We start from the raw sequence: 56133 nt of genomic DNA, 5'->3' as shown, positions 1-56133 counted from the left end.
GATCATTCCTACCTGCTCGGCTTGACCGACCCCCAGGGTCTGCTCGGCTACGCGGGCACGATTCGCGCCACAGATCCCACCTACGCCGACGACTTCTGGAGCAAGCCCGGCTACCTGGGTACCGAGCAGTCGCCGCTCGGCGAGCTGTTCCGCGCCGCGAAGGTCGACCACCTGGCCACCATCACGCACGTCGATCCCACGAGCCTGGCCCTGGACAGCGCTCCACCGGAGAGCAGGACCTTCCTGGACTTCACGCTCTACGCCGCCGACGGCACGACGAAGATCGGCGCCCTCACGGGTTCGCTGAACGGCAAGGTGTTCACGCTCGGCGGCGGCAACGCGCCCGAGGTGCTGAAGGCGCTCGCGGCGGGCGTCAAACTGCGCGTCGACAACCGCTGGTCGCTCGCGCTCACCTCCTACCACCGCCACCAGGTCCCCACCCGTCCCGGCTTCTACGCCTGGGACCAGTTCCGTGACGCGAACGGGCGGCCGCTCTACCCGCAGCGCGCGGTCGAGGTGGGCCCGGGCGTGTCCCTCGGCGTCAGCGGCGGCGGCACGCACACCGGCACGTTCACCGGAAAAGTCATCATGGTCGCCAACCTGCTGGACGTCGATGCCTTCCCCTGGGACGCCGACTGGTACCGCAAGCAGGTGGGATCGGAGGAGAACTTCCGTGTCTGGTTCACCGACAACGCCGACCACATCGGTCCCCACACCCCTTACCTGATCGACGGCACCGGCATCCTGCAGCAAGCGCTGCGGGATGTGAGCGCGTGGGCCGAGCGCGGGGTGACACCTCCGAAGTCCACTCGGTACAACGTGACCGACAGCCAGGTCGCCGTGCCGGCGAGGGCCGCGGCACGCCGAGGCGTGCAGCCCGTCATCGACCTGACCGCGCGAGGTCGTACCACCATCGAGGTTCCCGCGGGCAAGCCGGTCACCTTCACGGCCGAGATCCAGACACCTGCGGGAACAGGCACGATCGTGTCAACCGAGTGGGACTTCAAGGGCGACGGAACGTTCAGCGCGCGACCCTTCGGCCCTGCCCGCGCTTCCGCGGAGGTGCGCATGACGTTCACCTACACCAAGCCCGGGACCTACTTCCCGGCGTTGCGCGCCATCGCCCAGCGCGACGGTGACGCGAACACACCCTTCACGAAGATCCAGAACCTGGGCCGCATGCGGGTCGTCGTCCGTTGACCGGCTCCACGAACGGAGAGGAAACACCCTGATGACCTTGGTAGAGACCGGTTTCGACAAGGTGGCGGACGCCTTCTCGCGCACCGTCGCCGGCGACGGGCGCGCCGGCGCCGCGCTGTCGGTGTGGATCGACGGGACGCCGGTCGTCGACCTGCGGGCCGGCGTCGCGGATGAGCGCACGGGGCGCGCGTTCACGTCCGACACCCTCGTGCTGACGTACTCATGCACGAAGGGCATGGCGTCGGTCCTGGTGGCGATGCTCATGGAACGCGGTGCGCTGCCCGCGCTGGACACCCCGCTCGTCGAGCTCTGGCCCGAATTCGGCGTACACGGAAAGGACGGGGTGACCATCGGCGACGCTCTGGCGCACCGGACCGGTCTGTCGGCTCCGCGCCGCGACCTCACCTTCGAGGAGGTGCTGGACAACCTGCTGACGGCGGACGCCCTCGCCGCCCAGGAGCCGCTGTGGGCGCCCGGCGAGCATCACCAGTACCACGCGGTCACGCACGGGGCGATCACCGCCAAGCTCGTCACGCTCGGCACCGGCCAGGTGATCGGGCGCTGCTTCGAGGAGCATGTCGCTCGCCCGCTGAAAGCCGACGTCTGGATCGGGCTTCCGGACTCGCAGGAGCCACGCGTGGCCCGTGTCGTCACGGACGCGCTGGAGGAGGCAACGCCGACGGGCGACCCCGAGGCGATCTTCTGGCTGGAACGCGCGATCAACCTGGGTTGTGGTCTCACGATCGACCACCTCGCCGAACCGCGCTTCCGCCGTGCCGGCCTGGCCGGCGTGACCGGCATGGCGACGGCGAGCGGACTGGCCCGGATGTGGTCGGCGACCGTCACGCCGACGAACGGCGTGCGCCTGATCAACGACGACACCGTGCACGCGCTTCGCGAGGTGCGCAGCGAGGGCGCCCCGTACTTCTTCGTGGGGCCGCCGCCCTATCAGTCCTGGGGCGCCGGGGTCATGGTGCCCTCGGACTGGCAGCGATACCTCTCGCCGGCGTCCTTCGGGCATGACGGGGCGGGCGGACAGGTGGCGTTCGCCGATCCTGAGGCACGGATGGGGTTCGCCTATCTGACGAACCGCATGGGCGACTGGGATCGCGGCAAGTCCGTCGTGGCGGCCCTCGCCCAAGCACTCGGCTGAAGCCGGTCGAGAGGAGAACTTCCTGCTTTTGGAATGATGGTCTAACATTCGGAATCATGTCCGAGCCTATGGAGGAACCCAAGCTCGTCGGGTCCGACCGGGTGCTGGCGGTGCTGGCCGAGCTGGCCCGCCACCCCGACGGGATCGGCCTGGAGGAGATGGCCCGCGCGGTGGCCAGCCCCAAGCCGACCGCGCATCGCGCCCTGGCCGCGCTGCGCCGCGCCGGGTTCGCCGCCCAGAACGGCCACGGCCAGTACGTGCTGGGGGATGAGTTCCTGCGAATGGCCTTCGCTCACCACGAGGCCCGGCCCGATCACGTCCGGGTCACCCCGATCCTCAAGGCGCTGTGCGAGCGTTACGGCGAGACGGTGCACTACGCGGTGCTGGACGGCCCCTCGGTCGTCTACCGCTCCAAGCTGGACCCGGCCGCCGGTGCGGTGCGGCTGACCTCGGTCGTCGGCGGCCGCAACCCGGCCCACTGCACCGGTGTCGGCAAGGTGCTGCTCGCTTACACCCTGCCGGACGAGGACGCGGTGCGCGCGTGGGTGGGCGGCCGGACGCTGGAGCGGCCGACCGAGCGCTCCGTCGGCACGGCCGAGGAGCTGCACGCCGAGCTGGTACGCGTACGCGAGCAGGGCTACGCCGTCGACGACCAGGAGAACGAGCCGGGCGTCAACTGCGTGGCGGTCCCGGCGTACCTGAACTCACCCGCCGTGCCCAGCGGCGCGATCAGCGTCAGCGGCCTGGCCTACCGTACGCCGCTGGACAAGCTCATCGCCGACCTGCCCGCCATCCGCGCCATCGTTTCCGGCAAGGACCTCCCGTGAGGCCCGCCACCGCCCTACTGAAGATTCACGGAGACTGATCTTGTACCTCATGCGCATCGGCGCCCCCGGAGCGGAAAAGCCCGTTGTCCGCGTGGACGACACCCACTACGTCGACGTCTCTGACCTGACGCCCGACTTCGACGAGCGCTTCTTCGGCTCCGGCGGCACGGCTCTGCTGGCCGGGCCGGTCGCCGAACGTATCGCGGCCGGTCAGGTGGCGGAGTTCGCCGGCGAGCGGGTCGGGGCGCCGATCGCCCGGCCGCACCAGATCCTGTGCATCGGCCTCAACTACAGCGACCACGCCGCCGAGACCGGCCAGGCCGTCCCGGATGAGCCGATCCTGTTCACCAAGTCGCCCAACACGCTGGTCGGCCCGTACGACGAGGTGCGGATCCCGCGCGGCTCGACGAAGACCGACTGGGAGGTGGAGCTGGGCATCGTCATCGGCCGCCGCACCTCCTACCTGGACTCGGTCGAGCAGGCCCGCGACGTCATCGCCGGTTACTGCGTGGTCAACGACGTCAGTGAGCGCGCCTTCCAGATGGAGCGCGGCGGGCAGTGGAGCAAGGGCAAGTCCGCCGAGACGTTCAACCCGGCCGGCCCCTGGCTGGTCACCCCCGACGAGATCGCCGACGTCACCGACCTCGGCATGCGGCTGGACGTCAACGGCGTGCGCCGCCAGACGGGCACCACCAAGACGATGATCTTCGATCCGTACGTCATCGTGCACCACCTGAGCCAGTTCATGGTGCTGGAGCCCGGCGACCTGATCAACACCGGCACCCCGCCCGGCGTCGGCATGGGCCACGACCCGCAGATCTGGCTCCAGCCCGGCGATGTGATGGAGCTCGGCATCGACGGGCTCGGCAGCCAGCGCCAGCAGGTCGTAGGGCCCCGCTAGTGCGTGCCCTCGTCCTGACCGGCCCGGGCAAGGCCGAGGTGCGGGAGGTCGACCCGCCGCTCGCCGCCCCCGGCGAGGTGGTCGTGGACGTCGAGCGGGCCGGGGTGTGCGGCACCGACGTGGAGCTGTTCACCGGCGAGATGAGCTACCTGCGCACCGGCCGGTCCTGGTACCCGCTGCGCCCCGGCCACGAGTGGATCGGGGTCGTCAGCGCGGTCGGCGAGGGCGTGGACGACGGCTGGCTGGGCCGCCGGGTCACCGGCGACACCATGCTCGGCTGCGGCCGCTGCGGCCGCTGCCGGGCCGGCCGCCACCACGTCTGCGCCGACGTGGCCGAGATCGGCATCAGCCGCGGCCGTCCCGGAGCGCTGGCCGAGCAGCTCGCCGTGCCGGCCACGGCCCTGCACGCGCTGCCCGGCACGATGGACGCCACGCTCGGCGCGCTGGTCGAGCCGGGCGCCAACGCGCTCAGGGCCTTCCGCGCCGCCGGGCTGAGGGCGGGGGAGCGGCTGCTGGTCCTGGGCACGGGCGCGATCGGACTGCTCGTGGCGTTGTTCGCCCGCGCCGAAGGCGTGGAGGCGCACCTGATGGGCCTCCACACCCCGGATGTCGCGCGGACTCTCGGCCTCACCGGCGTCTGGACCCGGCAGACACTGCCCGCGCTGCCGTGGCATGCCGTGGTCGACGCTTCCAACGCCCCAGAGCTGCCCGCCCTGGCGCTCGACCTCGTCGAGCCCGCGGGGCGCGTCGTCTACATCGGCCTGGCCGGGACGCCGAGTACCCTCGACACCCGCGACCTGGTGCTCCGGGATGTCACCGCCGTCGGCATCCTGGGCGGCTCGGCCGGGCTGGCGGGGGCCATCGCCGCCTATGCCGACGGTTCGCTGGACGCCCGCCCGCTGGTGGCCGCCACGGTGGGCCTGGCCGCGACGGCCGAGGTCCTGGCCGGGCACCGACCCGACGACGCCGGGCCCGGCCCGAAGATCCACATCGATCCGCGACTGTGAGATCCGCGACTGTGAGAGAAGCACGCGTGAGCAGCACAATGCCCCTCCCCGATCCCGCCGTACTGGCGGCGGTGGAGGCAGCCGTCCCCGGCATCGCCCGCACCAGGGCCAGCGACCGGCTCGGCATGGCGCACGACGCCTCGCACTACCTGCTCACGCCGCAGGCGGTGCTGGTGCCCGAGAGCGCGGAGCAGGTGGCGGCGCTGCTGCGTACGGGCCTGCCGCTCACCTTCCGTTCCGGCGGCACCAGCCTGAGCGGGCAAGGGGTCAGTGAACACCTCCTGGTGGACACCCGGCGGCATTTCCGCGGCATCGAGGTGCTGGACGGCGGGGCGCGGGTGCGGGTGCAGCCGGGCGCGGTGCTGCGGCAGGTCAACGCCCGCCTCGCGCCGTACGGCCGCAAGCTCGGCCCGGACCCGGCCAGTGAGTCGGCGTGCACGATCGGCGGCGTCGTGGCCAACAACTCCAGCGGCATGACCTGCGGCACGCACGCCAACGCCTACCAGACCCTGGAGTCGATGACGCTGGTGCTGCCCAGCGGCACCGTCATCGACACCGGCGCCCCCGACGCCGACGAGCGGCTGCGCGCCCTGGAGCCCGCGCTCGCCGAGGGCCTGGAACGGCTGCGCGATCGCGTACGCGCCGACCCCGACTCGGTGCGCCGCATCACCGCCCAGTTCTCGCTGAAGAACACCATGGGCTACGGCCTCAACAGCTTCCTCGACCACTCATCGCCCGCGCAGATCCTGGCCCACCTGGTCATCGGCAGCGAAGGCACCCTGGGCTTCGTCGCCGAGGCGGTGCTGCGCACCGTCCCCGCCCACCGGCTGGCCGCCACCGGCCTGCTCGTCTTCCCCACCCTGCGCCAGGCCATGGCCGCGATGCCCGGCCTGGTCGCCGCCTCGCCCGCCGCCGTCGAACTGCTGGACGCCGAATCCCTGCGCGTCGCCCAGACCGACCCCAAGGCCGACGACGTGCTGCGCGCGCTCGCCGTCGCCGAGCACGCCGCCCTGCTGATCGAATGGCAGGAATCGGGCCCGGATCTGCTGGCCGAACGAGAACGGACGGCCGAGGAGCTGTTCGCGCAGCTGGCGCTGTCGGCCCCGGCCCGGCTGAGCAGGCAGGCGGGCGGCCGGGCCGCGTTGTGGCATATCCGCAAAGGTCTGTACGCCTCCGTCGCCGGCGCCCGCCCCAGCGGCACCACCGCCCTGCTGGAGGACGTCGCCGTTCCGGTGCCCGCCCTGGCCGACCTGTGCGACGAGCTGATCGCCCTGTTCTCCGAGCACCGCTACGAGCGCAGCGTCATCTTCGGCCACGCCAAGGACGGCAACCTGCACTTCATGCTCAACGAGCGCTTCGACACCGACCTGGAGCGCTACGCCGACTTCACCGAGGACATGGTGCGGGCCGTCCTGGCCCGGGGCGGCACGCTCAAGGCCGAGCACGGCACCGGCCGCGTCATGGCGCCGTTCGTGCGCCGCCAGTACGGCGATGAGCTGTATGAGGTGATGCGCGAGGTCAAGCGCCTGTGCGACCCGGCCGGCGCGCTCAACCCCGGCGTCGTCCTGACCGACCGCGACGACGCGCACCTGCGTGACCTCAAGGCCGTCGTCACCGTCGAGCCCGAGGTGGACCGGTGCGTGGAGTGCGGCTACTGCGAGCCGGTCTGCCCCAGCCGTGACCTGACGACCACCCCGCGCCAGCGCATCGTGCTGCGCCGCGAGCTGGCCGCCGCCCACGCCGCCGGCGACCACGAGCTCGCCCGCCGGCTGGAGGAGGAGTACGGCTACGACGCCGTGGACACCTGCGCCGTGGACGGCATGTGCGCCACCGCCTGCCCGGTCCTGATCAACACCGGTGACCTGACCAAGCGCCTGCGCGGCGAGCGTCACGGCCGCCTGGCCCAGCAGGGCTGGAAGGCCGCCGCCAAGCACTGGAGCGGGGTGACCGGCGCGCTCGACCTGGCGCTGGACACGGCCAAGGCCGTCCCGCCCCGTCTGCCGGAGGCGGCCGGCCGCGCCGCCCGCGCCGTCGCCGGCCCCGAGGCCGTTCCGCGCTGGACCCGCGACCTGCCGAGGGGCGGAAAGCGCCGCCGGCCGGATCCCGTGGAGAACGCGGACGCGGTGTACATCCCGTCCTGCCTGAACACCTTGTTCGCCCCCGCCGACGGCGGCCCCGGCGTGATGGACGCGTTCACCCGCCTGGCCGCGCGCGCGGGCGTGCGGCTGCACGTCCCGGCGGGGATCGGCGGCCTGTGCTGCGGCACCCCCTGGTCGTCCAAGGGCTACACCGACGGCCACGACGTCATGGCCCGCCGCGTCCGCGACACCCTCCTCGACGCCACCGGCGAAGGCGGGATCCCGGTCGTCAGCGACGCCGCCTCCTGCACCGAGGGCTTCCACCGCCTGACCGACTCCCTGGAACAGGCCCTCCAGGTGCTCGACGCGGTCGCCTACACCGCCGAGCACCTCCTGCCCCGCCTGACCGTGCACCGCCGCCGCCCCTCCCTGGCCCTGCATCCCACCTGCTCCTCCGCCCGGCTCGGCTTGGACGCCGCCATCACCCGCATCGCCGAAGCGGTCGCCGAGCGGGTGGTCGTCCCTGAGGGGTGGCAGTGCTGTGCCTTCGCCGGCGACCGCGGCCTGCTCCACCCGGAGCTCACCGCCTCGGCCACCCACGCCGAAGCCGCCGCCGTACGGGTCGGCGACTTCGCCGCGCACGCCTCGGTCAACCGCACCTGCGAGCTCGGCCTGACCCGCGCCACCGGCGAGCCGTACCACCACCTGCTCGAACTCCTCGACCAGGCCACCGCCTGAAGATGGACGTCCGCCTATGGCGGCCCGCCGGGCTAGGGTTGCTGCGTGCACATCGACGAACTGCTGCAGGCCATCCCGCCCGCGTGGCTGTGTGCCCTGGTCGGCCTGGTGATCGGGGTCGAGAGCCTCGGCATCCCGCTGCCCGGCGAGATCGTGCTGGTCAGCGCCGCGCTCCTGTCCGCCAAGGGCGTCGTCAGCCCCGTGTGGGTGGGCGTCTGCGCGAGCGCGGGGGCGATCGTCGGCGACTCCATCGGCTACGCCATCGGCCGCAAGGGCGGCAAGCCGCTGTTCGAGCGGCTCGGACGGCGCTTCCCCAAGCACTTCGGGCCGCGTCACATCGGCAAGGCCGAGCACTACTTCGACCGGTTCGGGGTGTGGGCCGTGTTCGTCGGGCGCTTCATCGCGCTGCTGCGCATCCTGGCCGGGCCGCTGGCGGGGGCGTTGCGCATGCCGTACTGGAGGTTCCTGGTCGCCAACGTGCTCGGCGGGATCGTCTGGGCGGGCGGCACCACCGCGGTGATCTTCTATCTCGGCATGGTCGCCGAGAAGTGGCTGAAGGGCTTCTCGTGGGTGGGGCTCGTGGTGGCGGTGCTGGGCGGCATCGCCACCACCTGGTTCGTCAAGCGGCGCGCGGCCTCAGCGCTCGATGAGGGTGACCTCGAGGGAGTAGAGCGAGGCCCGGTAGACATGTGAGCCGTGCTCGACGGCCCGGCCCTGGTCGTCGTAGGTGGTGCGGAGCATGGTCAGGAGCGGGGCGCCGCGCCGCTCGTCCAGCAGTTTGGCCTCGGCCTGGTTCGCCGCGCGGGCGCCGATGCGCTGGTTGGCCACCCGCATCCGCACGCCCGCGCCGCGCAGCAGCTCGTACAGGCCGCGGCCCTCCAGGTCGCCCGCCGTCAGCTGGGCCAGGCCCAGCGGCAGCCAGTTGTGCAGCACGGCCAGCGGCTCGCCGGCGGCGAAGCGGAGCCGTTCGAGGTAGAGCACGTCGGCGCCGGGCTCGACGCCGAGGACGGCGGCGATCTCCTCGCTCACCGGCCGGGGCTCCAGAGCCAGGACCTGGGTCGCCGGTTCCTGCCCCGAGCGGCGCAGGTCGTCGTAGAGGCTGGTGAGCTCGACCGAGCGCTTGACCTGCCCGTGCACCACCTGGGTGCCGACACCGCGCTTGCGGACCAGCAGGCCCTTGTCCACCAGATACTGGATGGCCTGGCGGATCGTGGGCCTCGACAGGCCCAGCTTGTCGGCGAGCAGGATCTCGTTGTCCAGCCGGGAGCCGGGCGCCAGATCGCCTCGCCGGATCGCCTCGGCGATCTGCTCGGCCACCTGGAAGTAGAGCGGCACGGGGCTGGAGCGATCCAGGTCGATCGCCAGGTTCGCGGTCATGCTGATCAGATTAACCCAGGTCAGAATGTCCTGACAAATCTCGCGGATAGGCAGTAGGTCATGACAATCTGCTGTCTTGACATAATTGGCGAAGTACGTCGAACGCCCGGAATTGGGCATGACCGTGCTGATGAGCGTGAAGTGCCGTTGGAGGAGACATGGACGCGACACAGTTGCTCGACACCGCCTCGGAGGCGGCCAGGGCGGTCGGGCCGAGGCTGCGCGAGGCCTTCAGGTCGAGGCCGCCGGTCGCCACCAAGCGCGACTTCCACGACCCGGTCACCGAGCATGACCGGGCGGCGGAGGAGACGATCCGCGCCGTCATCACCGCCCGCTGGCCCGGCAGCGCCATCGTGGGGGAGGAAGGCGGCGTCACCGGCTCGGGCGAGCTGCGCTGGTACGTCGACCCGATCGACGGCACCGCCAACTTCGCGGCCGGCCTGCCGTTCTTCTGCGTCTCCATCGCCGCCGCGGTGGCGGGTGAGCTGGTGGCGGGCGTCGTGTACGACCCGGTGCGTGAGGACGAGTTCACCGCCTCCACGCTGGGCGCCTGGTGCAACGGCACCCCGATCCGCAGCAAGGGGGCGACCCAGGACAGGGAGGCGATGCTGCTGTCCAGCTACCCCACGCCAATGGACCTGGCGCTCGACGGGGAGCGGGCGCTGCACCGCTACGGCCGCTTCCTGGAGTCCTTCTCCGCTGTGCGCCGGCCGGGCAGCGCCGCGCTCAAGCTCGCGCACGTCGCCGCCGGGTGGGCCGACGTCGCCTACGGCACCCGCTCCCACCCGTGGGACGTGGCGGCGGGCGCCCTGCTGGTACGGCAGGCGGGGGGCGTCTACGTCGGCGACCCGCTGGAGGAAGGCGACTACCTGGCCCACGTGGGCGGCTTCGACCTGCGCGGCTCCGCCCTCGCCGAGGTGACGCCCTGGGAGGGCTCGTAGATGTGCGTTCAGGAAGGTGATCGCTTAGAGAAGGTGATCGCTTAGAGAAGGTGATCGCTTAGAGAAGGTGATCGCTTAGAGAAGGTGATCGCTTAGAGAAGGTGATCGCTTAGGGTGGCTGTCGTGCATCACCCGACGGTCACGCGCAACCCTCCGGGCAGGGGCGGACGGCGCCACGTATGCATCTGAGGTACGTCCCCGCGCTGCTGCAGACCCGCGCCTACGCCGAGGCCGCGGTCCGCGCCGCCCACCACCCGGGTGCCACGCCCGAGCAGATCGACGACGGCGCCGACCTCGTCAGGCGCAGACAGGAGTTGCTCCACAGGTCCGGCGGCCCGCACCTGTGGGCGGTGCTCGACCGCGCGGCGCTCACCGATCCGCCGCTGACCCGGTCCGGTGACCGGCTGGAGCAGCTGGACGCGCTGGTCTCGGCCGCCAAGCAGGGGTGCCGTTAACGAACGTGCTACCAGGCGCCAAAGGGCCTCTGAGCTGGTTTATCAGCTAAAACACACGGTCGCGGCGGCGTCGGGCCGCAGGGATCTCGACGTCGGCGACCTTGCCGTCCAGCAGCGCATACAACCGGGTCGTCTCGGTGGAGGCGTGGCCCAGGCGGCGGCGCAGTCCTTACGAGTACACGCCATGCATGCGTCGGTATGGATGGGGTTTCTGTTCTGTGGGCCGTGGATCAATCGAAGCCTCAAGTGTGCGGGAGCGTAGCCCTGCAACCGCAGCTGGGGTTTGTGACCTCAGCCTTCAAGACAGTGCAGTGGCGCCGACGGTCACCGGTCGATGCTGGCCATGTTCGCCTCGTCATGGCGCTCGCCCGCGGCCGGCGTGAGGTTGTTCAAACGGTCGAGCTGAGCGGCGCTGAGTTCGATGCCATCGGCGGCGGTGTTCTCCTCGACGCGCGAGACCCGCCGGGTTCCGGGGATCGGGGCGATGTCGTCGCCGCGGGTCAGCAGCCACGCCAGCGCGGTCTGTGCCGGGGTGGCTCCGATCTCGGCGCCGATGGCCTGCACTTCGTCGACGATGCGCAGGTTGCGCTGGAAGTTCTCGCCGGTGAACCGCGGGTTGGTCTTGCGCCAGTCGTCATCGGCGAAGTCTTCGACGGTGCGGATCTGCCCGGTCAGCAGGCCGTGGCCGAGCGGGGAGTAAGGCACGAACCCGATGCCGAGCTCGCGCAGCAACGGGAGGATCTCGGCCTCGACGTCGCGCGTCCAGAGAGAGTATTCCGTCTGGAGCGCGGCCACCGGATGCACGGTGTGTGCCCGGCGGATCGTCTCGGGGCCGGCCTCCGACAGTCCGATGTGGCGCACCTTGCCTTCGGCGACCAGCTCGGCCAGCGCGCCGACGGTCTCCTCGATGGGCGTGTTCGGGTCGACGCGGTGCTGGTAGTAGAGGTCGATGTGGTCGATGCCGAGCCGCTTGAGCGAGCCTTCGACCGCGGCCTTCACGTTGTCGGCGCTGCTGTCGATCACGCCGGGGCCGCCGCCGGAGTGGGAGACCAGGCCGAACTTCGTCGCCACGACGACGTCGTCGCGCCGGCCCTTGATGGCCTTGCCGACGATTTCCTCGCTGTGGAAGGGGCCGTAGATCTCGGCGGTGTCGATGTGGGTGATCCCGAGGTCCAGCGCCCGGTGGATGGTGCGGATCGACTCGGCGTCATCGAGCCCCCCGCCCGTGGTGTAGACGCCGGCCATGGTCATGGCTCCCAGACCGATGCGGGAGACATCAAGCCCGCCCAGTGATACGTGCTTCATCAGGTAGTCCTTGTCGTAGCGGTCGTCAGATCCAGTCGGTGATCATGGCCTGTGAGTGCCATGAGCAGTGCGGTGCGCCACCAGCTGGTGGACCATGCTTCGGTGGTCCATGCGCTGCCGGCGCAGGTGTCGTTGTCCAGGTAGCGGGTCACCTGCCGTAGGTACACCCGGCGGGGGCCTGCGCCTCGGCCGGCGTGTGGGGCGTGTTGCTCAGGCGTGGGTGTCGTCGTAGGCCAGGTTTCCGCCCAGCTCGCGTGAGGCCCCGGCCTGGGCCAGGAGTTCCCGGGCCTTCGCCTCGACGGCCTCGATGGCGTCCGCGCCGGCGACGAAGCGCTGCAGGGGCTTGTCCTGGCCGGCGATGGTGAGCAGGGCGCGGGCGAGCTTGGCGGGATCGCCGGGCTGCCGGCCGTTCATGCTCTTCATGCCCTCGATCCGCGGGGCGGTGCGCGGCGTGTAGTCGTCGATGGACAGCTCGGGCCAGGTGGTGGAGCCGTCTGTGAGGAGTTCGGTGCGGAAGTAGCCGGGTTCCACGACCGTGGTGTGGATGTTGTACGGCTCGACGTCGTAGCGAAGGGACTCCATCCAGCCCTCTTCTGCGAACTTGGAGGCGGCGTAGGCGGAGGTGAATTCCATGCCGACCAGTCCGGCGGTCGAGGTGATGGTGATGACGTGGCCGGCGCGCTGCCGGCGCATGAGGGGCAGGACGGCGCGGGTGACGTTCATCGGGCCGAAGAGGTTGGTCTCGAACTGCTGGCGCATCTGCGCGGGAGAGATCTCCTCGAAGTAGCCGGTGAAGAGGTTCCCAGCGTTGTTGATCAGGACGTCGATGCGGCCAAAGCGGTCGACGGCGGCCTGTGTGGCGGCCTGGGCGTCCGTCAGGCTGGCGACGTCGAGCTTGGCGGCCAGCAGGTTGTCCTGCGGTCCTCCCAGGGTCTTCTCGACCTGTTCGGGGCGGCGGCCGGTGGCGACGACCTGGTGGCCGGCGCCGAGGGCCTCGCGGGCGATGTCCGTGCCGAGACCGCGTCCGGCGCCGGTGACGAGAATGACCTTGCTCATGGGTTTTCCTAATGTCTTTCAGGTGCCGTGATCCGGCACCTGGTGTGTGCGGTGGTGATGTGTGGTGTCCGTTCCGGCGGCCGGCCGGGCGGTGGACGGGGGAGAATCGGGCGGGCCGGACGGCGTCAGGCTTGCTCGGTGGGCATGATCCACAGCTCGCCGATGGAGGCGTGGCGGGGCCGCGTGACCATGTAGGCGACGCTGTCAGCGATGTCCTCGGGGGCGAGGATCTCGGTCGTCTCCACGAAGGGATTGATGATCGCGTCCTGGATCTCGGGCTTGTCGTGCGAGCCAAGTTCGGTGTTCACACCACCCGGTTCGAGGACGCCGACGCGGACGTGCCGCTGGGTGACTTCCTGGCGCAGGGATTCGGTGAAGCCGTTCACGCCGAATTTGGTGAGGTTGTAGACGCCGTAGTCGTTCCAGGCGACGCGGCCGGCGACGGAGCTGATGTTGACGATGTCGGCGACCCGGCGCGGCCCGTCCTCGGCGGCCTTGAGCAGGTGCGGGAGGGCGGCGCGGGTGGTGTAGAGCAGGCCCTGGACATTGACGGCGATCATGCGCTCCCACTCCTCGGCGTCCGCGCCGACGACGGGGCCCAGCAGCATCAGGCCGGCATTGTTCACCAGAGTGTCCAGCCGGCCGAAGCGCTCGACGGTCTGCTCGACGGCCGCCTCGGCCTGGGTGCGGTCGGTGATGTCGGCCTCCACCACCAGTGCGGTGCCGCCGGCCTTCTCGATCTCGGCGGCGAGCCCGTCCAGACGGTCCTTGCGGCGAGCCACGAGGGCGACGGCCGCACCGTGCTCGGCGAGTTGGCGGGCGGTGGCCTCGCCGATACCGCTGCTCGCGCCAGTGACGAGAGCGATGGTGCCAGTCAGTTTCGTTGCCATGGGGATGTCCTCTGACTTCATGATCACGGCGCCGACGGCGCCGCGGAAGGGCTGGTGACCGGCAGCACGAGCGCCCGCCGTATCCAGCCCGTTCACATCGCCGTAAAGCGGTGCACCATCAACGAAACCCGTTGTCACGGGAGTGTGGGAGTCCCTGATGAGGGGGTCACTGAGAGGGACCCCCTGGCAGAGGGAAGCGCTCGTAGAGTGGAGCACATGGCAGGCAGGAACACCCCTAACGGCACCAATCGCGACATTCGTGGTGATTTGCGTGCGGAGATCCGGGAATTCCTGGGCACGCGACGGGCCAAGGTCACCCCCGAACAGGCCGGACTGCCCGCCTACGGCGGAGAGCGCCGGCGGGTCACCGGGCTGCGCCGCGAGGAGGTGGCCCTGCTCGCGGGCATCTCCAGCGAGTACTACACCCGGATGGAGCGCGGCGACGCCACCGGCGTCTCCGAGAGCGTCATCGAGGGCATCGCGCAAGCGCTGCGACTCGACGAGGCCGAGCGAATCCACCTGCTCGACCTCCTGCGCGGTGCCGGCACGACCCGTCCGCCGCGCCGCCGACCGGCCCAGCAGCGCGTCCGGCCCGCGGTGCAGCGCGTCCTGGACTCAATGACCGGCACCACGCCCGCGTTCGTCCTCAACGGACGCGGGGACATCCTGGCCGCCAACCCCCTGGGGCGCGCCCTGTTCTCCCCCGTCTACGCCGACCCGGTGCGGCCGCCCAACAACGCCAGGTTCGTCTTCCTCGACCCGCGCGCGACCGAGTTCTTCCGCGACTGGGACAAGGTCGCAGGCGACACGGTCGCCATGCTGCGCGCCGAGGCCGGCCGCGATCTCTACGACCGGCGGCTGACAGACCTGATCGGGGAACTGTCCACCCGCAGCGAGGACTTCCGTCGCCGCTGGGCGGCCCACAACGTCCGGATCCACACCACCGGCGTGAAGCTCCTCCACCACCCGGTCGTCGGCGATCTCGACCTGCCGTTCGAGACCTTCCCCCTGGGCGCCGACCCCAGCCAGTTCCTCCTCACCTACACGGCCGAGCCCGCGTCATCCTCGCAGGACGCCCTGAACCTGCTGGCCGGCTGGGCCGCGACCAACGACGACATCAACGAGGACGCGTCGACCAACGACGCCGAGTCGACCGAGATCCCCGGCTGATGGCCGGGCGGCCAGAGCGGGACCGCTCAATCATCACCCACCAGGCGCTTCCAGCTCGGCCCGTGTGAGCGGGATCTCAATGGCCGCAGGACCGTCGGGCTCGAGGGCGTACTTGTAGATCGTGGACCGGGGTGAGCAGGGCGGCCCACTCGGGTTCGGCGAGAACGTCTTGAAGCATCAGGACGTTCACCATGACGAGCGAGGCCTGCAAGATCCTAAGACACAGGGCTGTCATCTCCATCTCCTCGCGCAGGCTGTCGCAGAACTCGGTCGGGTCCAGGGGCTTGCGCAGCTCGCGGTAGTGCTCGACACGGCGGGACTCGAAGTCGGTCGGCAGGTCCTCGTCCGGGTTGCGCCACCGGTCGGCGCCGACGACCCAGATCTCCTTGCAGCGCAGCTGCTCACGCAAGGTTTGGAAGGTGGCCACCTCGTACACCATGCGCGCCACGCGGCGTCGGCCGCGGGTGTCGGTGCGATAGACAAGGTCGGCCCAGTCCTTGAGGGTGCCCTTGTGCTCGGGCGTTGTCTCGCCGAGCGGGTAGTAGGTGGTGTTGCCCGCCTTGGCGTAGCGCTTGACCAGCGTGAGCGCGTCGATCACGGTCTGGTGAGCGGTGTTGTTGGACCGGAACTCCAGCACCTCCAGCAGCTGGATCAGACCCCGCCGGTAGTGGTTGGTGTAGGAGGCCTTCAATGTGGTCTGCACGGTGCGCCGGTAGACCGGACCCTTGGTCTTGAACTCGTGCACCAGCTCGCGCAGCGTCTGCTCACCGCCCCGCACCGCGGGGAAGACCACCTCGCGCACCGTGCCGTCCGGCGCCGCCAGAGAGGCGTCGGCAATGGTGAACAAGAGGTTCTCCTTGCCCGACACCCGCTTGAAGGCGTTGATGAGCTCCTCAGTGACCTTGCGCTCGGCGCGGGCGCCCACCCGGTGCACCGTGGCGATCAGCAGATCGACCAGGGCGTCGGTGACCTCCCGCTCCCGCTTCGAGGTTTGGCGGCCGGTGACACGTCGGTTAACGGCACCCCAAGCAGCCCACCATCGCCCTGCAGATCGCCCGGCCCAGCGCCGACACCGGCTACCTCTATCGCGGCGCGCCGTTCACCCTGCTGCGCTTCCCCGAGCGTGACAGGCCCGACATGCTGCACCTGCTGCACGGGCCGGTGCTGGTCGAGGACCGGCGGCAGGCGGAGGACTACCGGCGGGCGTTCGCCCGATTGTCGCTGTCGGCCTTCCGCGTGGACCATACCCCCGACGTGCTGGACGAGGTCCGCGGGACCCTCACCGTGGGGCCTGGCGCCAGCTGAACGGCCGAGGGCGGTCAGTGACCCTTGCGGTAGTCGCCGGCCAGGCGTACGTGCTCGATCATGATGTGCTCGGCCGCGGCGCCGTCGGCGGCGGCGAGCGCGGCCAGGATGCCCTCGTGCGCGTCGAGTTGCAGCTTGACCTGCTCGTCGTCGAGCCACAGCGACGCCCCGGCGGGCACCGGGAAGCTGTCGCGGACCGCCCTGGCGTGCTGACCGAGGAAGGCCGGGCCGCCGATGTCGGCGATGCGCAGGTGGAAATGCCTGCTCTGCTCGCCCAGCCGCTCGTGCCGGCCCTCCTCGGCGTCAAGGATCATCGAGGCGTGCAGCTCGCGCAGCCCGGCCAGGTCGGCGGCGGTGATCCGGGTGGCGGCCAGCCGGGCGCCCAGGCCCTCGACGACCGCCCGCAGGCCGTAGTACTCCTCCAGCGCGTCGTCGCCCAGGTCGACCACGGTCGCGCCGTGGTGGGCCTCGTAGCTGATCAGCCGGTCCTTCTCCAGCCTGCGCAGCGCCTCGCGGACGGGCGTGACCGAGACGCCGAGCCTGCGGGCCACCGCCCCGGCGCGCAGGGCGGTGCCACCGGGGATCCTGGCCGTACGGATCTCCTCGAGCAGCACGCTGTAGACGTATTCGGCCTTGCTCATGGGAGGACGCGGCTCGCTGGTCGGCATGACCATCAGTGTCCCGCAATCTGAGAAGCGTATTGACCTATGACATATTTCTTATAAGTTACATCGTTATGACGAGCCTCGCCGACCTGCGGGTCATCGACGCCGCGACGTTGTTCGCCGGGCCATCCACCGCGATGATGCTCGGCGACTTCGGCGCCGACGTGATCAAGATCGAGCACCCCCGCCGCGGCGACCCCTCCCGCGGGCACGGAGCCTCGGTCGACGGGGTGGGCCTGTGGTGGAAGACGCTGTCGCGCAACAAGCGCGCCGCCGCCGTCGACCTGTCGCGCGCCGAGGGGCAGGAGATCCTGCGCCGCCTGGTCGAACGCTCCGATGTGCTGGTCGAGAACTTCCGCCCTGGCACCCTGGAGCGCTGGGGCCTGGCCCCCGCCGACCTCATGGACATCAACCCCCGCCTGATCGTGGCGCGGATGACCGGCTTCGGGCAGTTCGGCCCGATGTCGGGTCAGCCCGGTTTCGGCACGCTGGCCGAGGCGATGAGCGGGTTCGCGGCCATGACCGGCCAGCCGGACGGCCCGCCCACCCTGCCGCCCCTGGCCCTGGCCGACGGCATCGCCGGGCTGGCCATGTCGTACGCGATCATGGTCGCGCTGCGCGCCCGCGAGCAGACCGGGCGCGGCCAGGTCGTCGACATGGCCATCATCGAGCCGATCCTGGGCATCCTCGGCCCGCAGATGAGCGCGTACAAGGCGCTCGGCGTCGTACCTCAGCGCACCGGCAACCGCTCCAGCAGCAACGCGCCGCGCAACACCTACCGCACCCGCGACGGCCGCTGGCTGGCCATCTCCACCAGCGCCCAGCCCATCGCCGAACGCGTCGTCACCCTGGTCGGGCGGCCCGACCTGGTCGAGCAGCCCTGGTTCGCCAGCGGCCAGGGACGCGTCCAGCACGTCGACGAACTCGACGAGGCCGTCGCCTCCTGGATCGCCGAACGCGACGCCGACGAGGTCATCGCCCGCTTCAAGGAGGCCCAGGCGGCGGTCGCCCCCATCTACGACGTCTCCGACATCGCCAAGGACCCGCAGTACGCCGCCCTCGACACCTTCATCGAGGTGCCGGACGAGGAGCTGGGCACGGTGACCATGCAGAACGTGCTGTTCCGCCTGTCCGACACACCCGGCGCGGTCTCCTGGCCGGGGCGGCCCCTCGGCCAGGACACCGACCAGGTGCTCGGCGAGCTCGCCTACGGTCCCGTGGAGATAGCCCGGCTGCGCGAGGACGGGGTGATCGCGTGAGCACCCCCGTGACCTGGCTGTACGTCCCCGGTGACCGGCCCGAGCGGTTCGACAAGGCCGTCGCCTCCGGGGCGGACGTGGTGATCATCGACCTGGAGGACGCGGTCGCGCCCGCCCGCAAGGACGAGGCCAGGGCCAACGCCGCGGCCTACCTGGCGAGCCGTGCTCGTACCGGGTCCGTCGAGGTGCACGTCAGGGTCAACGACCTGGCGGGCGGGCGCGGGCGGGACGACCTCGACGCGCTGGCCGGCCTGCCGGGGCTCGGCGCGGTCCGGCTGCCCAAGGTCGAGTCGGCCGGCGTCCTGGACGGGCTGGGCGTCAGGGCGTACGCGCTGCTGGAGTCCGCGGCCGGGATCGTCGCCGTCCACGCCATCGCCGCCCACCCGAGCGTGGTGGGCATCGCGCTCGGCGAGCAGGACCTGGCGGCCGAGCTGTCGATCACCGACGAGGCGGCCATGAACCACCTCCGGCTCCAGATGGTCATCGCCGCCGCGGCCGCCGGTCTGCCGCCCGTGCCGATGTCGGTCTACCCCGACGTCAAGAACGAGGCCGGCCTGGCGGCCTCCTGCCGGGCGGGCCGCGCGCTGGGCCTGTTCGGCAGGACCGCGATCCATCCCCGCCAGATCCCGGTGATCAGGCGGGCGTTCACTCCCACGCGGGAGGAGACGGACCGGGCCGGCGAGATCGTCCAGGCCGCCGAGCAGGCCGAGCGGACCGGGACGGGCGCCGTCGCGCTGGCCGACGGCCGCTTCGTCGACGCGCCGATCGTCGCCAGGGCCCGCCGTACGTTAGACCTCGCCGAGCGGCTCGCGCCCGAGGACTGACCTCTCGCGGCGGCCGGCTCGCGCTTTCGCGGCGGCCGGCCTCCCACTTCGCGGCGGCTGGGTCCCCGCGCGCTTTTCGCCGCGGCCGGCTTTCCCATGCCCGAGCACCGACTCCACAAGCCGCAGCTCACTGTTCGACACCACCCCCAACGGAGGCCATTTCGCCATGGGCATCGCCGTCTGGGCGCTAGTCGCCTATATCGCCATCATCGTCGTCTGGAACGGCGTCCTGAAACGCAACATCGGTGAGGCCATGCTCATCGGTTTCCTCGGGGTGTGCCTGTTCGGCGGTACCGGCTTCCTCGGCCTGGCCTGGGCGGGCATCTCCGACGCGCTGGCCGAGGAGGTCGTCTTCGCCGCCCTGGCCTTCGTGTTCATGGGCTACCTGCTCACCAAGCTGGGGTTGATCCAGGAGCAGGTGACGGTGCTCAACTCGATCTTCGGGCGGTTGCGCGGCGGCGCCGGGTACGTCTCCACCTCGGCCGCGGCGCTGCTCGGCGGCCCCGCCGGGTCCGGGTCCGGCATCGCCGCCTCGGTGGGGTCGGTGACGATCCCGTGGATGACCAGGTCCAACTGGCGGCCCGACCTGGCCGCCGCGCTGGTGGCGGGCAACGCCGGGCTGGGCATCTCGATCCCGCCGAGCTCGTCGATGTTCCTGCTGCTCGGCTCGGCCGCCGTGGCGCCCGTGCTGACGGCCGACCAGCTGTTCGTGCCCGCGCTGGTCGGCGGGCTGTGGACCGTGCTCTACCGCTTCGTCGTGGTGTTCGTCTGGGTACGGCGTCACCGGATCGAGGCCACCGACGCCGCCGACCTCATCCCGCTGCGGGCCGCCCTGCGCGCCGGGTGGACGTCGCTGCTGGTGTACGCGGGCATCGCCGTACCGGTGGTCCTGACCCTCGATTTCGGTATCAAGTGGATGGAGTCACGCGTCGGCGAGGCCGCGGACGACATCAGCATCGTCGTCTGGATCCCCGTGCTGACCATCCTGGCCACGCTGGCCGTGGCCTGGAAGCGGCTGCCACGCACCGGGCGGGCCTGGAACGAGCTACTGGGCGACATGGCCCCGCGCTATGCCGTGATCGGCGCGACGCTGTTCTTCGCCTTCGCGGCCGCGGCCAGCCTGGGCGAGCTCGGCCTGGTCGACCAGCTCACCGCCATCATGAAGGGGCTGAACGCGCCGGTCGCCGTCATCGCCACGCTGGTCGGGCTGCTGATCGTGATCATCGCGGCGCCGCTGACCGGGAGCGCGACGATCGCCGCCGTCGGCGGGGTGGCCTTCAGCGCCCTGACGGCGGCCGGAGTCTCACCCGTGGCCGCGGCCACCGCCATCATGATCTTCGCCTCCACCGAGGGCGCCTCACCGCCCGGCGCGGCCCCCATCTACATCGCCAGCGGCATCGCCGGAGTGGACCCGGCCAGGACCTTCGGCCGGCTCATCATCTGGTTCGTCATCCCGATCCTGGCCCTCGGCGTGCTGGTGGCGACCGGCGTGCTGCCGATCTGACCTGATCTCCCAGAAAGGAATCCGCAATGGACACCCTCAAGCGCGTGACGATGGCGCTGTTCAAGATCGGGCTCGTCGCGTTCCTCGTCCTCGGCGTCGTGGTGGTGCTGATCCAGGCCGTCGGCCTGGTCGCCGGCACCCCGGGGCTGGTCTCCGGCGCCGTGTCGAACCTCGGCATGGCGATGACCGTGGCGGCCGGGGTCACCGGGCTGTTCGGCTTCGTGATGTCGTACCTGTTCCACTGGAAGGCGGGGGAGGACTGAGGCTTCCGCTGGAAGGCGGGATCAGGCCGAGCCGGGCGTCCAGCGGGCCCGTAGTTCGGCGTCCCGCGGCGGTGGGCCGGGCAGCGGCCGGTGGGCCGGTGGCCGCCGCAGCGAGTCGAGCAGCAGCGCCAGGTAGCGGTGCCGCAGCTGCTCGGTGCGCTCGTGCTCGCCCAGCTTGACCGAGGCCAGCTGCTCGAACAGCAGCGCCACGTCCGACACCGTGACATCCTCCCGCAGCACACCGGCGGTGGACGCCTTGCCGTGCACCTGGGTCGCCAGGTCACTGGCCCGCACCGCGGCCTCGTACAGCTCCTCCGTCGGCTGGAACGTCCCGGCCAGCGCGATCGTCAGGGAATGGGTGTCGGCCTCGACGATCTCCCGCATGTACGTGGCGAAGGCGTCCCAGGGGTCGCCCTGGTCGGCCAGCGCCTTCTCCGCGGCGGCGATGTACAGCATCAGCCCGTCGAAGCAGAGCTTCTGCAACAGGGCTTCCTTGCTGGGATAGCGGCGATAGAGTGCGCTGATCCCGACGCCCGCCCGCTCGGCCACGGCCGCGATCGGAGCGCCCGGGTCGGCGGTGAACACCTCCCGTGCCGCCTGGAGGATCAACGTGTCGTTGCGGGCGGCCTGCGCCTTCCGGCCGCTCATCGGTGCTGAGGTCGTCATCCCCCCAGCATACGGGAACGAATGATTCCGTTCTACGCTCCAGGGTTCGGCCAGGTGGGCGGCGTAGACTCGAAGGTGATCGCGGCTCGACGTCCCCGGCTCGTCGCCCTGGGATGAGTGGCGACCATCATGTCCTGACATCAGGACGAAACCATGATTGTCACCATTGGTCCGCATGTCTATACAAGCAGATGACATTGGGGTAGAACCAGGGACGAGCCCGTTGGTCTTGGAGGTGTCGGATGAGACGAATCCCGATCGTGGTGGCGTTGCTGGGCGCTCTGGCGTTGAGCGGCTGTTCCTCTGCGCCGCAACCCGCCGCGCAGAGCAGCGCGCCCGCCGCAGGATCCGCGCCCGCCGCGGCGAGCGGCGGCACCTTCGCCGTCATCACCCACGCCGGACCCGGAGACTCCTTCTGGGACGTGGTCAAGAACGGCGCCGTGGCCGCCGGCAAGCAGTACGCCGTGAAGGTCACCTACCAGGGCGACGGCGACCCGGCCAAGCAGTCGCAGCTCATCGACCAGGCGGTTTCGGAGAAGGTCGACGGCGTCGTGGTGTCCATGGCCAACCCCGACGCCCTCAAGGAGGCCATCGGCAAGGCCGTCGCCGCCAAGATCCCCGTCGTGACGATCAACTCCGGCGCCGACTCCTCCAAGGCGTTCGGCGCCATCACCCACGTCGGGCAGTCCGAGGAGGTGGCCGGGCGCGGCGCGGGCGAGCAGCTCAAGGCGGCCGGCGTCACCAAGCTGCTGTGCGTCATCCACGAGGCCGGCAATGTCGGGCTCGACCAGCGGTGCAAGGGCGCCGAGGCCACGCTTGGCGGCACGGTCGAGCGGCTGCAGGTCGATGTGAGCAACCTGGCGGACGTGACCTCCAAGGTCACCGCCAAGCTGCAGTCCGACAAGCAGCTCAACGGCGTGCTCACGCTCAACCCGGCGGTCGCCGTCGCCGCCCGCGACGCCATCAAGGACGCCGGGACGCAGACCAAGCTGGGCACGTTCGACCTGTCGGGCGACGTGGTGGCCGCGATCAAGGACGGGGAGATCCTGTTCGCCGTGGACCAGCAGCAGTACCTGCAGGGCTACCTGCCGATCGTCTTCCTCTACCTGTACAAGAACAACCTCAACACCGTCGGCGGCGGCCTGCCCGTCAACACCGGCCCCGGCTTCGTGACCAAGGACAACGCCGAGCAGGTGGCGAAACTGGCAGAAGCGGGCACCCGGTGACCACTGTTCCCGCCGATGAACGGATCGGCAGCGTCGGCCTGGCCCGACGGCTGCTGATCCGCCCGGAACTGGGCGCGGTCGTCGGCCTGATCGCGGTGTTCGCCTTCTTCGCCGCCCAGTCCCCGGTGTTCCGCTCGCCGGCGGGCATCGCGAACTGGCTCGACCCGGCCGCGACGCTCGGCATCATGGCCGTCGCGATCGCGCTGCTGATGATCGGCGGCGAGTTCGACCTGTCGGCCGGCGTGCTGACCGGCACGACCGGGCTCATCCTGGTCACCCTCGCCACCCGCTACGGCTTCGACGTGTGGACGGCCATGCTCGTCGGGCTGGTCGTCGCGCTGCTCATCGGACTGGCCAACGGGCTGGTCGTCACCAGGACGCGGCTGCCCAGCTTCATCGTGACGCTGGGCACGTTCCTCATGCTGCAGGGCATCAACCTGGGCGTCACCAAGGCCCTGACCGGCACCGTACAGGTCAGCGGCCTGCGCAGGGCGGCGGGCTACGAGACAGCCCGGACGATCTTCGCGGGCACCGTCGACATCGGCGGCACCTCCTTTCGCGTGGCGATCCTGTGGTGGGTGCTGGTCACCGCCGCGGCGACCTGGGTGCTCATGCGTTCCAGAGCGGGTAACTGGATCTTCGCGGTCGGCGGCAACGAGCAGGCCGCCCGCGCGGTCGGCGTGCCCGCCGCCCGCACCAAGATCGCGCTGTTCATGACGACCGCGGTCGCCGCCTGGCTCGTCGGCTCGATCCTGGCCCTGCGCTACACCTCCGTGCAGGCCAACATCGGCATCGGGCAGGAGTTCATCTACATCATCGCCGCCGTGATCGGCGGCTGCCTGCTCACGGGCGGGTACGGCTCGGCGATCGGCGCCGCCATCGGCGCGGTCATCTTCGGCATGGCCGACAAGGGCATCGTCTTCCTGGGCTGGGACGCCGACTGGTTCAAGTTCTTCCTCGGCGCCATGCTCCTGCTGGCCACGCTGGCCAACCGCCTGGTCCGGCGGTACGCCGAGGAGGTGAAGCATTGATCATCCAGACGCGCGACATCGGCAAGACCTTCGGCTCGGTCCTGGCGCTGCGCGAGGTGTCGATGAGCGTCGAGGCGGGCCAGGTCACCTGCGTCCTGGGCGACAACGGCGCCGGCAAGTCCACGCTCATCAAGATCCTCGCCGGGGTGCACCAGCACGACACCGGCTCCTTCCTCGTCGACGGCGCCGAGGTGCGCTTCGGCAGCCCGCGCGAGGCGCTGGACCGCGGCATCGCCACCGTCTACCAGGACCTGGCGATGATCCCCCTCATGTCGGTCTGGCGGAACTTCTTCCTCGGCTCCGAACCCCGCAAGGGCCTGGCCTTCGACGTCGCCACGGCCCGGCGGGTCGCCCGCGAGGAACTGCGGGCCATGGGCATCGACATCCGCGACGTCGACCAGCCCGTCGGCACGCTGTCCGGCGGCGAGCGGCAGTCGGTGGCGATCGCCAGGGCCGTCCACTTCGGCGCCCGGGTGCTCATCCTCGACGAGCCGACCTCGGCGCTGGGCGTCAAGCAGGCGGGCGTCGTCCTGCGCTACATCGCCAGGGCCCGCGACCGGGGCCTCGGCGTGGTCTTCATCACGCACAACCCGCACCACGCCTATCCGGTGGGGGACCGGTTCCTGCTGCTCAACCGGGGGACCAGCCTGGGGGAGTACGGCAAGGGGGACATCACCCGGGAGGAGCTGACGGGGCTGATGGCGGGGGGAGCGGAGCTGGAGCAGCTCTCGCACGAGCTGTCCCAAGAGCCGGACCGGGACTGAGAGCGGGGCTCGGCCGCTTCATTCCTGAGCGGAGGCCCGCGGTTTCAGGATCCCGCCGGTTCGCTGTAGTCGGTGGCGGCATAAACCTTCAGGAGCCGCTCGACTCCGCGCAGGAACGTCTCGCAGATCAGCGCCGGGTCGAACAGGCAGCCGGCGGCCATGGCGCCGTCGCGCATCATCACGAAGTGGCGGGCGGCGGGCTCGGCACCGATCTCCTGGATCTTGGCCAGCAGCTCCGTGACGGTTTCCAGGAACCATTGGCGGTGGGCGAGCACGGCCTTGTGCACCGGGGACTCCGGGTCGGGATACTCGGCGGCGGCGTTGAGGAAGGCGCATCCCCTGAACCCGGGGGACTGGATGCTTTGGGCGATGGACTCGCTGAGGGCCCGGATGGTGCCGTCGGCCGGTAGCCCGGCGGTGAGGGCCTCGTCCGCCTGGCCGCGCATGGCCCGGTCGACCTCGTTCAGGTAGGCGAGGACAAGGTCTTCCTTGCCGGGAAAGTGCCGGTAGAGGGTGGCCCGCGTCACCTGCGCTTCCACGACGATGCGATCGATGCCGACGGCGTGGATGCCCTCCGCGTAGAAGAGCCGGGTGGCCGTGCTGAGCAGCCGGGACCGCGCTTCGGACGGCCGGCCTCCGGATGGGGTGGGCATGCCACCACCTTAGCGGATAGAACGTTCGGTCTTGACGTCCGAGCCAGAGATTGCCATGCTGTGCCGCGATAGAACGTTCGGTCTCGCACCGAGGGGAGCGCTGAAGCGATCCCCTCGCCACTCATTCACCGAAAGGACCATCATGAGCACTATCGCTGCGTCGCCCGGTATATCCGGGACCGCGTCCGCGCTGCGGCGGCTGTACTTCGCCCGGTTCGCCTTCGCCATCGTCTGGGCCCTCGCGATGTTCACGACCGCCTCGAACCTGGGTCCGCTCGCGGTCACCCTGCTCGTGCTCTACCCGCTGTTCGACGTGGCCGCCGCCGTCATCGACGCCCGCGCGTCGCGCGCCACCGGATCACCTGCCCTGCTGTACGTGAACATCGCCGTCAGCCTGATCACCGCCATCGGGGTGGCCGTCGCCTGCGCGTCCGGCATCCCGGCGGTGCTGCGCGTGTGGGGCGCCTGGGCGGTCGTCGCCGGGCTGGTCCAGTTGATCGTGGGTGTCACCCGGCGCACGATGGGCGGCCAGTGGCCGATGATCATCAGCGGCGGTATCTCCGTACTCGCCGGCGCGTCGTTCGTCGTCGGCGCCTCGGCGGCCGACCCGACGCTGGCCAACGCGGCCGGCTACGCCATCCCCGGCGGCATCTTCTTCCTCATCTCCGCCTTCCGCCTCGGCCGCGCCGCGAAGGGGAACTGACGTGGACGGCAACACGTACGACGTCGTCGTCATCGGGGCCGGGCCGGTCGGGGAGAACGTCGCCGACCGGGTGGTGCGGGGCGGGCTGAGCGCCGCCGTCGTCGAGCGCGAGCTCGTCGGCGGGGAGTGCTCCTACTGGGCCTGCATGCCGACCAAGGCGTTGCTGCGCAGCGCGGCGGCGTTACGGGCCCTGCACGCCGACGGATACCGGGGGCAGGCCCGCATGGTCGTCGACGAGGACCGGAAAGTGGTCGTCGGTTTCACGCTCGTGGGTCCGGACGTCGCGGAACTGCTGCACGCCGCGACGATCGCGGTCGTCGGCGAGGTTCCGCTGGAGCGGCTGTGGCACGCGGTGCCGTCGTTCCCCACGGTCAGCGAGGTGTGGCTGCGGCTGCTGGAGGCGTACGGCCGCTGACCGCCCGGCCGGGTTTTGTCGGTGCCGTCGTTCATGATGCTCGCATGACGTCGTGGAAAGAGTTCGAGATCCAGGCCCCCGAGCTGGCGGCGATCGCTCGAGGGGTGCTGGAGCGTCACAAGCACAAGGTGCTGGCCACGCTCCGCAAGGACGGCTCTCCCCGGGTGAGCGGCACCGAGTCGCGGCTGGACGGCGGCGAACTGTGGATGGGGTCCATGCCCGGCGCGGTCAAAGCGCTCGACCTGCGCCGAGATCCGCGCATGGCCATCCACGCCACCTCGCCCGACCCTGATGAGGCGGATCCGTCGTCATGGGCCGGCGACGTGAAGCTGGCCGGCCGGGCGGTGGAGGTCACCGATCCGAAGGTGCTCGCCGAGGCGGGCCTGCCCAGCACCGACTCGCACCTGTTCAGGATCGACCTGTCCGAGGTGGTGTGGACCCGGGTCGAAGGCGACGAACTGGTCATCGACACCTGGCACGAAGGCGCGGAGGTACGACGCATCCGCCGCAAATGATCTACAAAGTAAAGGCGCTCGGCCGGTTCAATGTACGAAAAAGCCACCATCGACAAACAGCATCTGTCCGGTGACAAACGCGGAGGCGTCACCGGACAGAAACACCGCGGCACCGGCGAAATCGTCAGGCACCCCGTTACGGGCGACCATGTGGCGCGCGGCGAGCTCCTCGACCCTGCCGGGGATGGCCTGGGCCGGCTCGGTCAGCGGCGTCAGCACGAATCCGGGGATGATCGTGTTGACGCATACGCCCCGGCTTGACCAGGCTTCGGCCTGCGACCGGGTGAGGCCGGCGATCCCGGCCTTGGCCGCACCGTACACACCACTGTTGCCGAACGCGCTGACGGTCTGCTGCGAGCCCACGTTGATGATCCGCCCCCAGCCCCGCTCGGCCATGCTCGGACCGAAGTGCTGGCCGAACAGGTAGGGCGCGGTCAGGTTGACGGCGATGGTCTGCTCATAGTCGTCGTCGGTGAGCTCGGCCATGGGCTTGCGGATGTTGTTGGCGGCGTCGTTCACCAGGATGTCGATCTGGCCGGCGCCGGCGCAGACCCGCTCCACGGCCGCGCGGTCGCCGAGGTCGGCACTGATGCGCGAGGCCGTCACGCCGTGCTGCCGCAACTGGTGCACGGCCTTGTCGAGCTCGGCCTCCCGGCGAGCCACGATCACCACCTCGGCCCCGGCACGGCCGATCGCCTCGGCCATGGCATAGCCGATCCCTGAACTGCCGCCGGTCACCAGCGCTCGCCGGCCGGCCAGGGAGAAGAGATCACGTAGGTAGTCAGACACGAACGGTCAAACTAGCATCCGGCGCACGACCGTCGGCGATGGGGCAGCGACTGGACACGCGGGGGCGGGTGCCCGGGGGGTTACGCGGTGGGGAGCGGGTTTTGGCCGAGGAAGCGGTGGCCGTTGTCGGCGGAGGCGCGTACTGCGGCGAACCCGTAGCCGGTCATGGCGGTTTCGTAGTCGCGCAGCGCCGCGACCAGCGGGCGTCCGTGTGATGCCTCGTTCAGTGCGTCCGCCAGCGTGACCGCGTCGCGCAGCGCGGTGTTGGCGCCCACCCCGCCGGCCGGGCTCATCGCGTGGATGGCGTCACCGAGCAGGGTGACGGCGCTGGTGGGCCATGGCTCGGTGGGGACGCTGGTACGCAGGACGGCGGGGAAGATGCTGGCTGGATCCCACTCCCGCACGATGCGCTGGACGCGGGGATGCCAGCCGTCGATCAGGGTGAGCACCATCGCGCGGAGTTCGGCGCCGGTCATCTGGTGGAGTTCGTCGTCGGTGCGGGGGAGGTGCTCGCGGCGGGTTCCGAAGCTGACGGTCATGTAGTCCCGTACGTCGCGGAGCCGTACGTCGGGGGCGTGCCGGGCGACGGCCTGGTCCACCGGCTCCGGGAACTCCACTGGAGCCACGCCGACGAAGGCGCTGCCGGGGCCGACGATCGCGGTGAAGACGTTGAACATGTCGTCGCTGAACAGCGTTCTGGTCTGGGCGGTCAGGGGGATCTTGCCGTAGAGCTGGCGCAGGCCGGTGTCGATGACGCGGGCGTGGGGGAGGAGCTGACGGCGGATGATGGAGTTCACGCCGTCGGCGGCTACCAGCACGTCGCCGGTCACGGTGCTGCCGTCGGCGAAGTGGGCGGTTATGCGGCTGTTCGCGGTGGCAACGGGGTCGTGCGCGGCGGTGTCATGGCCGTTTGCTGTGCTGTGGCTGGGCGTGATGGCGGAGTGGTTCGTGGCGGTGGTGCTGTGGCTGGGGGTGATGGCGGTGTGGTTTGTCGTGGTGTCGTCGGGTGGGGTGTTTTCGAAGCCGGTGCATGTCTTGCCGAAGGTGACGACGTCTTCCAGCCCGGACAGCAATATCTGACGCAGGGTCAGCCGGTCGGCCGCCAGCGGCGCGGGTCCGGAGTCCGCCTCCGCCGTCCATCGCGGTTGGAGTTGTTCGTCGAGGAAGACCGACCGGGGGCCGGGTGTCCCCGTTGTGGCCAGGAAGAGTCGCCATAGCCGTGGTGGGAGGGCGTGTTCGAGGGCGCGCCGGCCGTCGGCGTTGATGTGGAGGCGGTAGCCCTGGTGGCGGAAGACCGGTGTCGTGTCGCGCTCGTGTACGGAAACGCTGATGCCGAGCCGGCGCAGCCGTTGGGCCAGGCAAAGGCCGCCGAGTCCGGCGCCGATGACGATCACATGCATGGTGGTGATTCCCTTCTGGTCATCGGCAACTGTCGGCGTCGGGTCGGGGCGGAGGCGATCCAGGTGCTGCGATGTGGTGGTTTCCGGCATGGCGGGCGGGCAGTCAGCCGGAATCCGGCGAGCGGTGTCAGATCGCGCCGGGCCCCTCTTAGTGGAGGTCGGATCCCTCCTGGTGGAAGGCGGACCTCTCCCGGCGGGGACCGGGCCCCTCCTGGCGGAAGCCGGGCAGGATGGCGCCTGCTCGCTTGACGGTCCGGATCAGCGGGGCCGTCTCCACGTGGCGTACGGCCTTCAATGATCCGATGCGCTCGGTCAGGTACCGGTACAGGTCGCGGGAGTTGCGGCAGGTGACGCCCGCGAAGAGGTTGGCCGGACCCGTGGTGGCGGCGGCCACCGTGACTTCCGGGTGCTGGGCCAGGGCCTCGCCCACGGCGGCGAGCTTGGCGGGCTTCACCGACATCCACAGCCAGGCTTCGGCGTGGAAGCCGAGCGGTTCGGGCGGGATGTCGACGTCGAAGTAGAGGATTCCGGTCTGCCGTAGGTGTGCCATGCGTCGCCGTACGGTCGACTCCGACCAGCCGGTGATCGCGGCCAGGTCGGTGTGGGTGGTACGTCCGTCTTTGGAGAGGGTTTCCAGCAGCGCGTGGTCCGCTTCGTCGAGCGGGACGGTTTCGTCGTTGGGTGAGGAGGTTTGCTTGTGCACGGCCGGATCGACGAGGAGTTCGGCTGCTTGCTCGGTGGACAGTGCCCGCAGGCCCGCCCAGCCCGCCGGGCCGCCCGCGAACCTGTGCAGCATGCGGTGCGCGGTGACGCCCACCACCTGCCGGCTGCGGGGAAGTTTGTCCAGCAGGAACGCGTCGCGTTCGGCTGGTGTCCGGGCCAGTGTGCCGCAGGCGATCTCGGTGCCGCCGGAGAGCAGGCTCACCCAGGCGGTGTCGTTGCGGCGTGCCAGGGCGGTGGCGACCGCGCTCGCGGCGTCGGGGGTGCAGCGCAGCCGGATCGCCCAAGAGACGTGGTCGAGCCGGAGTCCGTCGACCACGCCGACGACGCGGAGTATCCCGGCCGAACGCAGTCGCCGGTATCGGCGGGCGACCGTGTTCTCGGAGACGCCGAGCACGTCGCCGATCTTGCTGAAGGGCGCTCGGCCGTCGATCTGGAGCGCGTGTGCCAGAGCGCGGTCCAGGCGGTCCAGTGTGACGGTTTCCATCTGGGTACGGTATCCCGGCGCCGGATAACGGCAGGATGATCGCCGCGCGGGTGGGATCGACGCCCGGGGCGTGAGCGACACGTCGCGCTGTCCGAGCGACCAGTCGTGCCGCCTTCCTCGCGTGATCGTCCGTCCTACTATATTCGCGGCCGGTCGCGAGGTCGTGTCTCGTACTGCCACGATCCGGCTGGAGCGATATCGGCGGCCGTTCACGGGCGGTGGCGTCACTGGTGAACAGCGTTTCAGGTGGGCGATAAGGTTGCAATGGCGCCTTTATGGCGTCATAGTGATGTCATGGATCTCGCGCCGTACGTCGACAATCTGCGCCGCGAACTCGCGGTCGCCGCCGAGGCGGGTGGCGATGACGCGCGCGCCCTCGCCGAGCGCCTCACCTTGCCGCTGGAGTCGGCGACGCGGCTTGTTCTGCTGGAGGCGTTGTCCGCCGCCGCCGACGAGATCACCCGGGAGCTCGCGCCGGGCTCGGTCGATGTACGGCTGCGCGGGCGCGACCCTTCCTTCGTCGTGACGCCGCCGCCCACGGAGCGCTCGTTCGAGGACGGGGGTGAGGGCGGCTTTGACGGGTTGCCCGGTGTGGCGGGCGGCCGGCGGCGGACGGCTTCGGGCGGCCCGGCAGCTCCAGGGGGAGCGGGCGCTCCAGGAGCCAGGGGGGCTTCGGATGCCGGTGTGGCGGTGCCGCAGGACGGTGAGGACGGCGGCACGTCGCGGATCTCGCTGCGTGTCCCCGAGCGGCTCAAGCCGCGCATCGAGGAGGCGGCCGGTCGTGAGGGGCTCTCCGTCAACGCCTGGCTCGTCCGGGCGGTCTCGGCCGCACTCGAACCCGAGAGTGGAGCGCGCCGTTCCGGATGGCGTGAGGAGCCGAAGGGCGGCCGCCGCTACACCGGCTGGGTGCGCTAGCGCCACTGGCCACACCGGCTGCGCGTCCCGCCGCCTGGCTGGACGTGACCTCCCGCTTCGGCACCACCACGTTGTTCGTCCACCGCGGCGACGTCGCCATGGGCGGAGCGCCAGGTCAGCGTGTGGGGCCGGGGTCGGTCACCTGGTCGGCCGCTACGAGTAACCCCTTCGGCGGAAAGGTAAAGCCATGGTCTAGCGTGATCGCCATGAAGGCGGCGGCTCGGTATCTGTGCAGGCTGGCCTGGGCGCAGAAGGGCCGGGTAACGCTGGGCGCGGCGCTGGGCACTCTGTGGATGGTGGGCCTCACGCTCCCGCCGTACCTGCTGTCCAGGGCGATCGACGACGATCTGGCGCCCGGCTGGGTGCTGGCGCTGCTCGGCGCCGGCCTGGCCAACGCCTGGCTGGCGATGATGCGGCACCGCACGATGACCAAGATCCGGATGGACGCCAACTTCCGTACGGTGCGCGCCCTGGTGGAGCAGATCAACACTCTCGGCGCGGACCTGAACAAGCGCATCTCGGCAGGCGAGGTCGTGACGATCGGCATCGGCGACGTCATCACGGTCGCCGCGTCGCTGACGGTGACAGGTCCCGGGGTGGGCGCGGTGATCAGCTACGGGGTGGTGGCGGTGCTGCTGCTGCGGGTCTCCGTGGTGCTGGCCGTGGTGGTGCTGCTCGGGGTGCCGGTGCTGGCGATCGTGCTCGGGCCGCTGCTCGGGCGGCTGATGACGGTGCAGAACGGCTACCGCGAGAGCCAGGGCAGGCTGACCACCCGGCTGGTGGATTTGATCGAGGGGCTGCGGGTGCTCAACGCGTTCGGTGGCAAGGGCGCCTACGCCGAGCGTTACCTCGCCGATTCGGCGCGCCTGCGTGAGCAGGGTTACCGGGTGGCGTCGCTGACGAGCTGGATCGGCGCGCTGGGCGCCGGGCTGCCGGCGTTGTTCCTGGCCGCGGTGACCTGGCTGGGTGCCAGGCTGGCCGCGGAAGGCGCGATCACGGTGGGCGAGCTGGTTGGCGTCTACGGATATATCGCCATGCTGGTGGTTCCGGTGTCCTTCTTCATCGAGGGCAGTTTCCAGATCAGCCATGGCCTGGTCTCCGCCCGGCAGGTTGTCCGTTTCCTCGCGCTGCGGCCCGGCGAGCGGCCCTGCTCCCCTGGGCTGGAGGTCACGCCGGGAGGCCTTGTGGGGCTGGTCAGCGCGCGCCCCGAGGAGAGCGTGGCGCTGCTGGAGAGCCTCGGCGGGTTCGACGGCACCTCGTTGATCGCCGACCACGACGCCGCGCTGTTCGCCGGTTCGCTGCGCGAGGTTCTGCAGGGCCGCGGCGCGGCCGACGATGAGACCATCCGTCGCGCCGTCTCCGCCGCCGCCGCCCAGGACGTGGTCGCCGGGCTGCGCCACGGGCTGGAGTCCATGATCGAGCCTGGTGGCCGCAACCTGTCGGGCGGCCAGCGCCAGCGGGTACGCCTGGCCAGGGCGCTGGTGGCCGATCCCGAGGTGCTGCTGGCGGTGGAGCCCACCTCGGCGCTGGACGCGCACACCGAATCCCTGCTCGCGCGGCGTCTTCGTACGGTGCGTGCCGGCCGTACGACGGTCGTCGCCACCACGTCGCCGCTGCTGCTCGCCCAGGCGGACCAGGTCGTCCTGATCGAGGACGGCCGGGTGGCCGCGACGGGTACCCACCGCGACCTGCTGGAATCCAGCGACGTGTACCGGATGGTGGTGTCGTGATCCGCGACCTGCCCGTCGCCGATCGCGAGCACGTACGGCAGGCGGCCCTGCGCCTGATCCTCCGCGACGTCCGCGGTTTCACCGTCACCCTGCTCCTCAACGGCCTGGCGGCGGCCGCCGCTCTGGTCAGTCCGTGGCTGCTGGGCCGCATCATCGACACCATCTCCGCCGGCGGCGCGATCGACCTCCTTGCCGCGATCGCCGTGGGCGGGGCGCTGCTGCAGCTCCTCCTGTCCCGGTACGCTGAGAAGATCGGCACCCGCTTCAGCGAGCGCACTCAGGAACACATCCGCCAGGAGTTCCTCGATCGCGTGCTCGCCCTGCCCGCCGCCACGGTCGAGCACATCCGTACCGGAGACCTGACCGCCCGGGGCACCACAGATGTTGGCGTGGTCGGGCGTACCCTGCGTGACGCCGCCCCAGCTGTACTGATCTCCGCGCTGCAGGCGCTCTTCCTCGTCGTGGCCGTCTTCCTGGTCGACCCGCTGCTGGGCGCCTGCGGTCTGCTCGCGCTCGCCGGCATCGCCGCCGCCTCCCGCTGGTACCTGCGCCGCGCCCGCGCCGCCTACCTGGAGGAGGGCGCCGCCCGCTCGGAACTGGCCGAACACCTGGCCGCCAATGCCGCCGGCGCCCGCACCATCGAAGCCCTCGGCCTTCAGGAGCGGCGCACCCGCGCCGCCGAGCGGGTGATCGAGCGCGGCCGGGTCGCCCAGCTCAGAACCCTCTTCCTGCGCGGTGTGCTCTGGCCGTCGGTGGAGGTCTCCGCGCTCCTCCCGCCGGTCCTGGTCCTGCTGCTCGGCGGGGTACTGCTGGACGGCGGCCAGGTCACCCTGGGCGCCGTGGTCTCGTGCGTGCTCTACCTTCGCCAGCTCCAGCAGCCCATCGAAACCATCCTCATCTGGATGGAACAGCTGCAAAGCAGTGGCGCCTCCTTCGCCCGGATCGAAGGCCTCCAGGCCCCGGCGGCGCAGAGCGCTGTGGCCGCTGCGGAGCCCAGGGACGACCGCATCGTGGCAACCGGCGTGCACTTCGCCTACGAATCCACCGACGACGTCGTCACCGGAGTGGACCTGACCGTACGGCCCGGCGAGCGCCTGGCCATCGTCGGCCCTTCGGGAGCCGGGAAGTCCACGCTCGGCAAGCTGCTGGCCGGCATCGACCGCCCCCGCCTCGGCGTGGTCGCCGTCGGCTCGGTCCCCGTCGCCGATCTGCTCCCCGCCCAGCTGCGCGAGCATGTCGTGCTGGTCACCCAGGAGCAGCATCTGTTCCTCGGCACCGTCCGCGACAACCTCCACCTGGCCGACCCCACGGCCGACGACGACCAGCTGGAGAAGGCCTTGGCGGCGGTCGGCGCCGACTGGGTCGTCTCGCTGGACGAGGAGCTCGGTTCGCAGTCGGTCGGTGCCGAACTCGGTCCCGACCGGGTGCAGCAGCTCGCCCTGGCCCGGGTCATCCTGGCCGACCCGCACACGGTCATCCTCGACGAGGCCACCGCCATGCTCGACCCGCGTACGGCCCGGCGCGCCGAACGGTCGCTGGCGGCGGTGCTGGAGGGACGTACGGTGATCGCGATCGCGCACCGGCTGCATACGGCGCGGGATGCGGATCGGGTGGTGGTGATGGAGGGCGGGCGCGTGGTGGAGGTCGGCGCGCATGATGAGCTGGTCGCGGCCGGTGGGGTTTATGAGGCGTTGTGGAGTTCCTGGCACGGCTCCCGCCCTTAGGGGACTACTGATCGGCGCGGGCGCGATACCGTCCACGGATGGGCGTGTGATGCCGCCGGTGTTCGCCACCGGGTTCCTGGTCGGGCTGCTGGAGTGGATGGATCGGGGCCGGGAGCGCCGCTGGGGTGTCTCAGAGCAGTGCGCGGACAAGGTGTTCGGCGAGGGCGACGACCGGGAGGTTGGTCGTGGCCCGGGGGATCACCGGGATGATCGAGGCGTCGATGACCCAGAGGTTGTCGCTGCCGTACAGCCGCCCGGTGGCGTCGACGACGGCTCCCGCGGCCGGGTCCGTGCCGATCGCGCACGTGCCCACCGGGTGCCAGTAGTGGGCGGCGGCGGCGCGCATCGCGGCCTCTCGCGGGCTCGCGGGCTTGCCACGGGGCGGGTCGGCGGGCTTGCCGGAGGACGGACCTGCGGGCTTGCCATGCGACGGGTCTGCGGGCTCGTCGCACGACGGGTCCGCGGTGAGCCTGTCGCGCGGATCCTCGGTGAACTCCTCCAGCCAGGCCGCGGTGAACTCGTCCAGGGGCCGCCCCAGCAGCGGGGCCAGCGCCGGTGAGGCGGCCATGCGCCGGCACAGGTCGATGCCGTGCCGCAGCGCCTCAAGGTCGCTCCCGCCGGGGTCCGTCAGGTACGCGTGGTCGATGAGGGGTCTGGCTCCGGGGTCGGGTGAGGTCAGCCGTAGCGTGCCCCGGGATCGCGGCGTGAGACACGCGGCGGGCAGGACGCAGGTCCAGCCCCCGGCCTCCTTGCCGGTCCACGGGAGGAGATGCAGGTCGTACGGTGCGTGCCCGCCGGCCGACAGGGCCTTCCCGATGACCTGCTCGTCGGGGACCGGCCGCCCGCGCTCATGGCCGGCGAGCCGGCGCACCAGTTCCTCGCCGGCGGCGAACCGCAGCTCCAGGGTGGGGTGGTCGTGCAGGTTGCGGCCGACGCCGGGCAGGTCGAGGCGGGGCGCCACGCCGAGCGCCGCCAGCTCGTCGGCCGGGCCGATGCCGCTGCGCAGCAGTACCTCGGGGCTGCCGTAGGCGCCGCCGCACAGGACGAAACGGTCCGCCTCCACGGTGAGGCGCTCCTGGCCCCGCCGTACGTGCGCGCGGCGGATCATCGAGCCGTGGAGTTCGAGGCGGTCGACCAGCGCGTGGTCCACCATGCGCAGCCGCCGATCGCTCCGCCCCGGCTCCGGGGAGTCGCGTACGGGGTCCAGGTAGGCGAAGGCGCTGTTCCAGCGGACGCCGTCAGGGTTGTTGACCGGTGAGGGTCCGCAGCCGGCGCCCCCGAAGAGGTCGTCCAGGTCGTCCGTGCGCGGTACGCCACACAGGATCATGGCCTCCATCGCCGCCGCCTGGAACGGGGTGAGGTCGTCGTCGCGGTCCCGGCGGACGCGCAGCCGGGCAGCCGCCTGGCGCATCAGCTCGGTGAGCGAGGCGTCGGTCCAGGACGGTCCCCATGCCCGGTAGTCGGCGGCGTGGCCGACGGTCTGGGAGCAGCCGTTGTGGGAGGAGCAACCGCCGATGACGCGGGCCCGGTCGAGCGGCAGGTCGTGTCCGGGGACGGCGCCGGGGCCCCGGTATCCCCAGTCGTGCGTCTGCGGCAGCGTGCGGCTGTCGAGCAGTTCGTGAGGCCACCGTCCGGCGTCGTACGGCCCGTAGTCGGGGCCGGCCTCCACGACCACCACGGACAGGGAGGTGTTCTCGATCAGGCGCCCGGCGACGACCGCGCCGGCCGTTCCGCCGCCGAGGACGGCGATGTCCGCGCGAACGCGCTGGTCTATCTCGTTCCCACCGCTTAGCATGGGACGAGTTTAATCGATCGGTCGATAAAATCAATCGTGCCGGACGTGCCGAGAACTGAGCCGAGAGCAGGGAAAAGAACGTGGACGTCGCCATCCTCATCTACGAAGGTTTCACCTCCCTCGACGCCACCGGGCCGTTCGAGGTCCTGCGGCGTCTGCCCGATCCGCGGGTGCGCTTCGTGTCGGGGACGCCGGGCATGTGCGCCGCCGATCAGCCGGGCTTCGGGTTGGTGGCCGACCCGCTGGAGAGCATGGCGCGGCCGGACGTCGTGGTGGTCGCCGGCGGTAGCACCACGCAGGGGCTGCTGGCCGACGAGATGGTCCTGACCTGGCTGCGCCGGGCGTACGAGACGAGCACCTGGACGACGTCGGTGTGCACCGGCTCGCTGCTGCTCGGGGCCGCGGGTCTGCTCCAGGGACGTCAGGCCACCTCCCACTGGTACGAGCTGGAGAGCCTGCGCTGCTTCGGCGCCGAACCGGTGTCGCGGCGCGTCGTGGAGGACGGGAAGATCATGACGGCCGCGGGCGTGTCCTCCGGCATCGACATGGCGCTGCTGCTCTGCGACCGGCTGGCGGGGCCGGCTTACGCCCAGGCCGTGCAGCTGGGGATCGAGTACGACCCCCAGCCCCCGCACGACGCGGGTTCGGTGGACAAGGCCCCGGCCGAAGTGGTCCGGTTCATGCGGGACAACATGGAGCGCTACTACGGCCCGTCCTGGGGCCGGCGATCCGCTCAGAGCGCGTAGCGTCACTCCCGCTGGAGCGCCTGTCCTGGTGTCGGCGATCCGCTCAGAGCTCCCGCGTCCGGGGATCGGCTCAGCGCCAGGCGAAGTGGCACCACACCCGCTGCCCGTCCCGCCGCTCCTCGGACGGCTCCGACGTGCCGCACACCGCCGCCGCCCGCGGGCAACGCGGGTGGAACCGGCAGCCGGGCGGGACGTGCAGCGGGCTCGGCGGCTCGCCCCCGAGCCCCCTGGGCCCCCCGAGCCCGCCGGGCTCTCCGGGCTCTCCGGGCTCTCCGGGCCTCCCGAGTTCCCCGGGCCCGCCGAGCCCCGGAACCGCGCCGCCGGAGCGTCGCCGGTCGCGGGACGGTACCGCGTCGAGCAGCACGCGGGTGTACGGATGCCCCGGCCGGGCGAAGACCCGCGCCACGGGCCCCTCCTCCACGATCGATCCCAGGTACATGACGGCGACGCGATCGCACAGCCCCCGTACGGTCGCCAGGTCGTGCGAGATGAACAGCACGGACAGGCCGAGCCGCTCGCGCAGGTCGCTCAGCAGGTTGAGCACGGCGCCGGCCACCGAGGCGTCGAGCGCGGCCACGGCCTCGTCGGCGACCAGCACCTCCGGCTCGACGGCCAGGGCACGCGCGATCGCGACGCGCTGGCGCTGACCGCCGGACAGCTCGCGCGGGAGCGCGTGCGCCTGCCGCTCGCCCAGCCCGACCATCTCCAGCAGCTCTCGTGTCCGGTGCGCGATCTTCTGGGCGCTCGGGCCGGCCAGGCGCGCCGGCTTCCCGGCGGGCAGGGTGCGGCGCAGCGGTTCGGCGAGCGTCTGCGCGACCGTGCGGCGCGGGTCGAGCGAGGAGCCCGGATCCTGGTAGATCATCTGTATGCGGCGGCGCATGCCCGGCGGGCGTCGCCCGGGTACGGGTACACCGTCCAGCAGCACGCCGCCGGCCGTCGGCGGGGTCAGGCCGACGATCGCGCGGGCGAGGGTGGACTTGCCGCACCCGCTCTCGCCCACCAGGCCCAGGATCTCGCCCCGCATCAGCTCCAGGTCCACCCCGTCGACCGCGCGCAGGCGACGCCGGCGCAGGAATCCGGCGCGCACCGGGTGGTCCACGACCAGGCTGTGGACTCGGATCAGCGCGCTCATGTGGCCTCCGGCTCGTGGACGCCGGGCGAGTGGTCGCCGGGCGAGTGGTCGTAGGAGGAGTGGTCGTAGGGCGAGGGGTCGCGGGAGGAGTGGGTGCGGGGCGAGCGGACGCAGGACGAGCGGTGCTCGATGGTGAGCGCGTCGATGCCGGGAACGACGCCCGAGCAGGCCGCGACCTGGTGGGCGCAGCGATCCCGGAAGCGGCAGGACGGGCTGTAGTCGGCCGGGGCGGGCGGCGCGCCCGCGATCGGGCGAAAGCGGCCGATGGGGCCGTCGAGCGTGGGGACGGCGTCGATCAGGGCTCGGGTGTAGGGGTGGCGGGATCGGTCGAGGACGTCGGCCACGGGTCCGGCCTCGATGATCTGCCCGGCGTACATGACCGCGACCACGTCCGCGATCTGCCGGATCACCGCGATGTCATGGCTGACGAAGACCATGCCGAGCCCCCGTTCGGTTCGTGCCGCGTCGAGCAGCCGCAGGATCTCGGCCTGCAGCGTGACGTCCAGTGCCGTGGTCGGTTCGTCGCACAGCAGTACCCGGGGGTCGGTGGCCAGGGCCAGCGCGATCGCGACGCGCTGGCGCATGCCGCCGCTGAGCTCGTGGGGGTAGGCGTGGAAGCGCAGCCCGGGGTCGGGTACGCCGACCGCGGCCAGCAGTTCCACGGCCCGTTTGCGGGCGGCGGTACGCCAGGCGCCGGTGCGGCGGCGGACGATGTCGGCGATGAAGGCCCCGACGCGGGTGGTGGGATCGAGCGAGGCGTGCGAGTCCTGGAAGACCATCGCCAATCCGCGCCCCGCCGCCTGACCGGGGGGAACGGCGGTGGGTGCGGAGCCCGCCTGGTGGCTCAGGCGGATCTCGCCCCCGGCGAGTTCGACGCCCGCGGGCAGCAGGCCCATCGTGGCGCGCAGGGTGAGCGACTTGCCGCACCCCGACTCGCCGACGATGCCCAGGCACTGCCCGGCCGCGACGGCGAAGGAGAGGCCGTCGAGCAGGGTGGCGCCCCCTTTGCGGGCCAGGCGCAGCCCGTCGACTTCGAGCAGCGGGTACGACGTCATCCGGCCTCTCCTCGATCGCCCAGCCGGTCGCCGAGGGCCGCGATGCTCGATCCGAGGATCACGATCGTCAGGCCCGGGAACGCCGCCAGCCACCAGTGGCTGCGCAGGAACACCTGGGCCTCGGCGACCATGGCGCCGAGCTCGGGGGTGCCCGCTTTGACGCCGAGCCCGAAGAAGGACAGGACCGCGATGCCCTGCAGCGCCATCCCCATGTCGGTGGCCAGGTAGACCAGTGACTGGCGCAGCGCGTTCGGCAGCACGTGCCGCGACAGCACCGCGGTGTGCGAGAGGCCGAGCAGGTAGCCGGCCGAGACGTAGTCGCGTTCGCGTACACGGCGGACCTCGGTGCGGATGAGCCGCGCGTACACGACCCAGCCCAGCACGCTGAAGGCCACCAGCAGCGAGGAGGTGCCCGGCCCCAGCACGAACACCAAGGCGATGAGCAGCACGTACACCGGCAGCGCCTGGAAGATGTCAGCCGCCCAGCGCAGCGCGGCGTCCAGGACGCCGCCGCGGTAGCCGGCCACCGCGCCGATCAGCGTGCCCAGGAGCATCGGCAGGCCCGCGGCGAACACCATCAGCAGCAGGTCGGTACGCAGCGCGAACAGCAGACGCGACAGCACGTCCCGGCCGAGCGCGTCCGTGCCGAGCAGATGGGCGGCGCTCGGCGGCCGGAGCTGGTCGAGGGTCAGCTGGGCCGGGTCGGCCGGAGCCAGTACCGGTGCCAGGAGGGCGGCCAGGACCGCGAGCGCCGTCAGCCCAACGGCCGCCGACCGTGTCCAGCCGAACGCGCGGCCTGCCCGTGAGGCCACGGGCACGGTGTTGCCCAGGAGCGGCGGGGGAGTGGTCATCGCCATGTGGTCCTCGGATCGAGCAGGGCGACCGCCAGGTCGGCGAGCAGGTTGATCCCGATGATGGCGGTGCCGAAGATCAGGGTGAGGGCCTGGACGACGGGGAAGTCGCGCTGGCTCGCCGCGTTGACCATCTCCGCCCCCAGCCCCGGCAGGCCGAACGTCTGCTCGACGATGACCGCGCCGAACAGCAGCGCGGCGGCCTGGACGGCCAGCAGGGTGACGGCCGGTGGCAGGGCGTTGCGCAGCAGGTGGCGGCGTACCAGTGGCCATCCGGACAGGCCCAGTGACCGGGCGGTGGTGACGTGGTCGGCGGCCAGCACCTGGCGCAGGCTCGCGGCGCCGCTGCGGGCCAGCAGCGGCATCGCCGCCAGGCCGATCGTCAGGCAGGGCAGGACCATCGAACGCAGCCGCTGGCCGGTGTCCTCGCCGAAGCCGCCGACCGGCAGCCAGCCGGTCCGCAGCGCCAGCACCGAGGCCAGCATGAGCCCGACCCAGAAGGGCGGGCAGTTGAGGATGATCGTGAGCGAGCGCGCGCACAGCCGGGCCGCCGCCGAGCGCGGGCGCAGCGCCATCACCAGCGCGGCGGGCACGGCCAGCAGCGTGCTCACGACCAGGCCGCCGGCCAGCAGCCATACCGTCACGGCGGCCCGTTCGCCCACGATGGTGGAGATGGGGATCCCGGTGCGGTTGGACCGGCCCAGGTCCCCGTCCGACAGGTGCGTCAGGTAGGTCCAGAACTGGCCCGGTATCGACTGGTCGAGTCCGAGGTCGTGGCGTACCCGCGCCACCTGTTCCGCGCCGGCCCGGGGTCCGGCGATGACGCGCGCGGGATCGCCGGGCATCAGCTGCTGGAGCAGGACGACGATGAGCAGCAGCGCGAGCAGCACCGGCACTACCTGCGCCAGCCTGCCGGCCACGAAGCGCAACCGTCCGGCCGGCATGCTCACGCCGCCCAGAGCAGGTCGGCCGGATAGGACAGGAAAGGGGTGACCTTGAGTCCCTTCACCTTGGGGGAGACGGCGAAGAGGCGATCGGGGAAGGCGGTCGGGATGTAGGGCAGGTTGTCATGGATCCAGGTCTCGGCCACGCGCACCGCCTCGGCCCGCTCCTGGTCGGTCCGCGCGACCTCCAGGCGGGCGAAGGCGCCGGAGATGGTCTTCATCGGCAGGCCGGAGTACAGCCCGCCGGTGGCCACGATGAGGCCGAAGATGTCGCCGACGGTCGGTGAGACGCTGCCGACCTCGCCCAGCGACAGGTCGTAGGCGCCCTTGGCCTGCCGGTCGACGAGCACCTGCACCTCGAGTTTCTGCAGCTCGACCTCGATGCCGGCGGCGCGCAGCAGCGCCGCGGCGGTCTCGCCGGCGCGGGTGGAGAAGGGCGTCGTGGCGTCGACGACCAGCTCCACCTTCGTGCCCGGCCGGTAGGAGGATTGGGCCAGCTCCCGCTTGGCCTGTTCGAGGCCGCTCTCGTAGGTGCAGCCGCAGCCGACCGAGCCCTGGACGCGCGGCGGCAGCCCGCCGGTGGCCGGTGCGGCCAGGCCGCCGAAGACCGCCTGGATGTAGCGGGCGCGGTCGATGGCCAGGCTGACCGCGCGCCGGAAGTGCAGGTCGTTGCCGGGTCGCCGGGCGGCGTTGACGAAGATGCCGTGGATGGTCGCCGAGGGGTGGACGACGACCTGCTCCTCGCGCGGGATCTGCGCGGCCAGGTCCAGCGGCACCGCCTCGATGGCGTCGGCCTGGCGGCTCTGGTAGCGCAGCATCTGCTGGTTGGGGTCGGCGACGACGTCGTAGGTGAGGCGGTCCAGGTAGGGGCGGGCGGGGTCGTGGTAGCGCGGGTTGCGTTGGAGGATGAGCTGCTGGCCCGGCCGGTAGGAGCTCACGACGAAGGGGCCGGCGCCGATCGGCTTGGCGAAGAAGTCCTTGCGGTCCATGCCGCCGAAGTCTTTCGGCACGATGACCGAGGAGCCGTTGCTGAGCCAGGTGAGGGTGAAGGTGCTGGCCTTGCTCATCTTGATGACCAGGGTGCGCGCATCGGGGGTGGCGGTGCCGGTGATGGCCGCGTACAGGGTGCCCAGGGACAGTCCCTTGCGCCACAGCTCGACGGAGAACGCGGCGTCCTGCGAGGTCAAGGGCCGGCCGTCGCTGAAGGTCAGGCCGGGGCGCAGGGTGAAGGTGATGGTCTTGGCCTTGGCGTCGAGCTGCCAGCTTTCGGCCAGGCCGGGTTCGATCGACGTGCCGTCGGGCGCGTAGCGGACCAGGCCCTCCATCACCTGCGGCAGTGTCTGGAAGGTGGCCAGCTGGATGGCCTTGTCGGGATCGAAGCCGTCGATGTCGGCGGCGCGCAGGATCGTGAGGCTCCCGCCGCGTCTGGGCGTCCCGGCCTCGCCGGAGGCGCCGCTCCCGGCCGGTTCGGCACCGCAGGCCGCGGCCAGCAGGGCCATCACCAGCAGGACGCATCCCACCGCTTTCCTTCGCATCATGGGCACTCACCATTTCGAACGATCGATAGATTATGCGGGGGGACGGCACTTCTGAGGTCGAGAAGGTCGGCGCTCAGCGCAGGCTGGCCATCACGTGCTTGAGGAGGGTGTAGTCCTCCAGCGAGTACGCCGACAGGTCCTTGCCGTGACCTGACTGCTTGAAGCCGCCGTGCGGCATCTCCGAGGCGAGCGGTACGTGGTCGTTGATCCAGACGCAGCCGAAGCGCAGCGCCTTCGACACGCGCAGGGCCCGCCCGATGTCGCGCGTCCACACCGAGGCGGCCAGCCCGTACGGGGTGCCGTTGGCCAGCCTGATCGCCTCGTCCTCCGCGCCGAAGCGCTGAACGGTGATGACCGGGCCGAAGATCTCCCGCTGGACCATTTCGTCGTCCTGCCGCAGCCCGGCCACGACCGTCGGCTCGAAGAAGAAGCCGGGCCGATCGGCCGCCCGGCCCCCGGTGACGACCTGCGCGTGGCCGGGCCGCCGCTCCAGGAAGCCGGCCACCCGCTCGCGCTGGCGCAGGCTGTTGAGCGGGCCGAGAGTGGTGTGCGGCGCCCTCATGTCGCCCATCACCCGTTCCTTGGCCTTCTCGGCCAGGCCGGCGACGAGGTCGTCGTACAGGCGGGGGGCGGCCAGCACGCGGGTGGCCGCCGTGCAGTCCTGGCCCGCGTTGTAGAAGCCGGCGCCGGAGATGATCTCCAGTGCCGCCTCCAGGTCGGCGTCGTCGAACACCACGACCGGCGCCTTGCCGCCGAGTTCGAGGTGGGTGCGCTTGAGGGTGCGGGCGGCGTGCTCGGCCACCCATCGGCCGGTCTCGACCGACCCGGTGAGGGAGACGAGGTCGACGTCCGGGTGTTCGACCAGCGCCGCGCCGGGCTCGTTGCCGCCGACCACGACGTTGAGGACGCCGGGCGGGAGGATGCCGGCGGCCAGTTCGGCGAGCTTGAGGGTGGTCAGCGGGGTCGTGGGCGCGGGCTTGAGCACGCTGGTGCAGCCCGCGGCCAGGGCGGGGCCGATCTTCCACACGGCCATCATCATCGGGTAGTTCCACGGCGTGATCTGGCCGACCACGCCCACGGGCTCGCGGCGGATCATCGAGGTGTAGCCGGCCACGTACTCGCCGGCCGCCTTGCCTTCCAGGCAGCGGGCGGCGCCGGCGAAGAAGCGCAGGTTGTCGGCCATGGCGCCGATCTCATCGCCGGTGACCACGTGCAGCGGTTTGCCGGCGTTCGCGGACTCCAGCTCGGCCAGTTCCGCACCGTGCTCCTCGATCGCGTCCGCCAGTTCGAGCAGCGCGAGCGCGCGTTGTCCCGGGGTGGTCTCGGCCCAGCCGGGAAAGGCCGCCTTGGCCGCCGCCACCGCCCGGTCGACGTCCTCGGGACCGGATCGGGGGGCCTGCGCGATCGTCTGGCCCGTCGCCGGATCCAGCACGGGCATCGAGCCGTCGGCCAGCGGATCGGTGAACTCGCCGTCGATGAAGTTCCGCAGAATGGTCATGTCTCGCTCTCCAAACCGGCGCGCCGGCGCAGCTCCACTTTGTCGATCTTGCCGATCGGCAGCTTCGGCAGCTCGGTCTCCAGCCGGAACGCCTTCGGCACCTTGTAGTTGGCCAGCCGCGCCCGGGCGTACTCGCGCAGCTCACCCGCCGTCACCGGCCCGGCGGCCACGACGAAGGCGTGCCCGACCTCGCCCCAGCGCTCGTCGGGCACGCCGACCACGGCGGCGAGCGCGACGGCCGGATGCTCCTCCAGCGCGGCTTCGATCTCGCGGGGGTAGACGTTGTAGCCGCCCGACTTGAACATCTCCTTGAGCCGTCCGACCAGGCGGATGTGGCCGCCCGGTTCCTGTACGGCCAGGTCGCCGGTGTGCAGCCAGCCCTCATCGTCGATCGCCGCCCTGGTCGCCTCCGGGGAGCGCCAGTAGCCGCGGGTGATGAAGTCGCCCCGGATGAGCAGCTCGCCCGCCGAGCCGTCGCCGTCGCCGTCGCCGTCTCCGTCTCCGTCTCCGTCTCCGTCGCCGTCGCCGCCGGGAGGGCGCAGCGTGACCTCGTAGTGCGGATCCACCCGGCCCACGCTCCAGGCCAGCACCTCCAGCGGGTCGCCCGGGTCGGTGTAGGTCACCGAACCGGTCGACTCGGTGAGGCTGTAGCTGGTGGCCAGCCGGGCGCCGGTCTTGGCCAGCGTCCGCAGCAGGCTGGCGGGCGCGGCGGCCCCGCCCCACAGGATGTACTCCAGCGAGCCGAGGTCGCACTGCGACCACTGCGGCGTCCCCACCATCGCCAGCAGCTGCGTCGGAATGCAGTACAGGTGCGTCAGCCGCTCGCTCTCCACCAGGCGCAGGGCGGCGGCCGGATCGAAGCGCGGCATGTACACCACCGTGCCGCCGGCGGTGAGGATGGAGGTGCTGATGTCGCCGAGCCCGCCGATGTGGTTGAGCGGCAGGTCGCACAGCTTGCGCGGCGCCTGGCCGTACCACCGTCCGGCCTGCACCACGCCGCAGTGGGCCAGCCCCCGGTGCGGGACGAGCGCGCCCTTGGGCCTGCCGGTGCTGCCCGAGGTGTAGATCATCGCCGCCGGGTCCAGCGGCCGCACCTGCTCGCGGGCGCCGGCCAGCCGCTCTGCCGGCTCCGCGGCGTCGAGGAAGTCCTCGTAGGAGAGCGACAGCCCGTCCACCGCGCGGCCGCTGGTCACCACGCGCATCGGCGCCAGGGAGCGCAGCGCGTGCAGCGTCGCGGGCTGAGTGGCGTCCTCGAGCATGCCGAACAGCAGCGCCGGCCGGCTGTCGGCGACCACGTGGGACAGCTCGGCGAGGGTGTACTTGGGGTTCAGCCCCACCCAGATGCCGCCGATGCTCGCCGTGGCCAGGAACACCACGAAGCATTCCGGCCGCGGGTGGCCGAGCAGCGCCACCCGGTCGCCGTGCCGCACGCCGGCGGCCAGCAGCGCGGCCGCGCACCGGTCGACGTCCGCACGCAGCCGCTCATACGTCCAGCGGCCGCTCGGGCCGACGAGCGCCTCCTGGGCCGGACGGTGGGTGGCCCAATGGGTGACGTAGTCGGTGATGCGCGCCAGCCGCGGGAGGCTCATACCGGCACCGTCTCATGGGCGGGCGACAGCAGCCGCCTGGCGTTGTCGTGCAGCAGCGCGTCCAGCGTCTCGGCCCGCAGGCCGAGGCCGTGCCACTCGCGCAGCGCCCGCAGGTGCGGGAAGACCGGCCAGTCCGTGGCGAAGAGCACCTGGTCGCGCAGGACCCGGTCCATGAAGCGCAGCATCGTCTCCCAGCCCGATCCGGGCACGCCGAGATACTTGGGGGCCAGGCCGCCGAAGTCGACGAGCACGTTGGGGTGACGCCGTGCCACGGCCACGATCTCCGGCACCCACGGCCAGGCCCCGTGGCAGGCGATGAGCGTCGCCTCGGGGAAGTCGCAGGCCACCTGGTCCAGGCGGATGGGGCGTTCGGCCTCGATGGGGTGGCGGCGCGAGTAGTTGACGCCCGTGTGGATGGCGACCGCCAGCCCCAGCTCGGTGGCCTTGGCGTAGAGCGGGTACAGCTGCCGGTCGTCGATCGCGTGGCCGAAGAAGGACGGCTGCACGTTGATCCCGGAAAGTCCCAGCGCGGCCACCCGCTCGACCTGGCGTACGGCGCGCATGATCGACAGCGGTTCCAGCGTCACCGTCCCGAAGCCGGAGAAGCGGTCGGGCCGCAGCCGTACCTGCTCGGCCACCTCCTCGTTGAGGGCGTCGGCGTAGTCGCCGTGCTCGTACTCCGCGTGCAGCACGGCGTGCCCGACCCCGGCCTCCTCCAGTTCGGCCAGCAGCTCGTCCATGCCCTTGTGCCAGCCGTCGCCGATGTCCAGGACCGCCTCGTACTGGGTGTAGACGTCGCCGCCGGCCGACAGCGGGGGGCGGGCGGCGCTGGGCACCCGTACGCGGAAGTCGATGATCGTCGAAGTCGGCGGGCCGGTCAGATCCATGTGGTGTTCCTCCTGAGGGGTGCGGGGGCTGTCGTTCACCGAGACAGGCCGGTAGGCCTGCGGTGGCGCCACGGGTGGGCGCGTTCGAGCTGGCCGGCCAGGGCCAGGACGGTGCCGTCGCGCCAGCGGCCGCCGATGAGCTGCACGCCGAGCGGCAGGCCGTCGCTCTGCTCCACCAGCGGGATGGAGATGGCGGGCAGGCCCAGCATGTTCGACAGGGCCGTGAGCGAGGCGGTCTCCTCCGCGCGCCGCAGCGGCAGCCACGGGTCGGCGTCCTGCCCCTGCCACAGGGCGCCCTCGCTGGGCGCCAGGACGGGGTTGGTCGGGGTCAGGACGACGTCGACGGCCTCCCACGCCCGATACATCTCGGCCGAGCGCAGCTGCAGTTCGAGCATGGTCGTCACGTACGTCAGCGAGTCGGTTTCGCGGGCGGCCCGGCGAAGGGTGCGATTCAGCGGCTCGACGGCGGATTCGTCCACGACCGCGCAGTCGGCCGACCCGGTGGCGTAGAGGATCTCGAAGCGGGGCTGGAACCAGTCGGGGTCGAGCCCGGGAATGCGCTGCTCGACCACCTCGTGACCGAGGTCGGCCAGCAGGTCGGCCGCCCGGCGGGCCAGGGCGGCGGCCGCGGGGTGGACCTCGGCGGGGAAGGCGGGCTGCAGGTTGAGCCCGACGCGCAGCCGCCGAGGGTCGCGCCCGGCCTGGCGCCGGTAGGGTTCGTCGGCCGGGGGAGCGCTGTACCAGGTGGACTGCGGGGCCGCCGCGAAGACGTCCAGGATCGCCGCGGTGTCCAGCACGGTGCGGGTGAGCACCCCCTCGGTCGCGAAGCCCTCCATGTAGTGGGCGTCGGAGGGGACGCGGCCGCGGCTCGGCTTGAGCCCGACGAGCCCGCAGAAGCTGGCCGGCTCGCGGATGGAGCCCGCGCCGTCGGATCCGTGTGCCACGGGCAGCAGGCCGGCCGCCACGGCCGCGGCCGCGCCGCCGCTGGAACCGCCCGGGCTGCGCGTCAGGTCCCAGGGGCTGCGGGTGACGCCGTGACGCGCCGACTCGGTGACCGACACGGTGCCGAACTCGGGCGAGGTCGTCGCGCCGACGAACACGAACCCCGCCTCCCGCAGCGCCCTGACCGCCGGCGCGTCGGCGGCCATCACGCGGTGCTCGACGGCGTTGGAGGCGCTGCACAGCGGCCAGCCGCGGACCGGATGCAGGTCCTTGATCGCGATGGGGACGCCCAGGAACGGCGGCAGCGGGCCGCCCGCCGCCACCCGCGCGTCGGCCGCGTCGGCGCCCTGGCGGGCCCGCTCGTGGTCGAGGTGGCAGAAGGCGTTCAGCGCGGGGTCGAGCGCGTCGATGCGCGCCAGGTAGCCCTCCAGCACCTGCCGCGCGCCGATCTGACCGGCCGCGATGCCTTCGGCCAGTTCGGTGGCGCTCGGCCAGCCGTCTGGCCCGGTGCCGACCGGTTCCCCGAGCGCTGGGGTGGTTGCGGTCATCGTGTCTCCTTCGCTTCTTGACCGATGCGGCGGGCAGGGCGCCAGCCGGGGCCGGGGACGCTCGCGCGCAGCAGCCGCGTGTACGGATGCTCGGGCGCGTCGAGCACCCGGCCGGTGGGTCCGCGTTCGACGATCGCGCCGTGCCGCATGACGATGACGTCGTCGCTGACCTGGCGGACCACGGCGAGGTCGTGGCTGATGAACAGGTAGGCCACGCCGGTGCGCTCGCGTACCTGCGACAGCACGTTGAGGACCTGCGCCTGGATGGAGACATCCAGCGCGGCGACGGACTCGTCGAGGATGAGGATGCGCGGTTCGGCCGCCAGCGCCCTGGCGATGGCCACCCGCTGGCGCTGCCCGCCCGACAGCCTGGCCGGCCGCGCCGCCATCTGGCGTTCGTCGAGTCCGACGAGGTCGGCCAGCTCCGCCACCCTGGCGCGCCGCCGCCCGCGGTCCAGAGCGGTGTGCAGCCGCAGGACCTCCTCCAGCGCGGCGGCGGGGCTCTGGCGCGGGTCGAGGCTGGCGTAGGGGTCCTGGAAGACGATCTGGACCTCGCCGCCGCGCCGGCGGCGTTCGCGCGCCGAGCGGGCCGGCTGGGACCGGTCGCGGCCGCAGGCGGTGACGTGCCCGGCCGTCGGCCGTTCCAGGCCCACGATCATGCGGGCCACGGTGGTCTTGCCCGATCCCGACTCCCCGACGACGGCCAGCGCGCCGGCCGGCGGCAGCGAGAAGCTCACCTCCCCTACGGCGACGGCCTGCCCGAACACCTTGCGCAGTCCTTCGACCCGCAAGATCGCCTCACTCATGCGGCACCGCCCGCTCCTGGCGCAGCTCCTCGGCCCGCAGGCAGGCCACTTGCCCGCCCGCCAGGGGCAGCAGGTCCGGCCGGGTGTCGTGGCAGCGCTGCCGTACGTGCGCGCACCGGGGGGCGAACGGGCAGCCGTGCGGCGCCTCGAAGGCCGACAGCGGCCGGCCCGGGGTGGTCACCAGGCGCTCGGCCCGCCGATCCAGGCGAGGGCGGGCGGCGCTCAGCGCCGTGGTGTAGGGGTGCAGTGGGTGCTGGTGCAGCAGCGCCGAGGCGCGCACCTCCATGACGCGGCCCGCGTACATCACCGCGGTCCGGTCGCAGACGGCCGCCGCGAGTTCGAGGTCGTGGGTGATGAACAGCATGGCCAGCCCGCGTTCGCGGCGCAGCTCGTCGAGGACGGCCATCACCTCGGCCTGCGTGGTGACGTCGAGCGCGGTGGTGGGCTCGTCGGCCAGCAGCAGGAGCGGCTCGGTGAGCAGCGCAGCCGCGATCATGACGCGTTGCAGCAGCCCGCCCGACAGTTCGTGCGGGTACTGCCGCAGCCGTCGCCGGCCGCCGGCCACGCCCACCTCCTCCAGCACGCCCACGGCGCGCTCCTCGGCGGCCCGCCGGGGGGTGCGCCCATGGGCGCGCAGGGCCTCGGTGAGGAAGTCGCCGACCGTGCGCACCGGGTTGATGTGCGCGCGCGGATCCTGGAAGACCATGGGCACGCGGCGGCGCAGCTCGCGCAGCGCGGGCCCGCGCAGCGCCGCGACGTCGGCCCCGCCGAACCGGATGCTGCCCTCGGCGTGCGCGCCGGTGGGCAGCAGCCGCACGATCGAGCGGGCCGTCATGGACTTGCCCGAGCCCGATTCGCCGACCAGGCCGACCGCTTCACCCGCGCCGACGCGCAGCGACACCTGGCTGAGGACCGTTCTCGGTAGGCCTTGCAGCGGCAGCCTCACCGTCAGGCCGCTGATGTCGAGCAGGTCGCTCATGCGGCGGTTGATCGGGTCGCTCATGCGGTGCCTCCCCGGCCGGGCCGCCACCAGCGCGACGGGCCGAAGGTCCCGCCCTGCCCGCAGTCGTCGGACAGCCGTTCGCCGAGCACGTTGAACGCCACGACCAGGACGACGATGCAGCCGCCCGCCAGCAACGACTCGGCGAGATAGCCCTGAAGGACGCCCGGCTGCCCGCCGGCGACCATGACGCCCCAGTCCGCGGTGGGCGGCCGCACTCCGAGGCCGAAGTAGGACACGATGGCCAGATCGACCATGGCGTACCCGAAGAAGAGGGTGGCCTGGGCGGCGATGAGCGGCATGAGGTTGGGCACGAGGTGGCGCAGGCAGATCGCCACCGACCCGGCCCCCTGCACCTCCAGCGCCTGGACGTAGGGTTTGCGGCGCTCGGCCAGGGCCGCGCCGCGCAGCAGCCGGGCGATGTAGGGGAGGTAGGCCACGGAAAGGGCGAGCACCGCCGCGCTCAGGCCGGGACCGAAGACGGCCGCCACCAGCATCGCGAGCAGAACCCCCGGGAAGGCGAACATCACGTCCAGGGCCGCCGACACCACGGAGTCCAGCCAGCCGCCGAACCAGGCGGCCGCGATGGCGATGAGCGTGCCCGCCGTCATGCTCAGCGCGACGACCCACAGCGGGCCCAGCAGCGAGGTCCGCGCGCCGGTCAGCAGGCGCGCCAGCAGATCGCGTCCCTGCCCGTCGAAGCCGAGCCGGTGCCCGGGCCCGGGTGGGGCGTAGGCGTTGGCGAAGTCGCTGGCGTCCGGGTCGGCCGAGGTCAGCGCCGGTCCGAGCACGGCCAGCACGACCGCTGCGACGATCACGACCGCGGCCGTCGTGCCGAGCGCCCCCAGGCCGCCGCGGCGGCCCCTGCCCAGCAGCGCGAGCGCCGTCATGCTCGCCCGCCCAGCTTGATCCGGGGGTCCAGGAGCGCCGCCCCGACGTCGACCAGGGTGTTGACCAGGACGAAGGCGGTGACCAGAACGAGCGAGATGCCCTGCACGACGGCGAAGTCCTTGGACAGGGCGGCGCTGACGAGGTAGGCGCCCAGCCCGTTGAGGCTGAAGGCGCGTTCCACCACGGCCGCCAGCGCGATCATCGAGGCGACCGTCATGCCGGCCAGCGTGCTGATCGGGACGGCGGCGTTGCGCAGGGCGTGGCGGCGCACGACCGCCGCGTAGGGCAGTCCCCGGCTGATCGCCGTCTGGACGTGTTCGCGGCCCAACTCCTCGCGCACGGTGGTGCGGGTGACCCGGGCGACGGCCGCGGTGGCGGCCGCCGCCAGAGCGAGGGCCGGAAGGGTGAGATGCCGGATCTGCTCCCACAGCCCCGCGCCGTTGCCGAGGGCCGGCAGCCACCGCAGCCGTACCGCGAAGACGCCGATGAGGACGATCGCCGCCACGAAGGGCGGGACGGCCACCACCAGCGCGGTCGACATCACCACGATCGCGTCCACGACGCCCGGCCGAAGGGCCGCCAGCAGCCCGAGCGCCACCCCGCCGACCAGCACGATCAGGGCCGCGTAAAGGATCAGGGCGATGGTCGTGCCGGAGCGGGCGGAGATGAGGTCCGACACGTCCTGGCGCAGGATGATCGACACGCCGAGGTCGCCGCGCACGGCGTTGCCCAGCCAGGTGACGTACCGCACGAGGAACGGCTCGTTCAGGTGGTAGCGCTGCACGAGGACGGCCACGCTCTCCGGCGGCAGCGACCGGCCGCCCGACAGGGTGGCCAGCGGGTTGCCCGGCGCCAGCGACAGCCCGGCGAAGACCACGAAGCTCGACACCAGCAGGGTCACGGCCAGCATGAGCGCGCGTCGCATGAGGTAGGCGGCCATGTGCCTAGCCCACCGCCCCGAGCTTGCTCGCCCACGGGGCGAACAGGTGCTGGGAGGAGACCGTGGCGCCGGTGAGCTTGGCGTTCAGGACCAGGACGGTGTCGGGGGCGGCGATCGGGATCCAGGGCAGGTCCTTGGTCACGATCGCCTGCGCGCCCACGGTGGCCTCGGCCCGCTGCCGCGCCTCGGCGCTGCCACGGGCCCGTCGCAGCAGGCTCGCCGCCTCGGGGTTGCGGTAGCGGCCGTAGTCCTGCGGGCCGCCCGGCAGGGACAGTGTCGCGTAGAGGGCTCCTGGATCGGCCCAGTTGGGATAGTTGGTGGTGAAGAAGCCGTCGACGTCGGCGCGGGCCTTCGGATCGAGGAAGAACCCGCTGTAGGCGTCGGTGGACACCGCCTTCAACTCGGCCTTGAGGCCGATCTTCTCGGCCGCCGACTTGACCAGGTTGGCCTCGGTGGCCAGCTTGTTGAGCTCGTTGCTCATGCCGAACCGCACGGTCTTACCGCTCGCGCCGGCCTCCTGGATGAGCCTGCGGGCGCCGTCGAGGTCGACGCCGGGAGCGGGCAGCGCGTCCCAGGCGGCCTGGAAGACCTCGCGCTGGGCTCCCCAGGTGCCCGGGGTGCCGAGGGCGCGCGCCGGCTGGGCGCTGCCCTTGTACAGGGTGCGGATGTAGGCCTCGCGGTCGATGGCCAGCGACAGCGCGCGGCGTACGCGCGGGTCGGCGAGCGGGCCCCGGCCCATGTCGGCGACGATCAGCGCGTCGATGAGGTAGGACGGGCCGTGGTAGACCTTGACGGTGCCGCTGGCGCGGACCTGCTCCATCGTCGACAGCGGCAGTTCGAGGTAGGCGCCGTCCACTTCCCCGGTGAGCAGCGCCGCCGTCAGCGTGGCCTCGTCGGGGATGCCCTTGAAGTCGATCCGCCGCACCAGCGGCGACTCGGCGCGGTTCCAGTAGCCGTCGTTGCGCACCACGGACAGGACGTCGCCGGTGCGCCACTGGCCGAGCTTGAAGGAGCCGGTGCACATGGCGCCGCCCTTCACCGTGCCGTAGTCCTTGCCCTTGGCCTGGACGTAGCGCTTGGAGACCACCATGCCCGGCATGTACGACAGGACGTCGCGCAGCCAGTAGTCCGGCTGCTTCAGCTTCAGAGTGACCTTCAGGGGGCCGCTGGCCTCGACCGAGGCCACCCGGTCCAGGACGGGCACCCAGTAGCCGCCGCCCTTGGGGTCGCGGTTGCGCTCGATGCTGAAGGCGACGTCGTCCGCGGTCATGGGGGAGCCGTCCCAGAACCGCACACCTTCGCGCAGGGTCAGGACGGCGGTCTTCGGGTCGGGGAAGTCCAGCCGCGTGGCCAGGCCCGGCTCCGCCGAGCCGTCCGGGCTCTGGCGGAACAGCGACTCGCACATGAGGCTCGTCACGGTGATCTCGGGATAGTCGCCCGCGGTGATCGGGTCGATCGAGGTGGTGCCGCGATACAGCGCCCAGGTGACGCTGTCGACCTGCCCGACCCCGGCCGGGGTGATCGTGACGAGGTCCTTTCGCGGTGTGCCGCCCGGGGCCGGCGTCGAGGAGGCGCCGTTGTCGCGGTAGCAGCCGGCCGCCAGCATCGCCAGCGCCACCGCGGTGGCCGCGACGGTCTTTGTCCGTACGCGTTGCATCTGAACCACCCATCGTCAAGCTAAGTAGTCGAACGATCGCTCAAATAAATGCCTACGTCAAGGCATGACGGCCCTAAAGGGATGCTTCGACCTCGCCCAGCGCCTCGCCGAGGACGTCGAGGAACATCTCGCAGTCCGCCCCGCTCAGCACCAGGGGCGGCTTGATCTTGAGCACGTTGTCGTCCGGCCCGTCCGTCGAGACCAGCACCCCGCGCGCCTTCACCGCCTCCTTGACCGCGCTCGCCTGCGCGCCGGCCGGCCGCCGCTCATCCAGGCTCAGCTCCACACCGAGGAACAATCCCTCACCCCGGACGTCCCCGATCAGCCGATGCCGCTCCTGGAGCCGGCGCAACCCGCGCAGGAGCTGCTCGCCGCGCCGGCGGGCGTCGGCCTGCAGGCCCTCCTCGCCTACGACGTCGAGCACGGCCAGCCCGATCTCGGCCGAGACCGGGTTGCCGCCGAAGGTGTTGAAGTACTCCATCCCCGTCTCGAACGAGCGCGCGATCTGCGGCGTCGTCACCACGGCGGCGAGCGGATGACCGTTGCCCAGGGGTTTGCCCAGCGTGACGATGTCGGGCACGACGCCCTGTAACTCGAACCCCCAGAAGGTCCGGCCCACCCGGCCCAGCCCCACCTGCACCTCGTCGGCCACGCACACCCCGCCGGCCCGCCGCACATGCTCGAACGCGCCGCGCAGGTAGCCGCCGGGGTAGACGATCTGACCGCCGCAACTCTGCAGCGACTCGGCGAAGAACGCGGCCGGGCGGCGCCCGGCCGCCGCCAGTTCGGCGAGCCGCTCGGCGACCGAAGCGGCGTAGCGCCGGCCGAGATCGTCGTCGCGTCCCGCGCGCAGCCGGCCCCGGTAGGGATCGGGCAGCTCGCAGACGTGGGTGGTGCGCGGCCGGCCCCGCCCGCCAGGCCGGTGGAACTTGTACGGGCTCAGCGCGATCTGCGAGCTGAGATGGCCGTGGTAGGCGTGGTCGAGGACCAGCACGTCCTCGGCGCCCGTATGCGCCGTGGCCAGCCGCAGCGCCAGGTCGTTGGCCTCGGAACCGGAGTTGACGAAGAAGCAGACCCGCAACGGGTCCGGCAGCAGCTCCACCAGGCGGCGGGCGTACTCGACGACGGACCCGTGCAGATACCGGGTGTTGGTGTTGAGCCGGGCCGCCTGCCGATGGCCCGCGGCCACCACCCGGGGATGGCAGTGCCCCACATGGGCGACGTTGTTGACCAGGTCCAGCCACGGCCGGCCGGAGGCGTCGAAGAGGTAGGCGCCCTCACCCCGGACGATGTGCAGCGGCTGGCGATAGGCCAGGTTCATCGCCCGGCTGAGGTTCGTCCGCCGGCGCGCGGCGATGCCGGCCGTCTCCCGCCGTGGCCGCACCGCGCCGCCCGCCCGGCCCAGGAGCAGGCCGGGGTCGATGCTGATGGCGGTCCACAGGCCGGCCTCGTCGGCGGGCGCGGTGTCCGGGATGTCGGCGCCCATGCCGAGCAGGTGGGTCAGCACCTGCACGCGTAGCGGCGCCGCTTGGCCGGTGCTCCCCAGGTGCGCGCCCGGTCTCGTTTCGCCGCCGGGAGTCAGGTGCGTGATCGAGTCCGGGTCCAGGTGCCGGTAGAGGGTCCAGAACGGCACGCCGCCGCCGGTGCGGTGTTCGAGCACGACGACCCCGCTGCCGGTCTGCACGCTGTGCACGAGCGAGGGGAGGGGGCACCGCACCGTGACGCCCTTGCCGGCGGGCAGGTCGCAGCCCAGATGGATCTCCGGCCGCTTTCCGGGCCGGGTCGTGGACTGCTCGCCGTAGCGAGCCGATGCGGCGGCGTCTTCTGGGATGACGTCCTCTGGCGCGGTGTCCTCTGGCGCGGTGTCCTCGTTCAGCAGGGGCACCGGGCGGGCGGCGCCGGACTCGAAGTACTGGCGTACGGCGCGGGCCAGCGGGTTGGGCGCGAAGCCGACCGCCTCGCGCAGCCGGAAATGGGCCAGATCCGGGCTGGTCCCGGCCAGCCGCCGCAGCACCTGCGTCACGCCATGCCGGCTGACCAGCAAGTACGTGTTGGCCGGGTCGCCGGCGTGCTGGTGGGCCGACAGGCACACGCTCATCGCCAGCCGGGTGCGCATCAGGTCGAACAGCACCTCCAGCTCGGCCGGCCGCAGCGGCGACACCTCGTCGTAGCCGCTCACCAAAGGCAGCACCGCCCGCAGCGGATCGGCGTGCCCCTGCATCGCGTATGCCCCGGCCACCGCCAGCCCGCAGATGCGCGGGTTCCACGCCACGTCACCGAAGTCGATCAGCGCGGCCACCTCGCCGGCGTCGTCCACCAGGATGTTGAGCTCGTTGGCGTCATTGTGGATCACCTGGTGGGGCAGCGTCGCGACGCGCGGCGCGACATGCGCGCCGTAGCGATCGAACACCTCGCTCACCAGCGGCCGCAGCTCGCCGTCCAGCAGCGGCGCGTGGCCGGCGACCGCGGGGGCGCCGGTCAGGTTCCACACCAGCTCGCGTCGCATCCCGGGGTGGGTGAAGCCGGCCAGCGCCCGGTCGACGGCGGCCACGTGACGGCCCAGCTCGCGCCGCCCATCGCGGGCTCAGTTGTGGATGGAGACGTCCCGCAGTTATTACTGGCCCTGGTAATCGTGCTCCTGGCCGCGATGATCGGCCA

52 protein-coding genes (1 of these 52 only partly in view) are annotated in these 56133 nt (G+C 71.6%); 25 read left to right on the top strand and 27 right to left on the bottom strand.

Annotated elements, in window-relative coordinates:
- The 7 genes in view from AB0B61_RS47735 to AB0B61_RS47705 are tightly spaced (at most 56 nt apart) and all read left to right on the top strand, a layout consistent with a single transcriptional unit that may run on beyond the window.
- Positions 1-1200, top strand: the 3' portion of a protein-coding gene (locus tag AB0B61_RS47735; protein ID WP_358447466.1) for a PKD domain-containing protein. The gene continues 768 nt to the left of window position 1, outside the view; only the last 1200 of its 1968 coding nucleotides appear in the window; its start codon lies off the left edge, out of view; it ends in the stop codon at positions 1198-1200.
- Between the two features lie 31 nt (positions 1201-1231).
- The gene (locus tag AB0B61_RS47730) at positions 1232-2353 is read left to right on the top strand and encodes a serine hydrolase domain-containing protein (protein ID WP_358447465.1); all 1122 of its coding nucleotides are present in this window, start codon (positions 1232-1234) and stop codon (positions 2351-2353) included.
- Positions 2354-2409: 56 nt separating this feature from the next.
- Positions 2410-3180 carry an IclR family transcriptional regulator gene (locus tag AB0B61_RS47725; RefSeq protein WP_358447463.1) on the top strand — a complete coding sequence of 257 codons (771 nt, stop codon included), beginning with the start codon at positions 2410-2412 and terminating at the stop codon, positions 3178-3180.
- Between the two features lie 40 nt (positions 3181-3220).
- Entirely contained in the window at positions 3221-4081 is an 861-nt protein-coding gene (locus AB0B61_RS47720; protein WP_358447462.1) for a fumarylacetoacetate hydrolase family protein, read from the top strand.
- Entirely contained in the window at positions 4081-5088 is a 1008-nt protein-coding gene (locus AB0B61_RS47715) for an alcohol dehydrogenase catalytic domain-containing protein (protein ID WP_358447460.1), read from the top strand. Before AB0B61_RS47720 ends, AB0B61_RS47715 begins: the two co-directional genes overlap by 1 nt.
- 26 nt (positions 5089-5114) lie before the next feature.
- Positions 5115-7904 carry an FAD-binding and (Fe-S)-binding domain-containing protein gene (locus AB0B61_RS47710; RefSeq protein WP_358447458.1) on the top strand — a complete coding sequence of 930 codons (2790 nt, stop codon included), beginning with the start codon at positions 5115-5117 and terminating at the stop codon, positions 7902-7904.
- A gap of 45 nt (positions 7905-7949) precedes the next feature.
- Positions 7950-8597, top strand: coding sequence for a DedA family protein (locus AB0B61_RS47705; RefSeq protein ID WP_358447456.1), 648 nt, complete (start codon positions 7950-7952; stop codon positions 8595-8597).
- Here AB0B61_RS47705 and AB0B61_RS47700 read toward each other — a convergent pair.
- A complete protein-coding gene (locus AB0B61_RS47700; protein ID WP_358447454.1) occupies positions 8541-9281 on the bottom strand; it encodes a GntR family transcriptional regulator in 741 nt (246 codons plus the stop codon). The genes AB0B61_RS47705 and AB0B61_RS47700 overlap by 57 nt on opposite strands.
- 158 nt (positions 9282-9439) lie before the next feature.
- On the opposite strand from AB0B61_RS47700, the gene AB0B61_RS47695 reads away from it, so the two are divergent.
- Positions 9440-10222 carry an inositol monophosphatase family protein gene (locus tag AB0B61_RS47695; protein ID WP_358447453.1) on the top strand — a complete coding sequence of 261 codons (783 nt, stop codon included), beginning with the start codon at positions 9440-9442 and terminating at the stop codon, positions 10220-10222.
- 179 nt (positions 10223-10401) lie between these two features.
- Entirely contained in the window at positions 10402-10677 is a 276-nt protein-coding gene (locus AB0B61_RS47690) for a Scr1 family TA system antitoxin-like transcriptional regulator (RefSeq protein ID WP_358447451.1), read from the top strand.
- A 324-nt stretch (positions 10678-11001) separates the two neighbouring features.
- On the opposite strand, the gene AB0B61_RS47685 is transcribed toward AB0B61_RS47690, so the two are convergent.
- The 3 genes from AB0B61_RS47685 to AB0B61_RS47675 all read right to left on the bottom strand — a co-directional run bounded on the left by AB0B61_RS47685 (position 11002) and on the right by AB0B61_RS47675 (position 14066).
- Positions 11002-11982, bottom strand: coding sequence for an aldo/keto reductase (locus tag AB0B61_RS47685; RefSeq protein ID WP_358447449.1), 981 nt, complete (start codon positions 11980-11982; stop codon positions 11002-11004).
- A gap of 210 nt (positions 11983-12192) precedes the next feature.
- A complete protein-coding gene (locus AB0B61_RS47680; RefSeq protein WP_358447447.1) occupies positions 12193-13038 on the bottom strand; it encodes an SDR family oxidoreductase in 846 nt (281 codons plus the stop codon).
- A gap of 125 nt (positions 13039-13163) precedes the next feature.
- Complete coding sequence (locus AB0B61_RS47675) at positions 13164-14066, bottom strand: SDR family NAD(P)-dependent oxidoreductase (protein ID WP_358447446.1); 903 nt, start codon at positions 14064-14066, stop codon at positions 13164-13166.
- Positions 14067-14144: 78 nt separating this feature from the next.
- Between AB0B61_RS47675 and AB0B61_RS47670 the strand changes: the two genes are divergently transcribed.
- Complete coding sequence (locus AB0B61_RS47670; protein WP_358447444.1) at positions 14145-15098, top strand: helix-turn-helix transcriptional regulator; 954 nt, start codon at positions 14145-14147, stop codon at positions 15096-15098.
- A 76-nt stretch (positions 15099-15174) separates the two neighbouring features.
- Here the strand turns inward: AB0B61_RS47670 and AB0B61_RS47665 are convergent, their stop codons facing one another.
- Positions 15175-16023: a hypothetical protein gene (locus tag AB0B61_RS47665; RefSeq protein ID WP_358447442.1), complete on the bottom strand. Its 849-nt coding sequence runs from the start codon at positions 16021-16023 to the stop codon at positions 15175-15177.
- A gap of 113 nt (positions 16024-16136) precedes the next feature.
- On the opposite strand from AB0B61_RS47665, the gene AB0B61_RS47660 reads away from it, so the two are divergent.
- Positions 16137-16403 carry a Scr1 family TA system antitoxin-like transcriptional regulator gene (locus tag AB0B61_RS47660; RefSeq protein ID WP_358447520.1) on the top strand — a complete coding sequence of 89 codons (267 nt, stop codon included), beginning with the start codon at positions 16137-16139 and terminating at the stop codon, positions 16401-16403.
- A gap of 14 nt (positions 16404-16417) precedes the next feature.
- On the opposite strand, the gene AB0B61_RS47655 is transcribed toward AB0B61_RS47660, so the two are convergent.
- Entirely contained in the window at positions 16418-17071 is a 654-nt protein-coding gene (locus AB0B61_RS47655) for a GntR family transcriptional regulator (RefSeq protein WP_358447440.1), read from the bottom strand.
- Between the two features lie 68 nt (positions 17072-17139).
- On the opposite strand from AB0B61_RS47655, the gene AB0B61_RS47650 reads away from it, so the two are divergent.
- The 4 genes from AB0B61_RS47650 to AB0B61_RS47635 all read left to right on the top strand — a co-directional run bounded on the left by AB0B61_RS47650 (position 17140) and on the right by AB0B61_RS47635 (position 20918).
- Positions 17140-18327: a CoA transferase gene (locus AB0B61_RS47650; protein WP_358447438.1), complete on the top strand. Its 1188-nt coding sequence runs from the start codon at positions 17140-17142 to the stop codon at positions 18325-18327.
- Complete coding sequence (locus tag AB0B61_RS47645) at positions 18324-19151, top strand: CoA ester lyase (protein ID WP_358447436.1); 828 nt, start codon at positions 18324-18326, stop codon at positions 19149-19151. Before AB0B61_RS47650 ends, AB0B61_RS47645 begins: the two co-directional genes overlap by 4 nt.
- Before the next feature lie 166 nt (positions 19152-19317).
- Positions 19318-20655, top strand: a complete 1338-nt coding sequence (locus AB0B61_RS47640; protein WP_358447435.1) for a TRAP transporter large permease subunit — start codon at positions 19318-19320, stop codon at positions 20653-20655.
- Between the two features lie 26 nt (positions 20656-20681).
- Entirely contained in the window at positions 20682-20918 is a 237-nt protein-coding gene (locus AB0B61_RS47635; protein ID WP_358447433.1) for a hypothetical protein, read from the top strand.
- Between the two features lie 21 nt (positions 20919-20939).
- Here AB0B61_RS47635 and AB0B61_RS47630 read toward each other — a convergent pair whose 3' ends face one another.
- Positions 20940-21584 carry a helix-turn-helix domain-containing protein gene (locus AB0B61_RS47630; RefSeq protein ID WP_358447431.1) on the bottom strand — a complete coding sequence of 215 codons (645 nt, stop codon included), beginning with the start codon at positions 21582-21584 and terminating at the stop codon, positions 20940-20942.
- A 242-nt stretch (positions 21585-21826) separates the two neighbouring features.
- Between AB0B61_RS47630 and AB0B61_RS47625 the strand changes: the two genes are divergently transcribed.
- From AB0B61_RS47625 to AB0B61_RS47615, 3 genes are read left to right on the top strand one after another with little or no spacing between them, the layout of a single operon-like run.
- Positions 21827-22810, top strand: a complete 984-nt coding sequence (locus AB0B61_RS47625) for a sugar ABC transporter substrate-binding protein (protein WP_358447429.1) — start codon at positions 21827-21829, stop codon at positions 22808-22810.
- Entirely contained in the window at positions 22807-23841 is a 1035-nt protein-coding gene (locus AB0B61_RS47620) for an ABC transporter permease (protein WP_358447428.1), read from the top strand. Before AB0B61_RS47625 ends, AB0B61_RS47620 begins: the two co-directional genes overlap by 4 nt.
- On the top strand, positions 23838-24605 hold the full coding sequence (locus AB0B61_RS47615) for an ATP-binding cassette domain-containing protein (RefSeq protein WP_358447426.1): 768 nt from the start codon (positions 23838-23840) through the stop codon (positions 24603-24605). Before AB0B61_RS47620 ends, AB0B61_RS47615 begins: the two co-directional genes overlap by 4 nt.
- Before the next feature lie 44 nt (positions 24606-24649).
- Here the strand turns inward: AB0B61_RS47615 and AB0B61_RS47610 are convergent, their stop codons facing one another.
- The gene (locus tag AB0B61_RS47610; RefSeq protein ID WP_358447425.1) at positions 24650-25258 is read right to left on the bottom strand and encodes a TetR/AcrR family transcriptional regulator; all 609 of its coding nucleotides are present in this window, start codon (positions 25256-25258) and stop codon (positions 24650-24652) included.
- Between the two features lie 142 nt (positions 25259-25400).
- Between AB0B61_RS47610 and AB0B61_RS47605 the strand changes: the two genes are divergently transcribed.
- From AB0B61_RS47605 to AB0B61_RS47595, 3 genes are read left to right on the top strand one after another with little or no spacing between them, the layout of a single operon-like run.
- Positions 25401-25961 carry a hypothetical protein gene (locus AB0B61_RS47605; protein ID WP_358447424.1) on the top strand — a complete coding sequence of 187 codons (561 nt, stop codon included), beginning with the start codon at positions 25401-25403 and terminating at the stop codon, positions 25959-25961.
- 1 nt (position 25962) lies between these two features.
- Positions 25963-26376 carry an FAD-dependent oxidoreductase gene (locus tag AB0B61_RS47600; RefSeq protein WP_358447422.1) on the top strand — a complete coding sequence of 138 codons (414 nt, stop codon included), beginning with the start codon at positions 25963-25965 and terminating at the stop codon, positions 26374-26376.
- Positions 26377-26420: 44 nt separating this feature from the next.
- A complete protein-coding gene (locus AB0B61_RS47595) occupies positions 26421-26891 on the top strand; it encodes a pyridoxamine 5'-phosphate oxidase family protein (RefSeq protein WP_358447421.1) in 471 nt (156 codons plus the stop codon).
- Between the two features lie 27 nt (positions 26892-26918).
- Here AB0B61_RS47595 and AB0B61_RS47590 read toward each other — a convergent pair whose 3' ends face one another.
- From AB0B61_RS47590 to AB0B61_RS47580, 3 genes are all read right to left on the bottom strand, one after another.
- Entirely contained in the window at positions 26919-27629 is a 711-nt protein-coding gene (locus AB0B61_RS47590; RefSeq protein ID WP_358447419.1) for an SDR family oxidoreductase, read from the bottom strand.
- Positions 27630-27760: 131 nt separating this feature from the next.
- Positions 27761-29080, bottom strand: a complete 1320-nt coding sequence (locus AB0B61_RS47585) for an NAD(P)/FAD-dependent oxidoreductase (protein WP_358447417.1) — start codon at positions 29078-29080, stop codon at positions 27761-27763.
- Between the two features lie 148 nt (positions 29081-29228).
- The gene (locus tag AB0B61_RS47580) at positions 29229-30287 is read right to left on the bottom strand and encodes an Lrp/AsnC family transcriptional regulator (protein ID WP_358447416.1); all 1059 of its coding nucleotides are present in this window, start codon (positions 30285-30287) and stop codon (positions 29229-29231) included.
- Positions 30288-30581: 294 nt separating this feature from the next.
- Between AB0B61_RS47580 and AB0B61_RS47575 the strand changes: the two genes are divergently transcribed.
- The 3 genes from AB0B61_RS47575 to AB0B61_RS47565 all read left to right on the top strand — a co-directional run bounded on the left by AB0B61_RS47575 (position 30582) and on the right by AB0B61_RS47565 (position 34656).
- Positions 30582-31202 carry a hypothetical protein gene (locus AB0B61_RS47575; protein ID WP_358447415.1) on the top strand — a complete coding sequence of 207 codons (621 nt, stop codon included), beginning with the start codon at positions 30582-30584 and terminating at the stop codon, positions 31200-31202.
- A 206-nt stretch (positions 31203-31408) separates the two neighbouring features.
- Positions 31409-32932, top strand: coding sequence for an ABC transporter ATP-binding protein (locus AB0B61_RS47570; protein WP_358447413.1), 1524 nt, complete (start codon positions 31409-31411; stop codon positions 32930-32932).
- Positions 32929-34656 (top strand): ABC transporter ATP-binding protein, encoded by a 1728-nt coding sequence (locus AB0B61_RS47565; protein WP_358447411.1) that lies wholly within the window; start codon positions 32929-32931, stop codon positions 34654-34656. The genes AB0B61_RS47570 and AB0B61_RS47565 overlap by 4 nt, the downstream gene beginning before the upstream one ends.
- A 130-nt stretch (positions 34657-34786) precedes the next feature.
- On the opposite strand, the gene AB0B61_RS47560 is transcribed toward AB0B61_RS47565, so the two are convergent.
- Entirely contained in the window at positions 34787-36451 is a 1665-nt protein-coding gene (locus AB0B61_RS47560) for a GMC family oxidoreductase (protein WP_358447409.1), read from the bottom strand.
- A gap of 80 nt (positions 36452-36531) precedes the next feature.
- Here AB0B61_RS47560 and AB0B61_RS47555 point away from each other — a divergent pair, with 80 nt between their 5' ends.
- The gene (locus AB0B61_RS47555; protein WP_358447408.1) at positions 36532-37197 is read left to right on the top strand and encodes a DJ-1/PfpI family protein; all 666 of its coding nucleotides are present in this window, start codon (positions 36532-36534) and stop codon (positions 37195-37197) included.
- A gap of 70 nt (positions 37198-37267) precedes the next feature.
- Here the strand turns inward: AB0B61_RS47555 and AB0B61_RS47550 are convergent, their stop codons facing one another.
- The 15 genes from AB0B61_RS47550 to AB0B61_RS47480 form a co-directional block, all read right to left on the bottom strand.
- Positions 37268-38329 (bottom strand): ABC transporter ATP-binding protein, encoded by a 1062-nt coding sequence (locus AB0B61_RS47550; protein ID WP_358447406.1) that lies wholly within the window; start codon positions 38327-38329, stop codon positions 37268-37270.
- Positions 38326-39384: an ABC transporter ATP-binding protein gene (locus AB0B61_RS47545; protein WP_358447404.1), complete on the bottom strand. Its 1059-nt coding sequence runs from the start codon at positions 39382-39384 to the stop codon at positions 38326-38328. The genes AB0B61_RS47550 and AB0B61_RS47545 overlap by 4 nt, the downstream gene beginning before the upstream one ends.
- Positions 39381-40235: an ABC transporter permease gene (locus tag AB0B61_RS47540; RefSeq protein ID WP_358447402.1), complete on the bottom strand. Its 855-nt coding sequence runs from the start codon at positions 40233-40235 to the stop codon at positions 39381-39383. The genes AB0B61_RS47545 and AB0B61_RS47540 overlap by 4 nt, the downstream gene beginning before the upstream one ends.
- Complete coding sequence (locus tag AB0B61_RS47535; RefSeq protein WP_358447519.1) at positions 40232-41179, bottom strand: ABC transporter permease; 948 nt, start codon at positions 41177-41179, stop codon at positions 40232-40234. Before AB0B61_RS47535 ends, AB0B61_RS47540 begins: the two co-directional genes overlap by 4 nt.
- Before the next feature lie 2 nt (positions 41180-41181).
- Positions 41182-42717: an ABC transporter substrate-binding protein gene (locus AB0B61_RS47530; protein ID WP_358447400.1), complete on the bottom strand. Its 1536-nt coding sequence runs from the start codon at positions 42715-42717 to the stop codon at positions 41182-41184.
- A gap of 73 nt (positions 42718-42790) precedes the next feature.
- Positions 42791-44215 (bottom strand): gamma-aminobutyraldehyde dehydrogenase, encoded by a 1425-nt coding sequence (locus tag AB0B61_RS47525; protein ID WP_358447398.1) that lies wholly within the window; start codon positions 44213-44215, stop codon positions 42791-42793.
- Positions 44212-45804, bottom strand: coding sequence for a class I adenylate-forming enzyme family protein (locus AB0B61_RS47520; protein ID WP_358447396.1), 1593 nt, complete (start codon positions 45802-45804; stop codon positions 44212-44214). Before AB0B61_RS47520 ends, AB0B61_RS47525 begins: the two co-directional genes overlap by 4 nt.
- Positions 45801-46691: an amidohydrolase family protein gene (locus AB0B61_RS47515; RefSeq protein WP_358447394.1), complete on the bottom strand. Its 891-nt coding sequence runs from the start codon at positions 46689-46691 to the stop codon at positions 45801-45803. Before AB0B61_RS47515 ends, AB0B61_RS47520 begins: the two co-directional genes overlap by 4 nt.
- 35 nt (positions 46692-46726) lie before the next feature.
- The gene (locus AB0B61_RS47510; RefSeq protein WP_358447392.1) at positions 46727-48181 is read right to left on the bottom strand and encodes an amidase; all 1455 of its coding nucleotides are present in this window, start codon (positions 48179-48181) and stop codon (positions 46727-46729) included.
- Positions 48178-48987 carry an ATP-binding cassette domain-containing protein gene (locus AB0B61_RS47505; protein ID WP_358447390.1) on the bottom strand — a complete coding sequence of 270 codons (810 nt, stop codon included), beginning with the start codon at positions 48985-48987 and terminating at the stop codon, positions 48178-48180. The genes AB0B61_RS47510 and AB0B61_RS47505 overlap by 4 nt, the downstream gene beginning before the upstream one ends.
- On the bottom strand, positions 48980-49990 hold the full coding sequence (locus tag AB0B61_RS47500; RefSeq protein ID WP_358447389.1) for an ABC transporter ATP-binding protein: 1011 nt from the start codon (positions 49988-49990) through the stop codon (positions 48980-48982). Before AB0B61_RS47500 ends, AB0B61_RS47505 begins: the two co-directional genes overlap by 8 nt.
- Positions 49987-50877 carry an ABC transporter permease gene (locus AB0B61_RS47495; protein WP_358447387.1) on the bottom strand — a complete coding sequence of 297 codons (891 nt, stop codon included), beginning with the start codon at positions 50875-50877 and terminating at the stop codon, positions 49987-49989. Before AB0B61_RS47495 ends, AB0B61_RS47500 begins: the two co-directional genes overlap by 4 nt.
- Positions 50874-51818, bottom strand: a complete 945-nt coding sequence (locus tag AB0B61_RS47490) for an ABC transporter permease (RefSeq protein ID WP_358447385.1) — start codon at positions 51816-51818, stop codon at positions 50874-50876. The genes AB0B61_RS47495 and AB0B61_RS47490 overlap by 4 nt, the downstream gene beginning before the upstream one ends.
- Before the next feature lie 4 nt (positions 51819-51822).
- Entirely contained in the window at positions 51823-53475 is a 1653-nt protein-coding gene (locus AB0B61_RS47485; RefSeq protein ID WP_358447384.1) for an ABC transporter substrate-binding protein, read from the bottom strand.
- A gap of 73 nt (positions 53476-53548) precedes the next feature.
- The gene (locus AB0B61_RS47480; RefSeq protein WP_358447382.1) at positions 53549-56026 is read right to left on the bottom strand and encodes an aminotransferase class III-fold pyridoxal phosphate-dependent enzyme; all 2478 of its coding nucleotides are present in this window, start codon (positions 56024-56026) and stop codon (positions 53549-53551) included.
- Positions 56027-56133 lie beyond the last annotated feature (107 nt).

This window comes from Nonomuraea sp. NPDC049158 (assembly GCF_040648335.1).
In the GTDB taxonomy this organism is placed as follows: domain Bacteria; phylum Actinomycetota; class Actinomycetes; order Streptosporangiales; family Streptosporangiaceae; genus Nonomuraea.
The sequence above is the reverse complement of the archived record's forward strand: the minus strand, read 5'-3'. Positions and strand labels throughout refer to the sequence as shown.

Excerpts from the sequence above, each read along its gene's own strand:
- AB0B61_RS47730 (WP_358447465.1), top strand. The coding sequence starts at position 1,232 with ATGACCTTGGTAGAGACCGGTTTCGACAAGGTGGCGGACGCCTTCTCG.
- AB0B61_RS47725 (WP_358447463.1), top strand. The coding sequence starts at position 2,410 with ATGTCCGAGCCTATGGAGGAACCCAAGCTCGTCGGGTCCGACCGGGTG.
- AB0B61_RS47700 (WP_358447454.1), bottom strand. The coding sequence starts at position 9,281 with ATGACCGCGAACCTGGCGATCGACCTGGATCGCTCCAGCCCCGTGCCG.
- AB0B61_RS47695 (WP_358447453.1), top strand. The coding sequence starts at position 9,440 with ATGGACGCGACACAGTTGCTCGACACCGCCTCGGAGGCGGCCAGGGCG.
- AB0B61_RS47690 (WP_358447451.1), top strand. The coding sequence starts at position 10,402 with ATGCATCTGAGGTACGTCCCCGCGCTGCTGCAGACCCGCGCCTACGCC.
- AB0B61_RS47685 (WP_358447449.1), bottom strand. The coding sequence starts at position 11,982 with ATGAAGCACGTATCACTGGGCGGGCTTGATGTCTCCCGCATCGGTCTG.
- AB0B61_RS47680 (WP_358447447.1), bottom strand. The coding sequence starts at position 13,038 with ATGAGCAAGGTCATTCTCGTCACCGGCGCCGGACGCGGTCTCGGCACG.
- AB0B61_RS47670 (WP_358447444.1), top strand. The coding sequence starts at position 14,145 with ATGGCAGGCAGGAACACCCCTAACGGCACCAATCGCGACATTCGTGGT.
- AB0B61_RS47655 (WP_358447440.1), bottom strand. The coding sequence starts at position 17,071 with ATGCCGACCAGCGAGCCGCGTCCTCCCATGAGCAAGGCCGAATACGTC.
- AB0B61_RS47650 (WP_358447438.1), top strand. The coding sequence starts at position 17,140 with ATGACGAGCCTCGCCGACCTGCGGGTCATCGACGCCGCGACGTTGTTC.
- AB0B61_RS47640 (WP_358447435.1), top strand. The coding sequence starts at position 19,318 with ATGGGCATCGCCGTCTGGGCGCTAGTCGCCTATATCGCCATCATCGTC.
- AB0B61_RS47635 (WP_358447433.1), top strand. The coding sequence starts at position 20,682 with ATGGACACCCTCAAGCGCGTGACGATGGCGCTGTTCAAGATCGGGCTC.
- AB0B61_RS47630 (WP_358447431.1), bottom strand. The coding sequence starts at position 21,584 with ATGACGACCTCAGCACCGATGAGCGGCCGGAAGGCGCAGGCCGCCCGC.
- AB0B61_RS47625 (WP_358447429.1), top strand. The coding sequence starts at position 21,827 with ATGAGACGAATCCCGATCGTGGTGGCGTTGCTGGGCGCTCTGGCGTTG.
- AB0B61_RS47610 (WP_358447425.1), bottom strand. The coding sequence starts at position 25,258 with ATGCCCACCCCATCCGGAGGCCGGCCGTCCGAAGCGCGGTCCCGGCTG.
- AB0B61_RS47605 (WP_358447424.1), top strand. The coding sequence starts at position 25,401 with ATGAGCACTATCGCTGCGTCGCCCGGTATATCCGGGACCGCGTCCGCG.
- AB0B61_RS47595 (WP_358447421.1), top strand. The coding sequence starts at position 26,421 with ATGACGTCGTGGAAAGAGTTCGAGATCCAGGCCCCCGAGCTGGCGGCG.
- AB0B61_RS47585 (WP_358447417.1), bottom strand. The coding sequence starts at position 29,080 with ATGCATGTGATCGTCATCGGCGCCGGACTCGGCGGCCTTTGCCTGGCC.
- AB0B61_RS47580 (WP_358447416.1), bottom strand. The coding sequence starts at position 30,287 with ATGGAAACCGTCACACTGGACCGCCTGGACCGCGCTCTGGCACACGCG.
- AB0B61_RS47575 (WP_358447415.1), top strand. The coding sequence starts at position 30,582 with ATGGATCTCGCGCCGTACGTCGACAATCTGCGCCGCGAACTCGCGGTC.
- AB0B61_RS47570 (WP_358447413.1), top strand. The coding sequence starts at position 31,409 with ATGAAGGCGGCGGCTCGGTATCTGTGCAGGCTGGCCTGGGCGCAGAAG.
- AB0B61_RS47560 (WP_358447409.1), bottom strand. The coding sequence starts at position 36,451 with ATGCTAAGCGGTGGGAACGAGATAGACCAGCGCGTTCGCGCGGACATC.
- AB0B61_RS47550 (WP_358447406.1), bottom strand. The coding sequence starts at position 38,329 with ATGAGCGCGCTGATCCGAGTCCACAGCCTGGTCGTGGACCACCCGGTG.
- AB0B61_RS47545 (WP_358447404.1), bottom strand. The coding sequence starts at position 39,384 with ATGACGTCGTACCCGCTGCTCGAAGTCGACGGGCTGCGCCTGGCCCGC.
- AB0B61_RS47540 (WP_358447402.1), bottom strand. The coding sequence starts at position 40,235 with ATGACCACTCCCCCGCCGCTCCTGGGCAACACCGTGCCCGTGGCCTCA.
- AB0B61_RS47535 (WP_358447519.1), bottom strand. The coding sequence starts at position 41,179 with ATGCCGGCCGGACGGTTGCGCTTCGTGGCCGGCAGGCTGGCGCAGGTA.
- AB0B61_RS47530 (WP_358447400.1), bottom strand. The coding sequence starts at position 42,717 with ATGATGCGAAGGAAAGCGGTGGGATGCGTCCTGCTGGTGATGGCCCTG.
- AB0B61_RS47525 (WP_358447398.1), bottom strand. The coding sequence starts at position 44,215 with ATGACCATTCTGCGGAACTTCATCGACGGCGAGTTCACCGATCCGCTG.
- AB0B61_RS47520 (WP_358447396.1), bottom strand. The coding sequence starts at position 45,804 with ATGAGCCTCCCGCGGCTGGCGCGCATCACCGACTACGTCACCCATTGG.
- AB0B61_RS47515 (WP_358447394.1), bottom strand. The coding sequence starts at position 46,691 with ATGGATCTGACCGGCCCGCCGACTTCGACGATCATCGACTTCCGCGTA.
- AB0B61_RS47510 (WP_358447392.1), bottom strand. The coding sequence starts at position 48,181 with ATGACCGCAACCACCCCAGCGCTCGGGGAACCGGTCGGCACCGGGCCA.
- AB0B61_RS47505 (WP_358447390.1), bottom strand. The coding sequence starts at position 48,987 with ATGAGTGAGGCGATCTTGCGGGTCGAAGGACTGCGCAAGGTGTTCGGG.
- AB0B61_RS47500 (WP_358447389.1), bottom strand. The coding sequence starts at position 49,990 with ATGAGCGACCCGATCAACCGCCGCATGAGCGACCTGCTCGACATCAGC.
- AB0B61_RS47495 (WP_358447387.1), bottom strand. The coding sequence starts at position 50,877 with ATGACGGCGCTCGCGCTGCTGGGCAGGGGCCGCCGCGGCGGCCTGGGG.
- AB0B61_RS47490 (WP_358447385.1), bottom strand. The coding sequence starts at position 51,818 with ATGGCCGCCTACCTCATGCGACGCGCGCTCATGCTGGCCGTGACCCTG.
- AB0B61_RS47485 (WP_358447384.1), bottom strand. The coding sequence starts at position 53,475 with ATGCAACGCGTACGGACAAAGACCGTCGCGGCCACCGCGGTGGCGCTG.